The following is a 55,847-nucleotide window of genomic DNA, read 5'->3' on the forward strand; positions in this document are numbered from 1 at the left end:
CCGCATGAGGCGGCGTCGTCCTCCGCGTCGTCGCTGGCGCGGGCCTACGAGGTGCTGGCGGAGGGCTGGGACGTCCCCAACGTGCGCGCGGTGCCGGCCTTCTGGGACGACGCGGGCTTCCTGGACGCGTTCGCGGCGGTGGCGCGGCCGGTGATTGCCGACACGCGCGCGGACCACGTGCTGTTCAGCTTCCACGGGCTGCCGGAGCGGCACATGCGCAAGAGCGACCCGACGGGCAGTCACTGCCTGGCGTCCGCGGGCTGCTGTGACGCCATCACGGCGCAGAACCGGCACTGCTACCGCGCGCAGTGCTTCGCGACGGCGCGGATGCTGGCCCAGCGGCTGGGGCTGCCGGAGGGCGGCTACACGGTGTCCTTCCAGTCGCGGCTGGGGCGCACGCCGTGGGTGAAGCCGTACACGGACCTGGTGCTGCCGGAGCTGGCGGCGAAGGGCGTGAAGCGGCTGGCGGTGATGTGCCCGGCCTTCGTGGCGGACTGCCTGGAGACGCTGGAGGAGATTGGCCTGCGCGCGAAGGAGCAGTTCGTGGAGGCGGGCGGCGAGTCGCTGACGCTGGTGCCGTCCCTCAACGCCCACCCGGAGTGGGTGGACGCCGTGGTGCGGCTGGTGCGCGCTTCGGACGGCCCGGCCCCTGCTACGGCGCGGGCGGAGTCGCGGTAGTCGCGGGCGGGGCCTGGGGCGCGCTGACGGGCGTGATGCGGGCCTGGTAGGTGCCCGCGGGCAGGTTCACGGCGGGCTGCGCGGGGCCGTTGAGGGAGGTGGACAGGGTGCCCTCCCAGGAGCGCCACTGGCCGGCCTTCACCAGGAACTCGCCCTTGCCGGTGACCTTCACGGTGGCGCCCAGCTCGGTGCCCGGCGGCGGGGCTGCGGGGGCGGGGGGCGCGTCGTCCAGCTCGTTGGGGACCTCGATGGCGGCGTTCTCGGGGTCGGCTTGGGGCGCGCCCTTGTCCTTCTTGGGGAGGGAGGGGCGCGGGGCGCTGAGGGTGCCGCCGAACTGCTCCACGAGGTCGTACTCGAGCGTGGCCACCTGCTCGCCGTTGTCGCCCGGGGTGACGGAGACGAGCTTCACGCGGTTGTGGCGCTCGCCGCCGGGGGCGCGGCGGAAGAGGGTGCCCAGGGCGTCCGGCGTGGTGAGCTCGGTGCCCAGGGACCACGTCTCGCCGGGGCGCACGGGGTCGCGCGGCAGCTCCAGCACCAGCGTGGCCAGGTTGCGCGCGGGGCCCTGGAGCCCGTCGATGATGAAGCCGCGGTCGCTGAAGGTGGCGTCCTCGGGCGCGCCGGAGTTGGGCGTCACGCGCAGTTGGCGCTCCCCGTTCTTGTCCAGTTGGAGCACGTACGTGTACTCGGTGGGGACGGAGGCCCTGGCGGCGGCGGGGGCCTGGGCCTCGGCGGGGGCGGCCTTGGCGCCCTTCTTCTTGTCGGCCTTGGCGGGCTTCTCCGCGGGGGCGGACTCCAGGGCGGGCGCGTTGCGGTCCAGGGCGAGGTTGACGCGGAAGGAGATGGGCGCGTCCTGGACGAGCTTCCAGCGCAGCACGACGGCGTCCTTGGGGATGGCGGGCGCCTTGGGAGTGGGAGCGGCCTCCTCGGGCTCGGGCGCGGTGGCTCCCGGCGGGCGCGGGATGGGCTCCAGCTTGCCCGGCGCCTCCTGCTTGCAGGCGGTGAACGCGAGGGCGACGAGCAGACCGGACAGACTTCGCTTCACGGGGACACTCCTGGGTGACGGTCGCGGGATAGCGGAGCGGACGGCGGTTGTAAAAGGGAGAACGGGCCTTGACGCGCCCCGCCGGAGTCAGCGCTTCCAGTCTGGCGGACGTCCACTCCCCCTCCGAGAGGAGCAAGCCTGGGCGAGCAGGCCCCCTGGCCGCAAGTCCCCTGGGGCGTTGGAGGACCCAGCTTCCGGCCCCCCACCGTATTCCTCTATGTCCGCACCTCGCGAAGCGCGGGGGGATGCCTGCGATTGGGGGCCTCCATGGGGCGAGGCCCGTGGCTTGGAATGGAGCGGTGCGATGAAGTTCAAGGCATTGGGGCTGTGGGTGGTGCTGGGGGTGTCGGCGGGGTGTGCGTCGGGGAAGCCCACCGCGCTGGAGCGGCGGCAGGCGGTGCGGGACTCGCTGGACAAGACCTACCGGAGCACGGAGGGCTTCCAGGCGGCCCGTTGGGGGATGACGCTGGAGGAGGTGCGCGCGGCGCTGCCCGAGGCGAGCGTGGGGCCGGATGGAACGCTGCGGATGCAGACGACCATCGCGGAGGTGCCGGCGGAGGTGGCGCTCGGATTCCTGGACAACCGGCTGGCGGCGGTGGACGTGTTCTTCGCGGACGTGGCGGATCCGCGCACGTTCCACTCGCTGATGCAGGACCTGCTCACGCGCAAGTATGGCGAGCCGAAGAAGCGCATCGACGTGGCGCGAGAGCTTCAGTGGAAGAAGCTGCCCATCCGCTTCGCCGCGGACCTGATGCCCGTGCAGGAGGTGGAGGCCGCCGCGACCGTCCAGACGACGGAGAGCGCGTTGGCCCAGGGGCGGCCCAAGCTGATCAACCGGTGGACCACGCTGGAGAGCCACGTGAACCTGACGCAGTGGTCCCTGCCGTCCCGGAGCGTCGTGGCCATCCAGTACGAGTCCGCGAAGTACGCGCCCAAGCGCGCGGACCTCATCGGGCGCTACAGCACGAAGGCACGGCAGGACCTGGTGAAGGAGCTCTGATCAGTGAGCGCGGGGCGCCGCCGCGCGGGACAGCCGGTCTCGCACGGCGATGCCCAGGCCGCTCGCGGCGGGCAGACAGGCCACGAGCACGTCGTGGCCCTGTTCGTCGGCTTCACGTAGTCGCGCGTAGAGGACTCGCGCGGCCTGCGCGGGTTCTCCCGGCACGTCGAAGCGCTGCACATCTTCAGGCAATGACAGTGACGCGGGGCCCAGCACTCCGACTCGCAATCCCTGTGCTCGCAGGGCTTCCACCCGCTGCACTGCTTCACCCGGCTCCGCGAGCACCACGCCCGCCCTGGGCGCGTAGTGTGACTCCAGCGAACCGGAGACTCGCACCGTGGTCGATTTGCGCACCGGCACCGTGCGCCCCAGCACCCGCTCGATGTCCTCTGTCGCCAGGCCTCCGGGCCTGAGGATCGCGGGGGCTCCGGAGGACAGGTCCACGATGGTCGACTCCACGCCCACCGTGGACGGGCCTCCGTCCAGCACCAGGTCCACGTCGTCGCCCAGGTCGCGCCGCACGTGCTCCGCGGTCGTCGGGCTCACCCGGCCGAAGCGGTTGGCGCTGGGTGCCGCCACGCCGCCTCCCAGCCGCTGGAGCACCTCCATGGCCACGGAGTGTCCCGGCACTCTCAGGGCCACCGTGTCCTGGCCTCCCGTCACCGCGTCCGTGGCCTTCGACGTGCGCTTCAGCACCAGGGTCAGCGGCCCCGGCCAGAAGGCCTTCGCCAGCGCCTTCGCTTCGTCCGGTACCTCACGGGCCCACTCGGACAGGTGCTCCGCTCCGGGGATGTGGACGATGAGCGGGTGGTTCGCTGGCCGACCCTTGATGGCGAAGACGCGGCGCACCGCCAGTTCGTCCTCGGCGTTGGCCGCGAGGCCGTAGACCGTCTCTGTTGGCAGGGCGATGACACCGCCGCGTCGCAGCAATTCGACTGCACGGTCGAGGAGGTCGGGAGTAAGCATGCTCGGTTCGCACTGTCTCCCCTGGAGAAACCATGGGCAAGCCACACGTTTTCGAAGCGCACAGCCAGATGCCGGTTCCCGCCGCCGACCTCTTCTCCTGGCACACCCGCGAGGGGGCCTTCGAACGCCTGTCACCTCCCTGGGAGACCGCGGAGGTCATCGACCGCTCCGGCGACGGCATCCGTCCCGGCGCCCGCGTCGTCGTGAAGCTCCACCTGGGCCCCATCCCCCAGCGCATGGTCGCCGAGCACACCGCCTACGTGGAGGGCTCCTCCTTCCAGGACACCCAGCGTGAAGGCCCGTTCGCGAAGTGGATCCATGACCACCGCATGAACCCCTCGGGCCCCCAGGCCTCCATCCTGGATGACCACATCCAGTACGAGCTGCCCGTGGGCACGCTCGGGGACACCTTCGGCGGTGGCTATGCGCGCAAGCGTCTGGAGCACATGTTCGCGTACCGCCACACGCTCACCCGCGCGGACCTGCGCCGCCATGCGCGGTTCGCATCCCAGGGCCCGCTCACCGTGGCCATCGGCGGGGCGTCCGGCATGCTGGGCTCCGCGCTGTCGTCGTTCCTCACCACCGGCGGCCACCGCGTGAAGCGGCTGGTGCGCGGCCGCGCGAACCCGGCGCGCGGGGACATCTCCTGGGCTCCCGACAAGGGCACCATCGACGCCGCGGGCCTGGAGGGCGTGGACGCCGTGGTGCACCTCTCCGGCGCCAACGTGGGCGAAGGTCGTTGGACCGACGAGCGCAAGCAGGAGATCCTCAAGAGCCGCACCGAGAGCACCCGCCTGCTCTGCGAGACGCTGGCCCGCGCCACCCGCAAGCCGCGCGTGCTCATCTGCGCCTCCGCCGTGGGCTACTACGGCAGCCGGGGCGAGGAGGAGGTCACCGAGACGTCCTCCTCCGGTGACGGCTTCCTCGCGGACGTCACGCGCCAGTGGGAGGCTTCCACCAAGGCCGCCCAGGACGCGGGCATCCGCGTGGTGCACCTGCGCATCGGCGTGGTGCTGGACGCGCGCGGCGGGGCGCTCGCGAAGCTGGCGCTCGCGACCCAGGCGGGCGGCGGCGGGCCCGTGGGCTCCGGACGCCAGTGGCTGAGCTGGGTGTCCCTGGAGGACGTGCTGGGGCTCATCCAGTTCGCCCTCTTCACCCCGTCCATCCAGGGCGCCCTCAACGCCGTGTCCCCGAACGCGGTGCGACAGGGTGAGCTGGCGAAGGTGCTGGGCAAGGTGCTGCACCGTCCCGCCGTCTTCCCGCTGCCCGCCGCCGTGGTGAAGACCGTCTTCGGGCAGATGGGCGAGGAGACCCTCCTGTCCAGCACCCACGCCCTGCCCACGGTCGCGCAGGCGAAGGGCTTCTCCTTCCTCCTGCCCGGCCTGGAGGAGGCGCTGCGCTTCACCCTGGGGCGGACCACGGACGGCGCGGAATACCGCCACGGATAGGCCCCGTGCTTGACACTCCTCGGGAGGGGCGACAGAAGTGCGCCGCTTCCCCCCTCGCTTCGAGGAGTCCTGATGATCCAGGTCGAAGGGCTGACGAAGTTCTACGGCGAGCACGCGGCCATCCGGGACCTGGCCTTCACCATCGGCCAGGGCGAGGTCATCGGCTTCCTGGGCCTCAATGGCGCCGGCAAGTCGACGACGCTCAAGATTCTGGGGTGCGTGCTGCTGCCCACCTCGGGCCGCGTCGTCATCGACGGGCACGACGTGGTGAGCCAGTCCCACGAGGTGCGCCAGCGCATCGGCTACCTGCCGGACGTGCCCCCCGTCTACGAGGAGATGACGGTGGGCGAATACCTCGCCTACGTCGCCCGGCTGCGCGACGTGCCCGCGAAGGCCACCGCGTCCCACGTCGGTGAAGCCGAGGAGAAGACCGGCCTGCGCGACGTGCACGGCGAGGTCATCTCCACGCTCAGCCACGGCTACCGCCAGCGCGTGGGGCTGGCGCAGGCGCTGGTGCACAAGCCCGCGCTGCTCATCCTGGACGAGCCGACCAGCGGCCTGGATCCGCTCCAAATCGTGGAGATGCGCGACGTCATCCGCGGCCTCAAGGGCGCGCACACGGTGCTGGTGTCCAGCCACATCCTCCCGGAGATTTCCCAGACGTGCGACCGGCTGCTCATCATCCACAAGGGCACGCTGCTGGCGCAGGGCAGTGAGGAGGAGCTGTCTCGAAGCCTGGGCGGCCCGTCCATCGTGCTGGAGGTGCGGGGCGACCGGGCCCGGGCGCTCGAAGCGCTCCAGGGGTTCGGCGCGGTGGAGGTGCGGGAAGGGGCGGGCGGCGTGCTGGCCCTGAAGGTCGCGGCGGCGCCGGATCTGCGGCCCCAGGTGGCGCGGGCGGTGGTGGGCGCGGGCCTGGAGTTGTTGCGATTGGACGCGAACGAGGGGCAACTGGAGGCGCTGTTCCTGCGCCTGACGCACGGGCAGGAGGTGAAGGCGTGAAGGCGCTCCTGATTGCGCGCCGCGAGCTGGCCGGCTACCTGCGCACGCTCAGCGGCTACGTCATCCTGGCCATCATCCTCGCGGTGAACGGGCTGTTCTTCAACGCGTACGCCCTGGGCGGCGCGAGCAAGCGCTCCGCGGAGGTGCTGTCCGGCTTCTTCTACTACTCCAGCGGCTTCACCATCGTGGCGGCCATCCTGGTGTCCATGCGGCTGCTCGCGGAGGAGCGTCAGACGGGCACGCTGCCGCTCTTGTACGCGTCGCCGGTGCGGGACCGGGACATCGTGCTGGGCAAGTTCCTGGCGGGGCTCGCGTTCCTGGCGCTGTACCTGCTGCTCACGCTCTACATGCCGCTGCTGGTGCTGGTGAACGGCAAGGTGTCCTTCGGGCACGTGGCGGCGGGCTACCTGGGGTTGCTGCTCCTGGGCAGCGCGTCGCTGGCGGTGGGGACGTTCGGGTCGTCGCTGGCGAAGAACCAACTGCTCGCGGCCATCTTCTCCGCGGTGATGCTGGTGGCGCTCATCCTCTGCTGGCTGCTGGCGCGCATCACCGAGCAGCCGCTGTCCGACGTCTTCAGCGCGATGTCGCTGTGGAACCAGCACTTCCCTCCGTTCCAGGCCGGGCTCATCCACGTGCGGGACGTCGTCTACTACCTGGTGGTCACCTATGTGGCGCTGTTCGCGGCCACGCGGGTGCTGGAAGCGCGGAGGTGGCGATGAGCACGCCGGTTGCTTTCGGGACGGGGCTCGCCGCGACGGGGGCGTTCGTCGCGGGGCTCGTGGCGGTGTTCCTCGCGGAGCGCGTGCTGGGCGTGGGCTCCGGCCGCGTGGCGCTGGCGGCGCTGGGCACCGCCGGGGTCGTGGCCGCGACGGCGTGGCGCGCGGTGCGGATGATCTCCGCGCCCTCGGACCGGCGCGCGCTGGAGCGGTGGGTGCTCACGCTGTACGTGGTGGGGCTGGCCGCGCTGGTGCTCTACTTCGTGAAGGGGGACGTGGGGACGGCGCTGCTCGGTGAGCCGCTGTCGCGTGCGTCGCCCCGGCTGTCGGTGGTGCTGGCGGTGCTGTTCCCGGCGCTGATGCTGTGCGCGCTCGTGCCGCTGGTGATGGTGGAGGCCGCGCTCGTGGCCATGGCCCGGGCGCCCGTGCCGGAGACGGGTCGGGTGAAGAGCGCGCTGTTCTCCGGTCTGGGCATGGCGTTCGTCATCGTGTTCGCGTTCGCGGCGACGTACGTGGCCACGCAGGCGGACGCGACCTGGGACCTGTCGTACTTCCGGACCGCGAAGCCGGGCGATGCGACGCGCAAGCTGGTGCGCGGTCTCAACGAGCCCTTGCAGGTGACGCTCTTCTTCCCGCCCGCCAACGAGGTGGGCGAGGCGGTGCGGCAGTACTTCCGCGACCTGGAGCCGGAGAGCCCGCAGTTGGGCGTGGAGGCGTTGGACCAGGCGGTGGAGCCCGCGCGCGGCAAGGCCCTGGGTGTCAGCAACAACGGCTCGGTGGTGCTGGCGCGGGGGGACCGCAAGGAGATCCTGACGCTGGGATTGGATCCCGAGCGTGCGCGCGGGCAGCTCCAGCGGTTGGACGCGGAGGTGCAGCGGCGGTTGTTGGCGGTGGCGAAGCCCCGGCGCATCGTCTACCTCACGGGAGGCCATGGAGAGCGCGCCGACACGCGGCCCGTTCCGGGGGAGGCAGCCCGGCCGTCGGTGGCGCAGTTCAAGGAGCTATTGCGCGCGCAGAACGTGGACGTGCGCACGCTCACGGTGGCGGAGGGGTTGGGGTCGGCGGTGCCGGCCGACGCGGCGATGGTGGCGGTGTTGGGACCCACGCGGGAGCTGCTTCCGGAGGAGGCCGCCGCGCTGCGCGAGTACTGGGAGCGGGGAGGGCGGTTGTGGATCGCGCTGGAGCCGGATGGCGCGGCGCTGGAGCCGCTGCTCCAGCCGATGGGGCTCAAGTCGCTGCGTGTGCCGCTGGCGAATGATCGGGTGTACTTCCGCACCACGCGTCAGCAGAGCGACCGGGGCAACCTGGGCACGGCGAGCTTCTCCTCGCACCCGTCGGTGACGTCGCTGTCCGCGCTGGGGTCGCAGGGCGCGGTGGCGTTCATGGGGGCGACGGCGCTGGAGACGCTGACCCCGCCCGTGCCCGGCGTGCTGCTGGACACGAGCGTGCGCGCGCACGCGGAGACGTTCGCGGACCGCAACGGAGACTTCGAGCCGGAGCCGGGCGAGGTCACCAAGGCGTGGCCGCTGGTGGTGGCGGTGGAGCGGCCGGCGGGGGAGGGGAAGCCCGCTTCGCGCGCGGTGGTGATGGCGGACGCGGACGCGCTGGGGGACGGCATCCTGGGCAACGTGGGCAATGCGTATCTCGCGGTGGACACGCTGCGCTGGCTCTCCGGCGAGGAGGCGCTCTCCGGCGTGACGACGAGCGAGGAGGACGTGCCGTTGCAGCACACGCGCTCGCAGGACGTCATGTGGTTCTACGCGACGGTCTTCGGGGTGCCGGTGGCGGTGCTGGCGGTGGGCTTCTTCGTGACGCGGCGGCGCGGACGGCGTGCGCCCCGGAGCACCGCGGTGGCGGGAGGTGCGCGATGAAGGCACGCGACGTGGCGGTGCAGGGCGTGCTGGCGGGCGTGGCGCTCGTGGCCGCGTTCTTCGTGTGGCAGCGTGAGCCTTCTCGCGCACCGGGTGAGGTGACGGTGGAGGACGCGCAGGCGAGCGCGCTCGACCGCATCCGGTACGACGAGGAGACGCGCTTCGTGGAGCTGTTCCGCGACCCGCAGGACCGCGACACCATCTGGGTCCGCCTTGGCAACAAGCCCGCGAAGCCTGGGGCAGAAGCTGGAACGACGGATGGCGGTGTGGCGCAGCCCGGCCTGACAGACGCTGGGACGGATGCGGGTTCCATCGCCGCGGCGAGCCCTACCCCCGTGCCTCCTCCTCGCGAGCTGCGCGGCAACGATGTGGCGCTGAAGCTGTTCTCCCGCTTCGCTCCGCTGCGCGCGCAGCGGGACCTGGGCGTCCTGGACGACAAGAAGCTGGACGAAATCGGCCTCGCGAAGACGGAGCGCGGTCTGACGCTCGTGCTGGACGGGACGCCGAAGACGTTCCGGATCGCCACGCCCGCCTCGGGCTGGGGCGCCCCCTACCTCCAGCGCGCTTCCGACGGGCACGTCTTCCTCCTCGGCCCCGGACTGCTGCCGGACCTGGAGGCCGCGTCCAGCCGGCTCGTGGACCGGCGCCTTCACGCCTTCGACGTGGACGGCTTCGACCGCGTCGTCATCTCCACCGGCACCACGTCCCGCGCCTTCGTCGCCAGCGGCAGACCGCCAGGCGCCATGCAACTGTCGCCCGTGGACGCCCCCGGCACTCCGGATGACTTCGCCCGCAACTGGCATGACCGCTTGTGGCGCCTCACCCCCGTGGAGCTGCTGGGCCGGGGCGAAGCTCCTCCGGGCCCGGCCCCCACCCCCGCCTTCCACGTGGAGTACCAGCGCGGCGGCAAGGCCGTGGGCGACCTCTCCATGGCGAAGACGCCCGACGGCTCGTGGTACGCGCGCACGGAGTTCACCCCCGGCTGGGCCCGCATGGGCGGCGGCCTGGAGCTCCTGGCCGAGGACGCCGCGAAGCTCACCGCGCCGCGCTAGGGGCTCACGGCGCGGTGGACGCCGGCTCCAGGTCCAGCCGTACGTCCACGAAGCTGTAGGCCGGCCACGGCCCCGTGAACCGGAACGTGTACGCGTCCAGCCGCGCCACCAGCGACTGCACCCGCGCCTCGAACGCGGCCACCCGCGTGCGGTCCACCAGCCAGGCCGCGTTGAGCATCATCCGCTCACCCAGCGGCGGCGCTTCGTGCGTCGCCTCCGCCAGCGGACGCAGGCCCGCCCTCAGCCCGTCCAGGTCCTTCCGGATGCGGTCGTGCAGCGCCGCCTCCAGCCGCGCCTCGTGGTCCTCCTCGAGCTCCGCGGGGCCGCGCGCCAGCTCCGGCCGCGCCTCCTGCAACCCTCGCGTCAGCGCGTCGCCGTGGCAGTACACCTTCAGCCCCAGCTCCACCCGGCCCTCCAGCTCCGACAGCGCCCGGCTCAGCGGCGCGCGCGCCACGCGCAACAGCTCCCGCACGCGCTCCTCCGACGGCAGCACCGTCCCGAAGGCCACCGGCACCAGCGTGTGCTCGCGCACCACGGCCTCCGTGACGCGCTGATGCATCAGCAGGTTCGCCCGCGTGGGCACCACCCGCGGGCCCGTGACGTCGGACACCAGCGCCGCGAGCCCTCCCTCTCGCACCCGCCGCACCGGCGCCTCCCCCAGCCCCGCGAGGTCCTGCTCCCCTCCGCCGTCCTCGCGCACGATGCCGTAGAGATAGTGCGCCCGTGCCTCGCGCGAGGACTCCGCCTGGGTCTTCGTCGTCATGACGTGCCCCCTGCCTCCGTGCAGCCGCCCGCTTCAGCGCGTGGATGCCGCGTCACGCCGCGCAATCATCTTCTTCACCTGGTCCACCAGCGCGTCCGGCAGACACGGCTTGGTGACGTACGCATCACACCCGGCCTCGTTCGCGTCCTCCGAGTGGCCCTTCAGCGCATGCCCCGTGAGCGCCACCACAGGGATGCCCTTCGTGCGCGCGTCGCCCTTCAGCCGGCGCGTCGCCTCCCAGCCGTCCATCACCGGCAGCGACAGGTCCATCAGGATGACGTCCGGCACCAGCTCGAAGGCCTTGTCCAACGCCTCCTGGCCGTTCTTCGCCTCCGCCACGCGGAAGCCCGAGAACTCCAGGTACTCCGCGTACATCTCCCGGGCATCCTGGTAGTCGTCCACCACCAGCACGAGCGGCTTTGTCTTTTCCGGGGTGTTCGTCATGTCCGTCTCGCACGTCTTGGAAAGTGCAGGGTGAAGGTCGAACCCTGGCCCGGAGCGCTCTGGAGGGAGACGCGTCCCCCCAGCATCTCGGCCAGGCGGCGGCAGATGGACAGGCCCAGGCCCGTTCCCCCATAGGCACGCGTGGGAGAGCTGTCCACCTGCTGGAAGTCCTCGAAGATCTTCTCCTGGTTCGACACGTCGATTCCGATGCCTGTGTCCTTCACCGAGATGGCCACGGTGCCGGTGGCGTTCTGATACTCCGCCGCGATGTGCACGCCGCCCTCGTGCGTGAACTTCAGCGCGTTGGACAACAGGTTGAGGACGATCTGCTTCACCTTCTGTCGGTCGCTCCACACCCCCGGCAGCCCCTCATCCAGGCGCGTCTCCACCGTCAGCTTGCTGCGCGCGATGATGGGGTCCATCTCCGCCATCACCTCCTGGATGAGCTCCGGGATGCCGAAGTCCGACAGGTGCAGCGGCATCCGCCCCGCCTCGATGCGGGTGATGTCCAATATCTCGTTGATGACCTCCAGCAGGTGCCGCCCGTTGGAGTCGATGCGCGTGAGGTTCCTGCGCTGCGGCGGCGTCATCTCCCCGGACACGCCCTGCAGGAGCATGTTCGTGTAGCCGAGGATGGCGTTGAGCGGCGTGCGGAACTCATGCGACATGTTGGCCAGGAACTGCGACTTGGCCGCGCTCGCCTGCTCCAACTGGATGGCCTGCCGGCGCAGCAGCTCGTTCTGCTCCGCCAGCTCCGCGGTGGCGGACTGCACGCGCGCCTCCAGCTCGCTGGAGACCTCCTTCACGCGCTCCAACAGCCGCGCCCGCTCCAGCACCTCCGTGCGGTCGTGGAACACGGTGACGATGCCCGTCAGCTCGCCCCCGTCGCCCAGCACCTTGTTGGCCATGGCCTCCATGGGCACGGGCGCGCCGGTGGCCGGGTCGTCCAGCGTCAACTGGCTCTTCCAGCGGGACACGCCCGCGTTCACCGGCCCCAGCAGGTTCGCCAGGAAGGACGCGAAGAGCGCGTCGTTGGCGCGCACCCGGCGCAGCGTGGCCTCGCCGCCGGCGCCCTCTTCGTGAGGCCAGGCGAAGAGGCGCTCGGCCGGGTCGTTCATCATCACCATGCCGCCCGCGGGGTCGGTCAGGATGATGGGGTCCGCCACCGAGTCCAGCACCCGGTCCAGGCGGTGGCGCTCGCTGCGGGCCTCGCGCTCCGTGGCGCGCAGTTGCCGGTAGCTCTCCCCCAGCGCCTGCGTGGCGCGGCCCAGGTCCGTCAGGTTGCGCAGCACGCTCACCACCACGGACGGACCGTCCGGGGCCAGCACCGGGGTGGTGGCCAGCTCGAAGAGCAGGTCCATGCCCTCCAGCGGATCCACCAGCGACACCTCGCGCCGGTGCACGGACGTGCCGCCCTGCGCGAGCGTCTCCCGGAACAGGCGCTGGTTGAGCTCCACGGCGCGCGTGCGGCCGGGGCTCGCGTCCGGGCCCGCCACCAGCAGCGCCTCCGCGCGGGCGTTGGCGAAGAGCAGCGTGCCGTCCGTGTCCGTGAGCAGCACCGGATCCGACACCGCGTTGATGACCCGGCGAAGCAGCCGGTCCGGCTCCGGGCGGCGCGGCGCGCGCGCATCCGAGGCCAGTTGCCGGGCCAGGAGCGGCCCCGCGCACGACGCCACCCACGCCACGTCCTCCGGCACCGCCGGTCCAGGCAGCCCCACCACCAGCAGCGCGGCCGCGGGCGCTCCGGCGCGGCCCAGCGGCACCGCGAAGAACCCGCCCGGCATCACCGCGCCCTCCACCGCGTCCGCCGCCAGCCCCCGCGCCCCGGGCCGGTTGCGGAAGCCCGCGAGCGGTGAGCCCTGCGCGTCCCACGCCCGGGCCAGCGCGGCCTGCTGCGCCCCGGTCAGCCCTTCGCTGGCCAGGCACGCGGACGCCCCCGCGCCATCCCCCGGCCCGACACAGGCGGCGGGCACGCCATGTCTGCGCGCGAGCCACTCCACGACCGCGCGCGCACAGGCGACGGCGGACTCGCAGGCGAGCAGGTGCTCGGCGAGCACGAGGCGCGCCCCGGGATCGGCTTCGGCGGGGGGCAGCGGGGCTGGGGACGCCACGACCTTACGCTCCGGGTGAAGGGGGACGCGGGGGACGGCCGCGTTCCGGCGAGTCTGCGGTGCGGACCTCCGAAAATGCCACCACGATGCGCGCCTCCCCGTCCAAGGAAGAGGGGCGCCCCAGGACCTCCTGGGCCGGCGTGTCGAAGCGCAATCCCCTGTCCAGCAGGCGGTCCAGCACGTCCACCAGACTGGCCCCACCAGCCACGCGTTCCACGGGCATTCGGCGCATGCTCCTTCAAGTCCGCCCGGCGCGGACCTTCGGGTCCAAGGGCTGTTTTAACGCGCGGGCGACACCGCACCCCAGCCCCGTCCACGCCCGCCCCCTGTCTGACCAACACCCGGGGCCTGGCTCTGTTGGGTCGCATACACCCCACGCTGGGCAGCCGGCCGGGCGGGGCTCGGCAGGCGTGGCTTATGCCCTGGGAAGCGGATTCCTAGCCTTCCGTCATGAACGACGAGCGCCAGCACAAATCCCTGTGGACGGTGACGACGCCTCCCCGGGACTTCCCCTCCCTGAGGGGCGACCTGGACGTGGACGTGGCCATCATCGGAGGGGGCATCGCGGGCCTGACGACCGCCTGGTTGCTCAAGCGTGCCGGCAAGAAGGTGGCGGTGCTGGAGATGCACCGCGTCCTCTCCGGGCAGACGGGGCAGACGACCGCGCACCTCACGGAGCTGCTGGACACGCCGTACACCACGCTGCTGAAGGACTTCGGGGAGAAGGGGGCGCACCTGGCCGCGTCCTCCAGCCGGGCCGCCATCGAACAGATCGCGTCCCTGGTGGAGACGCTCGGCATCGACTGCGGCTTCACCCGGGCGCCGGGCTACCGCTACGCGGAGACGGACGCCGAGCTGCGCGAGCTGCTGCAGGAGGTGTCCGCCGCCCGGCAGGCGGGGCTGCTCGCGACCTTCACCAAGGAGGTGCCGCTGCCCTTCCCGGTGAAGGGCGCGCTGCGCGTGGAGGATCAGGCGCTGTTCCACCCGCGGGAGTACCTGCTCGCGCTCGCGGACCGCATCCCGGGGGACGGCTGCCACCTCTTCGAGAACACCAAGGTCGTGGACATCCATGACGGCGCGCCCTGCCGCGTCGTCACGGAGGGCGGCACCGTGACGGCGCGGGCCGTGGTGGAGGCCACCACCACGCCGCTCAACCGCGTGGCCATGCACACCAAGCTCTACCCGTACCGCACCTACGCGGTGGCGGCCCCGCTGGACGCGCCGCTGGAGCCGGGCCAGTACTACGACAGCCGCGACCCGTATCACTACATCCGCACGCAGCGGGTGGACGGCGTGTCCTACGTCATCGTGGGCGGCGAGGACCACAAGGTCGGAAGCGAGGAGGACACCGCGTCCTGCTTCGCCGCGCTGGAGGCGTACACGCGCGACCGCTTCCCCGTGAAGCGCATCACCCACCGCTGGTCCGGCCAGGTCATCGAGCCCGCGGACGGCCTGCCCTATATCGGACGCAACGTGGGCAGCCGCCACGTGTACGTGGCCACGGGCTTCTCCGGCACGGGCATGACGTTCGGCACGCTCGCGGGCATGGTGCTGTCGGACCTCATCCTCGGCAACGAGAACCCCTACGCCGCGCTGTACGACGCGGGCCGCGTGAAGCCCAAGGCCGGCGCCAAGGACTTCATCCAGGAGAACGCGGAGGTGGCCTTCCGCTTCGTCGCGGACCGGCTCTCCAAGCCGGACGGACGCCACCTGTCGGACGTGGCCCCGGGCGAGGGGAAGATCCTGGAGGTGGATGGCCGCAAGGTGGCCGTGTACCGCGAGGAGGACGGCACCCCGCACGCCGTGTCCCCGGTGTGCACGCACCTGGGCTGCCACGTGCACTGGAACAACGCGGAGCGCTCCTGGGACTGCCCCTGCCACGGCGGCCGCTTCAGCCCCACCGGGCGCGTGCTCAACGGCCCCGCCGTGAAGGACCTGCCTTCGCGCAAGCTGCCGGTGAAGTGAGAAGTGCGTGCGGGTGGGCTTCCATTCGGGCGGGCCCACCCCCATCTATCTGCACATCCACTTCATCAGGGGGCAGGGGAATGAACGCGTTGGACCTGATCAAGCAGCAGCACGAAGAGGTGTCCAAGCTCTTCAAGAAGTACGAGAAGCTGTCGGACGAGGACGACGACCAGCGCCAGGAGCTGTTCGAGCAGATCGCCGACCGGCTGGGGGCGCACGCGAAGATTGAAGAGCTGTACCTGTACCCGGTGCTCAAGCAGGACGACACGGAGGACGACCTGCGCGAGGCCGTGGAGGAGCACCTCGCCGTCAAGCGCCTCATCGCGGACCTGCTGGACATGGAGCCCTCCGACGAGGAGTTCGACGCGAAGATGAAGGTCCTCCAGGAGCAGGTGGAGCACCACGTGGAGGAGGAGGAGAAGGACCTCTTCAAGGCGGCGCGCAAGCTCCTGAGCAAGGACCAGTTGGAGGACCTGGGCATCCAGTTGGAGGAGGAGTACGACTCCTTGATGGAGGGCGAGCCCCGCAACGAGGTGCCCGAGGAGACGGAGCACGCCGCGCCCATCTAGCGCGGCGCATCCGGGGCAAGACGGGGGTTGCGCGTGGCGTGGGGCCGGGCAGCATGCGGCCCATGCCGCGCGCTCCTGTCTCCGCCCCCGTGTTGCTGCCGGATGCCTTCACGCCCGCCGCGCGCCGCGCCCTGGTGCGCGCGGACCCCACGCTGGGAAAGCTCTTCAAGAAGATAGGCCCGTTCCGCTTCGAGCGGTCCCCGCTGCACAGCCCCTTCGAGGCGCTGGCGCACTCCATCGTCTACCAGCAGCTCCACGGCCGCGCGGCGGCGACCATCTTCGGCCGCGTCTGCGAGCGGGTGGGGCAGGGCAGGGGCTTCACCCCGGAGAAGCTGCTCGCGCTGCCGGACGCCACGCTGCGCGAGGCCGGGCTGTCCGCGAACAAGCTGCTGGCCATCCAGGACCTGGCGCGCAAGACGGTGGACGGCACGGTGCCGCCGCTCGCGCGCGTGCGCCGCATGTCCGACGCGGACTTGATTGAGCACCTCACGCAGGTGCGCGGCATTGGCCAGTGGACCGTGGAGATGCTGCTCATCTTCCGCCTGGGCCGGCCGGACATCCTCCCCGTGGATGACTACGGCGTGCGCAAGGGCTTCATGGTGCTGCACAACCTGAAGGAACAGCCCAAGCCCAAGGCGCTGCTGGCGTACGGCGAGCGCTGGCGCCCCTACCGCAGCGTGGTGAGCTGGTACCTGTGGCGCGCGGCGGAGGCGCCCGTGGGCACCTTCGCACCGCCGGAGGACAGCTAACCGAGCGAGGGCCGGGAGCGCACCGTCCCTTGTCTTGGCGCGCGGGCGTCCTCACCCGTAAGGGAACGGAGGAATCACCCCGCATGCGCGCACTCACGTACCAGGGCCCCTACCGCGTCCAGGTGGAAGAGAAGCCCGACCCCCGCATCGAGCACCCGCAGGACGTCGTCCTCAAGGTCACCCGCGCCGCCATCTGCGGGTCGGACCTGCACCTCCTGCACGGCCTGGTGCCGGACACGCGCGTGGGCTGCACCTTCGGCCACGAGTTCACCGGCGTGGTGGAGGAGGTGGGCAGGGAGGTGTCGCAGTTAAAGAAGGGCGACCGCGTGGTGGTGCCCTTCAACATCTCCTGCGGCACCTGCTTCTACTGCCAGCGCGGCCTCACCGGGAACTGCGAGAACAGCAACCCCGGCAGCGACGTGGCCTCCGGCGTCTACGGCTACTCGCACACCACGGGCGGCTTCGACGGCGGCCAGGCCGAGTACGTGCGCGTGCCCTTCGCGGACGTGGGGCCCATGAAGATTCCGGACGACATGGACGACGAGTCCGTCCTCTTCCTCTCCGACATCCTGCCCACCGGCTACCAGGCCGCGGAGATGGGGGAAATCAAGGGCGGCGAGACGGTCGTGGTGTTCGGCGCGGGCCCGGTGGGCCTCTTCGCCATGAAGTCCGCGTGGCTGATGGGCGCGGGCCGCGTGGTGGCGGTGGACCACGTGCCGTACCGCCTGGAGTTCGCGCGCAGGTTCGCGAACGTGGAGACGGTGAACTTCAAGGAGGTGGGCGACATCGTCCTGCACCTGAAGGAGCTGTTCGAGGGCCGCGGCCCGGACGTCTGCATCGACGCGGTGGGCATGGAGGCGGAGGGCTCGCGCGCGCACCGCGTGCTGGGCCTGGGGCTGAAGCTGGAGGCCGGCGCGCCCACCGTCATCGAGTGGTGCATCAACACCGTGCGCAAGGGCGGCAACGTCTCCATCATCGGCGTGTACGGGCCGCCGTGGAACTTCGTGCCCATTGGCACGGCGATGAACAAGGGGCTCACCCTGCGCATGAACCAGGCGAACACGCGCCGGTACATGCCGCACCTGCTGGAGCACATCCAGAAGGGCCGCATCGACGCGAAGGGCGTCATCACCCACCGCTTCCCGCTGGAGCAGGCGCCGGACGCCTACCACCTGTTCGCGCAGAAGCGGGACGGGTGCGTGAAGTGCGTGCTCATGCCGCACGGCCACGCGTGAACCACTGACTTCATCCGCTCGCAGGCAGGAGGCACGTCATGCCCCAGAAGACGATGCAGAGATCGAGCCGCGCGAAGAACGGCCGCGCGAAGGCGAACCCCACCCTGGCCGTGGACCTGGACCCCGCCAACCGCCCGGGCGTCCCCATGGAGACGGCGCCGAAGCCGCTGGCGGGCGCGCGCGTGCCCATCGCGCACCAGCACGCGGAGGTGCCGGTGTTCAAGCACGCCGGCCGCAAGGAGATGCCGCCGGTGTTCGGCACCGCCCAGCCTCCGAAGGGGCTGAGCGGCCTCTTGCGCAAGGCGGCCTACGCGAAGCCGGACCACAAGCCCGGCCACTGGATGCTGCTGCTGCTGGCGGACCGGGTGGACGTCTGGGAGCACCGGCTCAGGAGGTCCCTTCCGTGGGCCGCTCCTTCCGCGGCGGCCTTCCTCGCAGGGGGCCTGATGTGGCGCGCCCGCCGCGCGTGAGCAGGGCGCGCTACGCGTCCCGGCCGTTGTAGGGGAACGGGTTGAGCGTGGACAGGTCCACGCCATCCACGCAGCGCAGGTTGACGGCGTACATCGCCTTGCCGTCCGGGCCCTTGCCGGTGGCGTAGGACTCCACGCCGCAGGTGGGGCAGTGCAGGTGGTTGATGACCTTCTTGTTGAACTGGTAGGTCTTCACCACGTCCGCGCCGGAGAGGGACTTGAAGTGCTCCGGCGGGACGAACGTCAGCACCGCGCCAGTCTTGTGGCAGAAGGAGCAGTTGCAGCTCACCACCTGCGCCAGGTCCGTGGTGGCCTCGTAGCGGACCTGTCCACAGTGGCAGCCACCCGTATACGTCTTCATCTCCGTCATGGTGCTTCCTTCCGGTTGCTGCGTGAGGCCCGGGCAGGAAGCGTGCGCTTCCCCCACCCGGTGCGTGTGACGCGCATCAATGAACGGAGGCGGCGGAGACCGCAAGCGCGCAGGTGGCGTCCCCGCGCGCTTGCGGCGGTGCGTCACGTCAGTCCGCGTACGTCGTCACGGACATCATCCGCACGAAGCGGCGGTCGGTGCTCACCGCGGCGATGGCGAAGCCCTGCGTGTAGCCCGGCGCGCCGCAGCCGCGGCAGCTCCAGCCCGTCCGGTAGAGCCGGTTGCTGTTGCGCGAGATCTGCGTGATGTAGGCCACCGCGCCCTCCACCTCGTCCACGTTGTAGCTGTACGCGCTGAGCTGCGCGATGAGCTCCCGCACGGTGATGGGCTCGAAGATGCTGGCCTGCGGACCGAAGGCGTTGCTGAACGCCTCGCCCAGCGTCTGCTGGTTGGCGATGCCCTGGCCGTTGGGGATGTAGCCCTCGGCGATGCGCGCGGAGGAGAACGAGCCGGTGGCGCCGAACAGCACCGCGGGCGTCTGGGCGACGGGGTACAGGTTCAGCGGGTAGCCCGTGAAGAGGGCGTCGTTCACCTCATAAAAGTCCGCGAAGTACTTCGCCGCGGTGCCCGTCATGGACTGCTGGAACGGCGTGTCGTTGACGCGGGTGGTGAGATAGGCGCGCTCGGCGCTGTCCACGCCGGGGCCAACGTCGTTGAGGAACGCGTCCAGCGCGGTGCGGATCTCCGAGCGCAGGATGGTCGCGCCGCCGGGGCTGGTGGCGCTCTTGGCGGCGGTGATGCTCGCCTCGAAGGCGGGGATGCTGGTGGTGGAGTCCGCGAACGCCGGAGCGGAGAACAGCATCAGCGCGCCCACCAGCGACTTCATCGACAGGGTCTTCATGGGGAACCTCTTCATTCAAGGGGGAGAACCGCGAACGGCGCGCTGGCGAGTACCACGCCCCCCTGACACCGCTCGCGTGAGGTTCCCGTGACACGCGCGGCCCGTGACACGCTCGTGATGGAGCGTGGCGCGAGCCTGGAATTTTTCAGGATGCGGGCTGCGGGGCCGCGGGCGTGGGCGCGTGTCTGCGCAGGGGCGCGAGCAGCGCGAGGAACGCGGCGGACAGCGCGACGCCCAGGAGGAACATGTTCCCGTAGCCCAGGTCGCCGAACCTCGGATCCGCGAGCAGGCCCGCCAGCGGCCCGGCGGGGGCCTTGCCCGCGACCTCCACGCTGGCCAGCAGCGTGAAGTGCGTGGCGCCGATTCTCCGGTCCGTGCGCGACATCATGAACGCGAACATCACGGTGGTGAGCGCGCCGCCGAAGAACTCCTCGGTGAGCGTGACGCCCAGCACGCCCGCGTCGCTGACGCCCGCCCGCGTGAGCAGCCACCGCCCCGCGAGCGGCAACAAACGCAGCATTCCGGTGAGGGCCACCGCGCGCAAAAGCGGCAGGCGCGCGGCGAGGATGCCCCCGCACGTGGACCCCAGCAGCGACGCGGCCGTGCCCCACGTGCCCACCCACAGGCCGATGCGCGCGGGCGTGTAGCCCGCGTCCACGAGGAAGGGCTTGTAGAGGACGTCGGACATCGTCTCGCCCAGCTTGTACGTGCCGATGAAGAGCAGCAGCCACCCGGTGCCCGGCACGGTGAGCGCGGCCCGGATGCGGGCCCAGAGCGCGGGCCAGTCCAGCCTCGGGGACTCGTGGCCCTCGGGCTCGCGCGGGGGCGGCTCGCGCACGAAGAGGACGACGGTGAAGACCGCCAGGCACAGCGCCGCCATGGCGAGGAACAGCCCGGACCAGCCGATGCGGGAGCTGGCCCACACCAGGAGCCCGCCGCCGGTGAGCATGCCCAGCTTGTAGCCCACCACCTGCGCGGTGTTGCCCAGGCCCAGCTCCTCCGGACGCAGGAGGTCCACCGCGAAGCCGTCCACCGCGATGTCCTGCGTCGCGGCGAAGAGGTTCATCACGAAGATGAGGCCCAACAGCAGCGGCAGCGAGTCCCGCCCCGCCGCGAAGGCCGCCCCCGCGCACGCGAGCGCCAGGCCCGCCTGCATGGGCAATATCCACGAGCGCCTGCGCCCCACGCGCGCGGAGCCGTAGCGGTCCACCAGCGGGGCCCACAGCGCCTTGAGCATCCACGGCAGGGACAGCGCGCCCGCGAACCCCAGCGCGGCCAGCGACACGCCGCGCGTGCGCAGATAGACGGGCAGCGCCGTCACCTGGAAGCCGAAGGGCAGCCCCTGCACGAAGTACAGCGCGCACAACAGCCACAGCCGGGACGGGATGCGTCGCATGGTCGTGGCGCGAGCATAGGCACGCCCCCCGGCCCGAGTCGTGGGCCTATACTCGCCGCGCCAGCCACCCCCAGGGAGCCGCATGCCGGAGCGCGCCGCAGCCGAGTCGGGACTCATCGTCGTGGAGCTGTCCGCCGAGCACGAGCTGGAGGCGGACCACGTGGACGCGGTGGTGGAGGTGAAGGCGTCCTCGTTCTTCACCGGCAACGCGGCCTTCGCCAACGCGCGGGAGGTGGCCTCCCTGGTGCGCGCCATGGAGGACCTGGGCGTGCCGGCCACGGCCTTCACCCTCCAGTCGGTGCAGGCGGAGACCCAGGAGGGGCTGCTCTCGCGCTCCTCGTCCGCCGTGTACTCGGTGCGCATCCGCCTGGTGGACATGGCCCGGGTGGGGGACGTGCTCGCCGCGCTGTCCGGCCTGAAGCAGGCGACGCTGCGCGAGCTGCGCTGGGGCTACACGCACGAGCCGGAGGCGCGGCAGGACTGGCTGGAGGCGCTGGCCCGCGAGTCGGTGAAGAAGGCGCGCCGCGTGGCGGGCGGGCTGGGCGTGACGCTGGCCGGGCTGCACCGCTTCTGCGAGCGCACCTGGGAGTCGCAGGCCTTCGGCGCGAGGGGCGGAGGCTACGGCGGCGGGAGCGAGGACGTGATGCCCATGGCCCCGGCCGGCGGCTACAGCGTGAAGCGGACGGCCGCGCCGGGCTTCCCCGTGTCCCACCGCAAGAAGGTGCACGTGATGGCCACCGCAGAGTTCCAGACGCACCCGGCCCCCGCGGCCTGAGCCCTCCGCTTCGTCAGGGCGTGTGCTTCATCACCAGCGCCTCCAGCCGCTGGAGCGCCTTGTCCAGCGTCTCCCACGACGGGCCGAAGGACAGGCGCACGTAGCTGCGGAAGCGCGAGGCCCGCGCGCGGCGCTTGCCGGGGTTCACGTCGAAGAACTCACCGGGCACGGTGATGACCTGGTGCTCCAGCGCGGCGCGGAAGAAGGCCATGCCGTCGTTGAGCGGCGCGGGCAGCCCGGACAGGTTGCCCCAGACGTAGAACGTCCCGTCCGGCGCGCGGTCCGTGCGGATGCCCAGCCGCTCCAGCCGGGAGTGGAACCTGTCCCGCTTCTCCCGGAACGAGTGGTGGATGGCGCGCGTCTCCGCCACCACCGTGTCCTCCTGGAGCAGGGGGATGGCCGCGCGCTGCAGCGGCCGGCTGCCGCCGCCGTCCAGGAAGCTGCCCGCGCTGGAGACCGTGTCGATGACCTGCCTGGGCCCCACCGTCCACGTCATGCGCCAGCCCGGGTAGCGCCAGTTCTTGGTGAGCCCGTCGAAGAGGATGACCGGGTCGCGGTTCACGTCCTCCACGTACCGGGCGGCGCTCTCCACCGGCAGCACCCCGGGGCGGCCCGTCCAGACGTAGTGCGAATAGAACTCGTCGATGAGCAGCGAGCACTCCAGCTCGCGCGCCACGCCCACCCACCGCGCCAGCTCGTCCCCCTGCACCAGCTTGCCGGTGGGGTTGCACGGGTTGGAGAAGAGCAGCGCGGACAGCCCGCGCCCCTGGATTTCGCGGCGCAGGTCTTCGTGCGTGAAGGCGTAGCCGCGCTCGCCCTCCAGCAGGATGGGGATGGCGGTGAACGCCTTGAAGACGTCCAGCAGCTCCTCGTACGCGGTGTAGTCCGGCAGGAAGTGGCCCAGGTTCACCTGGCCCAGGCTGGCCGCGGCGCGGGTGAGGGCCGCGCGGCCACCGCCGGACAGGCACACGTTCTCCGCGCTGTACTGGGAGGGCATCCCCTTGCGGTAGAGCCGGTTGTAGAGCGCCGCGATGGCCTCGCGCACCTCCCAGAGGCCCGCGACGGGCGCGTACTCCTGGTCCGCCATGTCCACCGTCACCGAGTGCACGCGCGGCGGGGCGCCGGGCAGGTCCCCCGTCTCCGGCTGGCCCTGGCCCAGGTTGCACCAGTCCGGGTCGCCGGGACGGTAGCCGCGGCGCGTGGCCTCGGCGGTGACGAAGATGACGCCCGTGCGGGGCACGGTGCGAAACGCATGCAGGGGGACGCTGTCGCTCACGCTTCCTACGCTAGCGCGCCCCCTGCCGCGGTGCAGCCCCTAGCCTTCGAGCGAGGCCCGGAGGAACCAGGCGTGCTTCTCGAACTCGGTGATGATGCCCGTGAAGAGGTCCACCGTGTCCGTGTCCTTCAGGCCCTCCACCGCCGTGCGGCTCTCCCGCAGGCCGTTGAGGTACACCTCGATGCGCTCGGCCAGGAGCTTCACGTGCTCCAGGTCGCGCGAGGTCTCCTGCGGGTAGTCCGGCAGGCGGCTGTGCTTGCCCACGTGGCGGCTGGTGCCGTACGCGCGCCCGCCCAGCGTCACCGCGCGCTCCGCGATGGAGTCGTTGTGGTTGGCCAGGCTCACCGCGAACGTCTCGAACAGCGGGTGCAGCGCGGCGAACTGCGGGCCCTTGATGTTCCAGTGGGCGACCTTGATCTGCGAGTGCAGGTCCAGCCCGTCCGCGAGCCGCTCGTTGAGGGTGGCGGCGATGGCGGTGCGGGCCTGCTCGGAGAGGGGACTCGGGCTCTTGTAGAGGGCCATGACGGACACGTTCCTTTCGGGTGAGGGGTGGGACACCGGAAGCGAAAAGACAGCGCCCCCCGGTGTCTTCCACCGGAGGGCGCCAGTCACAGCGCGGGGATAACCACGGAGGGACTAGGACTCCAGTCCCACCGCCGCCGCGTGGATGACGCTCGCGATGCGGACCGCGTCGTTCACGTGGTCCTCGGAGAGGCCGCCTTCCAGCACGACCTTCTCATGCGACTGGATGCACATCTCGCAGCCGTTGATGGCGCTGACCGCGAGGCAGACCAGCTCGAAGTCCACCTTGTTGGTCAGCACCTGGGCCAGCCGGTTCATCCGCAGCCCGGCCCGCTTGGTCGCGTACGACTCCTTCCCGACCATGTGACGGAATCGGTAGAAGACGTTGTTCATCGCCATCAACGAGGCCGCCGCGCGGGCGTCCTCGATGACGGGCGTGGCCTTGTCGCCCAGTGCCTGCTTCGCCTCGTCGAGCATGGCCTCCTTCAGCCGCTCGTTCCGGGCGGCGAAGGCGCATGCCACGGCCACACCCCACGTCTGCTCGTGGGTGAGGTTCGTGCTCTCCAGGACCGTGGAGAGGTTGAGGCGGGTGTCCTTGTGGGCGTCCGCGAGCTCGCTGCGGACGACTTCGAGCGAAGCCATGAGCGCCTACCCCGCCTTCTGCATCTTCTGGGTGAGCGTCTCCTCACCCTTCTGCCAGTTGCAGGGGCACAGCTCGTCCGTCTGGAACGCGTCCAGCGTGCGGACGATCTCCTTGACGTTGCGGCCCACGGACAGGTCGTTCACGGACACGTGGCGGATGATGCCCTCCGGGTCCGCGATGAACGTGGCGCGCAGGGCCACGCCCTCCTCCTTGTGCAGGATGCCCAGCGCGCTGGACAGCTCGCGCTTGATGTCCGCCAGCATGGGGAAGGGCAGGTTCTTCAGGTCCGGGTGGTGCGTGCGCCACGCGTGGTGCACGAACTCGTTGTCCGTGGACAGGCCCAGCACCTGCGCGTTGCGGTCGCTGAACTCCTTGTTCAGCTTGCCGAACTCCGCGATCTCCGTCGGGCAGATGAAGGTGAAGTCCTTCGGCCACGCGAACAGGACCGTCCACTTGCCCTTCTGGTCCTCGTTGGTGATGTCCTTGAACTCCTTGCCCTTCTCCAGGCTCACGGCGGCCTTCAGTTTGAACTGCGGAAGCTTGTCGCCAACGGTCAGCATGGGATTCGACTCCTTGGGGATGGGGGGCGGGCCACCGTGGTCCACCCCAGAGGTTGTGGGTTGCTACGGGTATTTGCAGCCACCGTGCCAGCACTTCAACTGCCCTGATTCCAGGAGGTTACGGCTCCTCCCGAGAATCGCACCGGCGGGGCGGTGACGCCGGGCCGGTGCATAACGAAATCCCGGTGCTTTTAGCCACTGCAATTTCGGTGAACCCTCTCACCGGGGCGCGTGGAGACTGTTCGACGTCTCGGGCACGAGCGCCACGGAAAATACCCGAAGCCACGAAGGGTTGCCTCAAGGGCAAGCCGCTGGCCGGGCGAATGGTTGTCCGCCAACGCCTGGGGGCCCGCGCGACCTGGCGCGAGGAATTGACAGGGGGCGTCCGGGCGGGCTACTTCCCGCCTCGCCGGTAATTTTGAAACTGAGTGTCAATTTCAGGAGTCGACGAACCCCGTTCGTTCGAGGAGCACGTGATGCGTGGAGCGCCGAGGGCTGGCATGGGCAGTGTTGGGTGGGGGCTCCTGGCGTGCGCCGCCCTGGTGCTGGGCGCGTGTGGTGGGGACGGCGTGAAGCCCGAGGAGGAGAACCCCGTCCCCCAGGAGGGGGAGCTGTACCTGGTCCACTCCGCGGTGGAGACGAACGGCAGCCGGACGAACTACTTCACCCTGGTGGACTCCCTGGAGGGCACCCGGACGCTGGACTACGCGAAGTCGCTGGAGCTGCCGGGGCGCCCCCGGCTCTACGCGGCGAAGGGCGTGGGCTTCTTCGCCATTGGCGCGGGAGAGGCGCCCACCATCACCCGCTATGAGGTGCGTGACGGCACGCTGGTGGCGGGGCAGAGCCTCTCCTTCCAGAACCTGGGCGTGAAGCGGATGGGCGCGCAGGCGGTGCACTTCGTCAGCGAGACGAAGGCCTATTACAAGGATGACGCGCAGGGCCTGGTCATCGTCTGGAACCCGGCGGAGATGGCCATCGAGAAGACGCTGCGGCTGCCGGCGGAGTTCATCCGGCAGGGGTACGTCACGGCGCTGAGCCAGTGGATGGGCCGCGACGGCGAGGCGTTCTTCGCGCTGGGCTGGTCCACGTCCACCTATGACGGTTCGCTGCCGGGCTCGGTGCTGGTGCGCGTGGACACGGCGACGGACGAGCTGACCTGGACGCGCGACGAGCGCTGCCGCGACCTGCAGAAGGTGGGGCGCCAGGGGGACTCGCTCTACTTCTTCAGCGGCGTGGTGAACGGCCTGGGCTACGCGGTGAAGGGCGCTGGCGAGTTCGGCCAGCAGGACTGCTTCCTGCGCATCTCGCCGGGGCAGAAGACGTTCGACGCGGACTTCGTGGGCAGCGTGGCCCCCGCGCTGGGCGCGGGCAAGGTGGGCGTCGTCATCGCGCTGTCCGAGGACGGCACCGCGTGGATGCAGGTGGCGGACACGAGCGTCACACCGACGGCGCCGGGCACCACCTACGCGGAGTGGTACAGCAAGGGGTGGGGCTGGTACCGGATGCCGCTCGCCACGCTGAAGGAGCCGGTGCGGGCCCCGGGCGAGCTGGGCGCGTACAGCGGCTTCACCTTCGTGGCGGGGTCGCAGTTGCTCATCACCCAGAGCGCGGCGGACTACTCCACGTCCTCGCTGGTGGACCTGTCGGGCGGCACGGCGCAGCCCCGGTTGACCTTTCCGGGCTTCGCGCTGGACATCGCCCGCATCCGTTAGTTCGAGCCTTTCCGCCGGGCGCCGCGCGGTGCCCGGGCCCCTGAGGTGCGCTGCATGGAAATCCTGGCTCCCTCGCTGCTGTGGCTCGGCGTGGTGTGTCTCTATGGTGCGTGGTGGTGCCGGCACGCCGGACGGTGGCCGGACTTCCCGCGCGCGCCCGGTGTGCTGAAGGGGGCGGGGCTGGCGCTGCTGCTGGGCGGGCTGGCCGCGTCGCTCCGGGGGAGCGTCACCGCGGGCGCGGCGGTGGGGGCGGCCATGGCGTACGTCATGGCCGCGGGCACGCTGCTGGCCATCCTGACGCCGCTGGCGCGCAAGCCGGTGTGGGTGATGGGGTTGCTGCTCCCGGTGGGGCTGGTGCTGGGGATGCTGGAGCGCGTGTCGTGAGCGCGGCGGGGACGCGGGCCCGCCCGGGGTGGCGCTGGGTGCTGGCGGCGGCGGTGGGTGCGCCCTTGGCGGCGCTGCTGGCCTCGCTCGCCCTGTCGGCCGTGGTGCCCGTGTCCCCGGACCTGCGTTACCTGGTGGCGTGCGTCGCGGTCGCGCCGCTGATGGCCGCGGCCCCGTGCGCGGCGCTGCTGGCGCGCTCGGAGGCGCGCGCGTGGGCGGGGGTCGCGCTGACGAGCTGCGTGTCCCTGCTGCTGCTGTGGAGGGCGCTGCCGTGAGGCTGCGCGCCCACACGTATCGCCTGTTGTGGGAGGCGCATGCGTGGGCGGGCGCGGTGGCGTCGGTCCTGCTGGTGGGCATGTTCCTGCTGGGGGTCGCGTCGTTGTTCCGCCATGAGCTGGTGCCCTGGCAGGAGCCGCGCCTGCGCGCGCCCGTCGCCGCCGACGAGCCGCGAGCGTTGGCCACGCTCCAGGCGTGGCTGGACGCGCGCGTGGGCCGGGACGGGCCCTCCACGCTGGACGTGGACCTGCCCGCGCCGTACGCGCCGTGGATGCGGCTGGAGTGGCGGGCCGCGGGCGGCCTGAAGCAGGCCGTCTGGGTGCAGCCCGCGACCGGCGAGGAGGTGCCGGAGCGCAGCGACCTGGGCTACTTCCTGTTCCTCGCGCACTTCCTCTACCCGCTGCCCGGCGGCATGGCGGTGGCGGGCCTGGTGGCGGTGGTGCTGCTGCTGGTGGTGGGCACGGGGCTGATCATCCAACTGGGGCGGCTGCGCCGGGAGCTGGTCCGCTTCCGTCCGCGCGAGGCGCTGCGCACGGTGTGGGGCGACCTGCACAAGGTGCTCGGGGGGCTCGGGACGCCCTTCCAGGCGGTGATGGCCTGGACGGCGGCCATCATCTGCTTGAACGCCGCGGTGCTTCAGCCGGTGGTGGTGCGCACGGCGTTCCAGGGCGACGTGGACGCGGGGCTCCAGACGCTGGGGTATCCGCGCGGCGCGAAGCCGTCCGGACAGGCCGCGCCCGCGCCCCGGGTGGCCGCCATCCTGGACCGGGCCCGCGAGGCGCTGCCCGACGCGCGCCACTACCGCTTCAGCCTGCGCAACCTGGGGGACGCGTCCTCCTACGCGGACGTCCGGGGCCTCGCGCGTGACGGGCTCGCCGAGTTCACCACCGTGCGGGTGGCGGGCGACGGGCGGTTGCTGCACGTGCGGCGGGCCGGCGGGCCGAGCGCGTCCGCGAAGCTGCTGGAGGGGGCCTACGTGCTCCACTCCGGCCTCTATTCGGGCATGGGGCTGCGGCTCGCGTACGCGCTCCTGGGGCTCTTCAGCGCGCTGTGCGTCGTGACGGGCAACCTGGTGTGGCTGGAGCGGCGGGCGCGCTCCATGCGCCGGGTGGACGTGGCCCTCGCGCGGCTGACGGCGGGCGGCTGCGGGGGCGCGGCGTTCGCGATCGCGGCGGTCTTCCTGGCGAACCAGTTGCTGCCGGACGCGCTGCCCCTGCGGGTGGAGTGGGAGCACCGCGTCTTCTTCGGGGCCTGGTGCGCCAGCGTGCTCGGCGGGCTCGTGTATCCCCGTGCCCGGGGCTGGGCGCGGTGGCTGCTGGGCCTGTCCGGCGCGGTCCTGGTGGCGCTGCCCTGGCTGGACGCGTGGCGCAACGCGCGGCGCGTCTTCGACCTGGCGGGTTCGCCCTTCGTGTTCTTCGTGGACCTGGGGCTCGCGGCCCTGGGCGCCGCGTTCCTCCTCTCCGCCTGGGCCATCGGGCGCATCGCCCCGCACGACCCTGATGGGGCCCGGGTGGCTCCGCTGGGTGTGCCGGCGCACGAAGGGCGCTGAATGTCCTCCCGGCCCCGCTCCCCGCGCGTCCCGCGGCTCACGGCTCGCACCATGTCCATCCTCTCCGGCCGCCCTGCCTCTCCCGTGTGTCTCCCCCGCTCGCGCTCGCGCTTGGGCTGGAAGCGGACCCTGGGGGCGCTGGCCCTGTGCCTGTCGGCGCCCGCGCTGGCGCAGGACGCGGGCGAGCTTTCGGGCCAGTTGACCGCGTGCGCGGACGGGGACGTGGGGCACGCGGAGCTGCTCCTGCTGGAGCCGGATGGGAACACCCGGGCGCCGAGGATGGACGCGCGCCGCCGCTTCCAGGTGAAGGGGCTGAGCCCCGGCGACTACGAGTTGCACGTCTACGTCCCCGGCTGCGAGCCGCGCGCCTGGCGCGTCCAGGTGGCGGCGGGGCAGCGGACGGAGGTGGAGGCCCGGCTGGAGGTGGCGCTCGACCTGGGGACCACCATCGGCGTGACGGGCCGCGAGCTGAGCAAGTCGGAGGAGCGCGCCCTGTCCGCGGAGTCGGTCCGCGTGGTGGAGCTGGAGGCCGCGAAGGGGCAGACGGCGGACCTGGGCGAGGTGCTCAGCCGCAACAGCGGCGTCAGCGTGCAGCGCACCGGCGGCCTGGGGTCCAACGCCCGCTTCTCGCTCAACGGCTTCTCCGGGGAGCAGGTCCGCTTCTTCCTGGACGGCGTCCCGCTGGAGCTCGCGGGCTTCGGGCTGGGCATCGCCAACGTGCCGGTCAACCTGCTCAAGCGCGTGGAGGTGTACCGGGGCGTGGTGCCCGTGCGCTTCGGCGCGGACGCGCTGGGCGGCGCGGTGAACCTCGTCTCGTCGGACGGCAACGAGCAGGACGGGCTGTCCGTGTCGCTGCAGGCGGGCTCGTTCGACACGTACCGGGGCGCTGTCTCCGGCCAGTACAAGCTGGGCCCGAGCGGCGTGTTCCTGCGCGGCCATGCCTTCGGGGACTTCGCGCGCAACGACTACGCGGTGGACGTGGAGGTGCCGGACGACCGGGGGCGGCTCCAGCCGGCCCGCGTGCCGCGCTTCCACGACGGCTTCGCCGCGGGAGGCGCCGGGCTGGAGCTGGGCGTCGCCGACAAGCCCTACGCGGAGCGCCTGTCGCTGCGCGTGTTCGGCTCGCGCTCCCGCAAGGAGCTCCAGCACAACGTGGTGATGACCGTGCCCTACGGCGAGGCGCTCTCCGCCGAGTCGAGCTGGGGCGCGCTGGCCACCTGGGCCCGGGGCGGGCTGTGGGACGGGAGGCTGCGGCTGGAGGCGGTGGGCGGCTACAGCCGCCGGGACACCGACTTCCGCGACACGTCGATGTTCGTCTACGACTGGTACGGCAACCCGGTCACCGAGCGCCGCCAGCCGGGAGAGCTGGGCGCCACGCCCACGGACCAGACGCTCTGGCAGCACAGCGCCCTGGCGCGGCTCCACGCGGGCTACGAGCTGTCCGAGTCCCAGCGCCTGCGCCTCACGCTGGCGCCCACCTTCGTGAGCCGCCAGGGGCAGGACCGGCTCAAGCAGGACACCGGGCAGCGGGACCCGCTCGACGCGCGCAGGAACCTGCTCACGCTGGTGGGCGGCCTGGAGCACGAGGCGATGCTGGCGGACGGGCGGCTCAAGAACGTGGCCTTCGTGAAGGGCTACGTGATGCGCTCCGCGTCGCAGGAGGTGCTCTCCGCGGGCGACGTCGTGCGCCGCGACCAGGCCAGCGAGCGGTTGGGCGTGGGCGACGGCCTGCGGCTGTTCCTGCCGCACGGGCTGCTGGCCAAGGCGTCCTACGAATACACCACGCGCCTGCCCGGCCCGGACGAGCTGTTCGGCGACGGCGTCCTGGTGGCCGCGAACCTGGCGCTGCGGCCCGAGGCCAGCCACAACGCGAACCTGGAGCTGGCGCTGGAGGACCTGGGCACCGGGTTGGGCCGCTTCCGCGGCAGCGTGGGCGGCTTCGCCCGCTTCGCGGATCAGCTCATCGTGCTGCTGGGCAACGACACCACCCTCAGCTACGAGAACGTCTACGCGGCGCGCTCGCTGGGCGTGGAGGCCTCCGCGGGGTGGACGGTGCCGGGGGACTGGCTGGCGCTGGACGCCAACGCGACCTGGCAGGACTTCCGCAACGCGGGCGGCGCGGGCGCCTTCGCGGCCTTCGACGGCGACCGCATCCCCAACCGCCCGTGGCTCTTCGCCAACGCGTCGGCGCGGCTCCAGCGGCGCGCGCTGTTCAAGCCCACGGACGTCGCGTCCCTGGGCTTCACCTCGCGCTACGTGCACGGGTTCTTCCGGGGCTGGGAGAGCCAGGGCCTGCGCCAGTACAAGCAGGAGGTGGACGCGCAGCTCGTCCACTCCCTGGCGCTCTCCTACGTGCGCGAGGGCTCCCCCCGCCTGGGGGGCACCCTGGAGGTGCTCAACCTCACGAACGCGAAGGCCTACGACTTCTTCGGCGTGCAGAGGCCGGGCCGCTTCCTGTCCGTCAAGCTGACGGCGGACTTCTGAAGGAGCGGCCCGCTCTCCCGCGCCGCGTCAGTCCCGCGCGAGCGGGTTGGGCAGCGTCCCGTTCGGGTACAGCGCGTGGCGCAGGGCCCGGTCGGTGTAGCGGGTGACGACGATGCGGTCCCGGTTGAGCGCGTAGCGCGGGATGCGCGGCACCAGCAGGTCGTACTCGGCGAAGCGCTCGCGCAGCTCCGGGTTCTTCTGGTGGAAGGCCAGGATGGTCGCGCGCACCTGACGCCAGAAGGCCTGCTCCGGCACGCCCAGTTGCTCCTCGCACAGCGGCGCCAGGTAGCGGAAGTGGCCCACGAAGATCTGGTCCACCACGTGCTGGCGGATGACCGACGGGTGCTTGCGCGGCAGCACGTGGTCATGGCCGTCCGGCTCCGGGCCGCGCTCCGGCACGTCCGTGAAGGACACGCACACGTCGTCCACGAAGTCCTTGAGGTACAGGCGGCGGGGCACGTCGTCCCCGTCGAAGCCCAGCAGCGTGTTCTGCCCGTGCGGGTTGAAGGTGATGCCGTAGCGATACAGCACGTGCATGATGGGGATGAGCAGCGTGTCGAACAACCGCTGCAGCCAGGCCTCCGCGCCCAGGCCCGACGCGCGCACCAGCTCCGCGACGAACGCCGTGCCCCGGGTGTCCACGTGCAGCAGCGACGCGAAGGTGCGCACGCGCTCGGCGGGGTCCTGCCGCGCGGCGACGGGCTCGCGCCAGATGCAGCCCAGCGTCTCCAGGTGCTGGTAGGGCACCTCCGCCACCTTGGAGAGGTACGGGTGGCGCACCGTCACGGAGGCCACCTCGCCCAGGAACACCGTGCGGCAGGTGTCCGTGAGGAAGGGGTCGCTGTCCAGCAGGCACTTGAGCCACTGCGTGACGACGGGCGCGCCCAGCGTGCAGTGCGGGGGGATGCCGCGCCACACCAGCGTGTTGAGGATGCGCAGGGGCAGCTTCACGTCATAACGGCCCGGCGTGGTGATGTTGGCCAGGGTGCGGATGGACTGGCCGGGCAGGTACTCGTCCGGGCTCTCGCCCAGGGGCACGATGCGCCGCTGCGCCACGTCCGCCGCGTGCAGCACCTGCACCGCGTGCTCCCACTGCCACGGGTGCACGGGCATCCACACGAAGGCGTCCGGCTTCAGGCCCAGCGAGGTGAGGACGCGCGTGAAGCGGGCGCGCGTCGCCGCGTCCAGCTCGCGCTCCAGGATGGCCTGCTCGGACAGCTCCGACGTGCCCCGGAACTCCGCCAGCCCCCGGTGCACCGCCACCCACCGCAGCCGCACCGGCTGGCGCGCCTCCGGGGCGTAGCGGCGCACGTCGGACGCGGAGAAGCCCACGCGGCCCTTGTTCGCCACCAGCCAGTTGTGGCCGGTCATGTGGCACTCCAGCTCGGTGTGGCCCAGCTCGCGCATCTGGGCGGCGGTGTGGCCGCCGTGCGCGATGCGGGCCGCGTCCACCGCCAGCGTGGAGGACAGCTCGTTGAAGTAGGTGGCCAGCGTGGACGCGTCCGTGTTCAGCGTGGACGCGGCGTCCGCGAGGAACTGGAGCGCGTCCCAGGCCGGCTCCGCGATGCTGTTGCCCAGCATGCCGGTGGCGCTGCGGGTGATGGACGCGGGGTCCACCTTCATCCAGCCGAAGGCGCCCGGCCGTGCGCGGAACAGGTACGACGTGCCGCTGCCCAGGTCCACGCGGTAGCGGCCCTCGCCGCCGTCCTCCACGGGCTTGAGCATCTCCTCGAAGGACCACTCGCCCAGGGCCTTGGCCAGCAGCCGCCGGCTGGCCTCGCGCCAGTCCGCGGGGCTCACGTCGGACAGGGCGGGCACCGGGTGCTCGCCGGCGCCGGTGGAGGTGTTGGGGGCCGCGGTGGGCAGGCGGGTGACGGGGGACTCGAGGTTCATGGCTTCGTTGCGGGGATTCACGGGGACTCCTTCAAGGAAAGGGACGGGGCTCCCACGGCCGGGCGCGAGGCCCGGGGCGCGGAGCGGGAGAGGACGCGAAGCGCGAGGACGGCGCCGCCCACGCACACCGCCGCGGCGGACAGGCACACGGCCAGGTAGGCGTCGCCGAAGGCGGAGGTGGCCAGCGGAAGCAAGGTCGGCTCCACGGCGCCGAACTGCCCGGTCTCCACCGCCATGCGCGTGTGCCGGGCCACGTCGGCCGGCAGCGACGCCTGGGACAGCGCCGCGCCGAGCCGCGACGAGAACACGGCGCCGAAGACGGCCACCCCCGTGGCGGTGCCCAGGGGGTAGCAGGCGTTGGTCAGTCCGGAGGCCATGCCCGCGCGCTCCGGGGGCACCACGCTCACCGCCACGCCCATCAGCGGCGGGAAGAGGACGGCGCCACCGGTGCCCATCAGGAGGAGCCCCAGGACGTTCACCCACGGCGAGGCCAGGGCGGCCCCCAGCGCCAGGAAGCCCAGCCCCGCGCCCTGGAAGGCGAAGCCGCTGGCCACCAGCGTGGACGCCTGGAAGCGCGCCTGGATGCGCGCCATGAACATGCCCACGACGAGCAGGCTGCCCGTCAGCGGCAGCAGGCGCAGGCCCACCACCAGGGGCGAACCGCCCGCCGCGCGCTGCAACCACAGCGTGGTGAAGACGAGCACGCCCAGGCTGGCCATGCGCGCCAGGAACCCGAGCACCGCCGCGCCCGACAGCTCCGGGATGCGCAGCAGCTCCAGGTCCAGCATGGCGCCGGGGCGGCGCTGGCTGGCGACGAGCGCCACCAGGAACACCCCGCCCGCGCACGCCGGCACCCACACGTGCGCGGAGCCCCAGCCGGCGTCGGGCCCCCTCATCAGGGGGTAGTGCAGGGACAGCAGCACGCCGATGGCGAGCAGCGCCCCCAGCAGGTCCAGGCCGCGGTGGGTGTCCTTCGGCGTGAGCGAGGGCATCCGGGTCAGCGCGCCCACCACCACCCAGAGGCCGATGGGGACGTTGACCAGGAAGATCCACCGCCAGCCCACCAGCTCCACCAGCACGCCGCCCACCACGGGCCCGAGCGCGCCCGCGGCGGAGGCGATGGCCGCGTACGTGGCGATGGCGCGCTGACGCTCCGCGCCCTCGTACACGGCGGCGAGCAGCGCCAGCGCGGGCGCGAACATCATGGAGCCGCCCAGGCCCTGGGCGACGCGGGCGGCCACCAGCGTGCCCGCGTCGGGGGCCAGTCCGCACAGCACGGAGGCGACGGTGAACAGGGCGGTGCCGGCGACGAAGACGCTGCGCCGGCCCACGCGGTCGGACAGCGCGCCCGCGGTGAGCAGCAGCGCGCCGAACGCGAGCGAATACGCGGACACCGTCCACTGCACCTGGCTCAGCCCGGCCTTGAGGTCCGCGGCGATGGCCGCCAGCGCGACGTTGACCACCGTCACGTCCAGCGTCATCACCACGCCCCCCGCGCTCACCAGAGCGAACGTCCACCGCGCGGCGCGGCGGGCCTCCACGCTGGCGTGCTCGACGGACCCTGTCTCCGGGGCCGGGGCTTGCCCTGACCGCGTGCTCATGACGCCTCCGACAGGCGCGGGCCGACCGGCCGGGGCGGCTCGCCTGGCATCGCCGGGTACGCGTGCGGCACCGGGGCCCTGTCCGCGGGGCGGGCCGCGTCTCCGGAGTGCTCCGGGACGCCGAAGCTGGAGAAGGCCGTGCGCCGGGGCAGCCGGAACACTTCGCGCCCCATCAGGGTGTTGAGGATGGTGGCGTTGCGGAACGCGGAGATGCCCAGGTCCGGCGCGGCCACGCCGTGGCTGTGCAGGTCGGCGTGGGTGACGAAGACGCGGCCCTGCACCTCGGGCGCGAGCTCCACGGAGTAGTCCAGGCGGACGCGGTAGCGGCCCTGGTCGTCCCAGCGCAACCGCCGCTCCATGGGCTTGAGGAACCCGGGCGAGCGCTGCTTGTAGCCGGTGGCAGCGACGACGAGCGCCGTCGTGTGCTCGAACGTCTCGCCGGTGTCCAGGTGCCGGCACTGGAGCACCACGTCCCCGGCGGGGCTCACGGACGCGTCCTCCACCGCCACGCTGGAGCGCAACTCCACCGGGGACAGGCCCTGCTCCAGCTCCCGCCGGTACAGCACGTCGTGCAACTGCTCCAGCGTCTCCGTGGAGATGCCCTTGTAGTGCCGCCACTGCTCGGCGACGAGCCGGTCCTTGGTGGGCTGGGGCAGCGCGTGGAAGTACCGGACGTAGGCCGGCGTGGTCATCTCCAGCGTCAGTTTGGTGTAGTCCAGCGGCGCGAAGGACACCGTGCGCGTGAGCCAGCTCACCGCGGCGCCGCCCGCCAGGTTGCGCTGGAGCAGGTCCAGCGCCACCTCCGCGCCGGACTGCCCGGAGCCCACCACCGTCACCCGGCGCGCGGCCTCCACGTCCCGCTGACGGTGCAGGTAGTGGCCGGTGTGCACCACGCGGCCCTCCGGCAGCGACGCCAGCGCGCGCGGCAGCGACGGCTCCGTGCCGATGCCGATGACGACGTCGCGCGCCAGCATCGTCACGCGCTCGCCCTCCGCGCGCCGCACCTGCAGCACGAAGCGCTGGCGCCCGGCGTCCCAGTCCATGGACTCCACGCGGTGCGAGAAGCGCACGGACGGCAGCTTCGTCACGGCCCAGCGCAGGTAGTCCTCGTACTCGCGCCGCGTCGGGTGGAAGCGCTCGCGGATGTAGAACGGGTAGAGCCGGTCCTTCTCACCCAGGTACGCGAGGAACGACAGCGGGTGCGTGGGGTCGATGAGGCTGACCAGGTCCGCCAGGAAGCTGAGCTGGAGCAGGGCCTCGTCGAACATCAGGCCCGGGTGCCAGCTCAGCCCCGGCTGGGCCTCCAGCACCACCAGGTCCAGGCCCTCCACGCGCGACGCGAGCGCCGCCAGGCCCAGGTTGAAGGGGCCACAGCCGATGGCCACCACGTCGTGTTCGGAAACGGTCTCAACGGTCACGGGGTTCATGGAAGGTCTTTCTCGGAGCGGGGGTAGACGAACAGCGTCGCCGCCTTGTCCGGCAGGTTGATGGCGCCGACGGCCCGGAAGCCGGCGGCGGAGAAGGCGCGCAGCGAGGGCGCGTTGCGTGAGTCCGGTTCGGCCACCACCCGGGTGCAGTCGGGGTCCGCGGCGAGCAGCCCCTCCGCCACCGCGCGCAGCAGCGAGCGGCCCAGGCCGCGCCCGGTGCCGCCCAATTCGCCAATGGCCACGTGGACGCCCAGGTCGTGGGGCCGCTGCGCGTAGTGCCCGGCCAGCCGGTCGCGCGCCACGCGGTAGAGCTCCAGGTACGCGAGCGGAACGCCGTCCCGCTCCAACATGCACGGCAGCGAGTGCGTCCCCGCCAACTGCCGCTCCAGCTCCGCGCGCCAGCGGTCCTCCGGCCAGGCCTGCTTCCAGAACTCGGCCACGTGCGGCGCGCGCATCCACCGCACCAGGCGCTCCAGGTCCTCGGAGACGCTCGCGGGCCTGAGCCGCCACGGCGCGGGGAGGTGGGGCAGCGGGGGGCCAGCAACGTCCGCGCTCATCGCCGGGCCTCGCGCAGGGGGTTGGGCGCGTCGAGGTAGACGGACTGCGCGTCCAGCGGCGCGAGCACCTCGTCGATGCCGTGCAGCCGGGTGAGCAGGTTGCTCTTGGTGGGGAGGATGTCCGCCTCCAGCCACCGGCGCGCCAGCCGGTCCCCCGAGGGGCCCGCGGCGGCCAGCGACGGCAGCGCGTCGCGGAGCCGGCCCGCCATCACCCCGAGCAGCCGGCGCTCGTCGCCCAGCCCTTCGGAGCCCAGGCAGCCCACGACCGCGAGGGCCTGGTTTCGCAGCAGGTAGTAGGAGAGCCGCTCGTCGACGAGGGCGTCGTCCACCACGGCCAGCGTGGAGGCGTCCACGCCCAGCAGCCGCAGCAGCCGGGGCAGGTGCGACGAGGCCAGGTAGTAGCCCTGGTTGTCACGGAACGCGGAGCCCACGACGCGGCCCCGGTCATCCAACTGCACCAGCGTGTTCTGCTGGTGCGCCTCCAGGCCGATGCCGGTGGACGCGTACAGGTGCAGCATGGGGACCAGCACGCGGTCCGTGTAGTCGGCCACCCACGCCTCCGCGGCGCCCGGGCCCAGCGCGGCCACGCTCGTGCCCAGCATGCTGCGCCCCAGCCCCGGGCGCGGCGCCACCAGGCCCACGAGGCAGCGCAGGGTCGCGACGCGCGCCGGCACCTCGCGCACCGCCACGTCCAGGCCCGTCACCTCCGGCCCTCCGGGCCGCGACGGCTCGTCCACCGCCAGCCAGGACGGGTCCTTCACGATGGAGAAGGACGGGTGCGCGGCGGTGGTGGCGCTCGCGTAGCCCGCGTCCAGCAGCCGGTGGATCTCCAGGCCGCGGCGCAGCTCCGTGCGGGTGGACTCCCGGCGGGAGTTGGTCAGCCGCAGGCCCAGCGACAGCTTCAGCATCACCGGCATGTCCGGGCGGTAGACGGTGCGCACGCTCGACGTGGCCCACCAGCGCGGCCCCCGCTCGCCCAGCGGCGTCAGCAGGCCCGCTTCAATGAGCGCCGCGACGCGCGGCCGGCGGAGCACGTCCCGGGCCTGCCACGGGTGGGCGGGCACCAGCACCCGGCCGTCGTCCCGGGGGCACTCCGCCAGGTCCGCCATCAGCGCCACCATGTCCCGCCCCGCCAGCGACGGCGCGCCCGCCACCGCGTCGTGGGACACCACGGAGGGATGCGCGGCGAACCAGTGCAGCCGGAACGAGCCCCGGAGCTCCGGGGAGAAGTCCGCGCTGTCCGTGGAGGACAGCCCGTCCCGGCTCTTGGGGGCCGGGTGGTGCAGGTGGCCCAGCAGCAGCGCCTGCTCCGCGTCCAGGAAGCCGTCCACCCCGGCCGGCGGCTGGGGCCGGGCGCGGCGGTGGCCCACGAAGTCCGTCACCCGGCGCACGGACTCGGCCGTGCGCTCCACCAGGTCCGCGACCTGCCCCGCGGGGATGCCACCCCGGCGGGCGGCGCCACCGCGCAGCGCGGCCTCATGCGCCACCAGCGCCACGGCGAGCACGGGGTCCGCCCGCGTCGCGCCGCCCGGTCCCTCCAGGGACACCGGCCCGAAGCGGTGCCAGCCGCTCGGGGAGCAGTGGGTCACCTCGGTGGTGAGCGCGAGCCCCGACCCGGGCAGGGACACGCGCAGCGGCCCCGGGCGCACGGGGGTATGGGTCTCCATGAGCCAGCAGCGCAGCAGCGCCTCCAGGTGGGCGTGCTCCGCGGACAGGCGCGCGTCCGCGTGCTCCAGCGGATCCACGGCGGGGGAGGGCGTCAGGGCAAGGGCGGTGTTCACGCGGCCCCCTTCTGGAAGCGCGGCGACAGGGCGCGGCCGGCTTCGAGGACGGTGTGCACGAGGGCGTCGATGTCCTCGGGCGTGGTGGTGGGGTTGAGGAGGGTGAACTTCAGGCAGACGCGCTCCGGTGAGCCCGGCCCGTCCAGGCGCACGGCGGTGCGGCCGATGAGCGCGGTCCCGGTCTCCAGGAGGCGGCGGCGCAGGGCGCCGTTGATCTCATCCTCGCGGGACGGGGCCTCCGGGACGCGGTAGCGGAAGACGACGGTGGTGAGCTCCGCGGGGGCCACCAGCTCCAGCTCCGGCTCCGCCAGGATGCGCGCCTCGGCGTGGCGGGCCAGGTCGTGGCAGGTGTCCACCATGTCGCCCAGGCCCCGGCGCCCGTGCGCCAGCAGCGTGGCGGCGACCTTCACCGCGTCCGGCCGGCGCGTCGTCTGGAGGCTGCGGCCCAGCAGGCCGTCATAGCCCGCCTCCGAGTCGTCCTCCGGGTTGAGGTAGGCGACCTGCCGGTCCAGCGCGGCGAAGGCTTTGGCGTCGGAGACCAGCAGCACGCTGGTGGCGGCGGGCTGCCAGCCCAGCTTGTGCAGGTCCAGGGTGAGGGAGTCCGCCCGCGAGACGCCGTCCAGCCGGCCCTTGAGCCGCTCGGAGAACAGCGCGCCGAAGCCGTAGGCCGCGTCCACGTGCAGCCAGACGCCGTGCTCGGCGGCGATGTCCGCGATGGCGTGCAGCGGATCCACGCTGCCGAAGTCCGTGGTGCCCGCCGTGGCCACGATGGCCAGCGGGGTGTGCTCCGGCGGCAGCTCCCGCAGGAGGGCCGCCAGCGCGTCCGGGCGGATGCACCGGCGCGAGTCCGTGGGCACCGGCCGCACGGCGTTCTCGCCCAGCCCCAGGGCCGCGCAGGCCCGGTGCACGGAGAAGTGCGCCAGCTCCGAGCACAGCACCACCGGGCCCGGCAGCGCGGCCACGCCCTGCCGGCGCGTGTCGATGCCCCGGCGCAGCGCCGCCGCGTCCCGGGCCAGCATCAGGCCCATCAGGTTGGACATGGAGCCGCCCGGGGTGAGCACCCCGTCCGCCCGGGCGGAGAGCCCGGCCAGCCCCAGGAGTCCCTGGATCAGCCAGCGCTCGATGGCGATGGCGGAGGGCCCGGAGTCATACGTGTCCAGCGACGCGTTGCTCGCGCTGGCCAGCGCGTCCGCGGCCACCGCGACCGCCAGGGGAGGCGGTTGCAGGTGCGCGACCGCGTGCGCGTGTGACAGGTGCAGCCCGTACTCCACGAGCACCCGCCCCAGCCGGGCCAGCGCCGCCTCCGCGCCCATGCCCTCCTCGGGGATGCCGTCCCCGCCCAGCGCCGCCCGGGCGGCGGCGAGCACGTCCTCCGGAGCCCCGGCGCGCAGCGGGCCCGAGGGCCACCGCGCGACGGCCAGCGCGCTGCCCACCGCCCCCGTCAGGGCCGCCGTCACCGCGGCCAGGCCCTCTCGGGACCCCGCCAGCACCGACGACGGGCGCCGCGGCCAGCGAGGAGGCATGTCCGCCCCTCGCGTTCCCTGCTCAGTCTCTGTCTGCATGGTTCTGCTGTCTCCAGTCTTGGATTGGATGCGGTGTATTGCCGCCAGCGCATGGACATGCGCCGGGCGGCGGAGGGGCTGGACTCACGTCTTGGATAGGCCGCGGACACACCTCGGCCGTGGCCGCACAGGCATGGCCAGACATGGATGTCTGGGTACACCCCGGCCCTCCGGGGCGGACGGTGCCGTCACGGCGGGGATGAATCAGCGGAGCAGTGTGGCTGTATGGGGTTGGGGCCCTGGCGCGCGCAAAGCCGCGTCAGCCCACCCGTTCTGGGAGGAGAAGGAGGGTCCTTGAGATGTCACCTGGAGCAGCGTCGGGGTTGAGACAGACATGCAACGGCATCCGCCCGCCGCCTGGAGCCACGGCTCCCGGACCCGACGTGCACGGATGTGTTACAAATTTATTTACTCATGAAATTGATGATGATTCTCAAAATCATGTACTGATGGGGCTGGAGTATCCGGATGATCCAATGCTTGTCAACAAGATGTTTTCCGGGGTTTGTCTTCTTATGCCGATACCTGGATGTAGCGGACGGGCTGGACCGCGTGTCTGTATCGGCCGGGCTGGGCAGGTGAGGGGGCACGCGGTCCCCGCCCTGGCCGCTGGTCCGGGCGTGGGGCTCCGGTGGTGGGCAACGAAATCCCGGTGCCGGGCGCACTGCAATTTCGGTGGTCCGCTATTATCGCTGGTCCATGGCGGATGAACTGATGGGGCGTCAGCCGGAGGTCTCGCAGGACGCCCGGGAGCTGGTCGAGCTGGCCACCACCGAGGAGGGGGTGGGCGAGCTGCTGCGCCGTGGGCTGGACTGGGTGTCGCGCGTGGTGCCCTTCGACCTGGCCACGCTGTTCCTCCTCAAGGAGGGGCGGCTGGAGGCGGTGGCGGCGCGGGGCCCGCTCGCCAACCAGGCGGTGCGCAAGCACTCGCTGCGGCTGGCGGACTTCCCGTCCCTGAAGCAGGCGCTGGAGACGCGGCGGGCGCGGGCCTTCACGGAGGAGGACCACTCGCACGGGGACGGCGACCCGTTCGACGGCGTGCTGGACCTGCCCTCGGGGCACTCGTGCATGGTGGTGCCGCTGTGCGCGGGGGAGCGCTGCTACGGCGTGCTGACGTTGGACCGCGTGCAGTGTGAGACGTACGCGCAGCCGGTGGTGGACCTGGTGGAGGTCTACGGCCAGATGCTGGCCACGGCGCTCCAGGGCGCGGAGCAGCGCGCCACGGCGGAGCGGCTGCACCGCCAGGACCATGAGCACGCGAAGCTGCTGGAGTCGCAGTTGGGCGGGGACTCGGAAGGCATCCTGGAGACGTCCTTGAGTCCGGTGATGCGCGACCTGTCCCGCCGCGCGCGGCAGGTGGCGGAGACGGACACGCCGGTGTTGATCACGGGCGAGACGGGCACGGGCAAGGAGCGGCTGGCGCGGGCCATCCACCGCTGGAGCGCGCGGGCGGATCAGCCCTTCGTGTCGCTCAACTGCGCGGCCATCCCGGCGGGCCTGCTGGAGAGCGAGCTGTTCGGCCACGTGAAGGGGGCCTTCACCGGCGCGAACCGCGACCGGGCGGGCCGCTTCCAGATGGCGCACGGAGGCACGCTGCTCCTGGACGAGATTGGCGAGCTGCCGGTGGAGCTGCAGGCGAAGCTGTTGCGCGCGCTCCAGGAGAAGACGTTCGAGCCGGTGGGCAGCGACAAGACGGTGCGGGCGGACGTGCGCATCCTCGCGGCGACGCACGTGGACCTGCACCAGGCCATCGCGCAGAAGCGCTTCCGCGAGGACCTCTTCTACCGGCTGAGCGTCTTCCCCTTGAGGCTGCCGCCCCTGCGCGAGCGGCGCGAGGACCTGCCGCAGCTCACCGTGTTCCTCCTGGAGGAGCAGGCGAAGCGCACGGGCCGGAGGGGCATGCGGGTGACGGCGTCAGGGCTGGCGCGGCTGGCGGCGTACGACTGGCCGGGCAACCTGCGCGAGCTGGCGAACGCGCTGGAGCGCGCCACCATCCTCACGCGCGGCCAGGAGCTGACGGCGCAGTCCTTCGACCTGCCGACCGGCGAGCGCGCGCGGGAGGCGCCGGCGGAGGAGACCCCGGCGCCGCTGCCCGCGGGGGCGAAGGTGCCCACGCTGGCGGCGGTGCAGCGCGAGCACATCCTGCGGGTGCTCGCGCTCACCCGGGGCCGCGTCTACGGTGAAGGCGGCGCGGCGGCGCTGCTGGGGCTCAAGCCGTCCACGCTGCAGAGCCGGATGAAGAAGCTGGGCATCGAGCGGCTGGAGGGCTTCACCGCCGTCGAGGACGCGTGACGCGGGCTCAGTGCCAGCGGCTGTCCTCGCGGGCCTCGCGGCGGTCCTCGCGCGTCTCCTGGCGGTTCTGCGCCGTCTCCGTGCGGGCCAACTGGACCAGGTCGGCCAGGAGCATGCGCTTGCGGGAGAGGCTGCCGCTGTCCAGCCGGCCGTAGAGGGCGTTGAGCTCCTGGGCGATGGAGCGCGTCTGGCGCAGGGCGCGGGACTCCTGGCGGGCGTCGCGCACGTCGTCGCGGTGGTCCTTGCGGTCGTCGTAGCGGTAGCCGTCGTGGCGGACCTCGCGGGCGCTGGCGCGCGCCTCCTGCTTGTCCTGGGCCAGCTCGCGGCGGGTCTCGTTCAGCTCGGACGCCACGTAGCGGCGCACGTCCTCTTCCACCTGGAGCAGGTCGCGGCGCGCCGCGCGGCCCCGGGCGGAGTCGTAGCGGGAGAGCAGCGACTCCACGTGGCGCAGGTCGTAGCGGTCATCCCGGGTCTCGCGCGCGTCCTGGCGCAGCTCCTGGCGGTCACGGACCTGCTCGCCGTGGTTGTTGCCGCGCGGGCCGTCCGCGTGGGCCAGGGCCGGGAGGGACAGCGCCATCGTTGCCAGCAGCCACTTCGACATGGGGGGCTCCTTCAAGTGCGTCGGATGCCCTGATGGACGTGGCTCGCCGCCGCGAATTCACGGCGGCGGAAGAGTCCCCGGTGGGAGCGCGGCCTACGACACCGCGGGTGCGGCCGGGCGCGGCGTGGAGGGCGCCACGGGGTAGTGGGCCTCCTTGCCGAAGGGCTGGTCGAACAGGTGCGGATCCGCCTGGCGCGAGCGGAACAGGTCCACGATGTAGTTCATCCGTTGGTCCAGCTTGCTCCAGTCCCTCGCGGCGGTGCCGGTGAGGCTGTCGGGCGTCTTGTCCAGCCGGCCCAGGAGCGCCTTCAGCTTCGGGTCCTCGAGGGTGCGCAGGTGCGGCGGGAAGAGCGTGGACTCCATGCCGGCGGGGGGCGGCAGGTCGTTGCCCAGCTTCAGCGCGCCGCCGGGCACCGCGAGCTTCATCATGTGCTCGGTGGCGATGCCCCGGAACACGCCGGCCAGCTTGTCCACCAGCGGGTTGACGACCAGGTCCACCGCGCCCGACTTGATGGCGGCCCTGGCGGCGAGGTTGGCGGGGAAGGGCAGCGCGTTGGCGCCCGCCTTGATGCTCTGCTTGAGGATGTTGGCGAAGACCTCCTTCACCGGGGCGTTGAGCGCCTTCTCCACGAAGCCCTGGAGCTGGGTCTGCTCGTGCAGGCCCACGGTGTCGTTGGCCCGGAGCATCAGCTCGGCCTTCGTGTTCGGGTCCTTCTCGAACATGGCCTGCGCGTAGGTGCCGAAGGCCTCCTTGAGCAGCGGCTTGTCCGCGGGGAAGCCGTCCAGGTACTGCTGGAGCTTCGCGGGGTCCAACTGCGTGTCGCCCTGGAAGGTCTCCACGAAGCGGGCGAACTCGTGGCCCACCTCGCGGAAGACGAACTGGTTGCCGTCGCCAATGGCCTTGCTGACGGTGTCGAGCGCGTCCGCGCCGGCCTTGGCGATGTCGCCGGTGGGCATGGCGGGCAGGCCCAGCTTGCGCAGGAGGTCGTCCACCCTGGACATGGCCTCGCCCACGACGCCGCCGCCCTTGAGGACGTCCACGAAGGCCTTGGGCATGTCCTCCTGGCGGATGCTCACGCCGGCCTGCTTCGAGGCCCAGGTGGCGAAGGTGGACCAGTTGGCGTTCTCCTTGCCCAGCAGGGTGCCCATGGCGTCGGACAGGTCGTGGTAGCCCTGGGTGATGGCCAGGTTGCGCGCGACGGGGTCCTGCATCGCGGCGATGTTCGCCACGTCCGCGGCGGTGGGGTAGCTGCCCGGAGTGGGGCGCGGGCCTCCCTGCTGGGGGGCGGCGGCGGGGGTGGACAGGGCCACCGGGGCCTTCCGGGCCTTGGATGACTCGAAGAGGGAGGTCCCCTGGCTGGCGCCGGGCTTCACCTCGTTGCGGGGGCGCGGCGGGAGGGCCGGCTCCGGCGTGCGGGGCGTGGCGGTGGGGCGCGGGCCGATCTTCGGAGGAGTCATGCCTCCAGTATCGGCCGGGACGGGGCCGAAGTTGCCCTGTCCGGCCGGGCAGGGTGGTTCCTCCAGGCGTCGCGAGCGACCTCCAGGGTCACGGCCTGGAAGCGCACCGGGGCGCCCGGACGGCGGGCTCCCAGGCGGCCCCAGTCCGCGCGGATGACGGCGGCGATGAGGGGGTAGCCCCCGGTGGTGGGGTGGTCCGGGCCCATCACGATGGGCGTGCCGGAGAGGGTGACCTGGATGGCGCCGCGCACCATGGGACGGCAGGTGCCCCCGCCCTCGTCGCCGTGGGGCACGGGAGGTCCGTCCAGCCGCTGGCCCACGCGGTCGCTGGAGGGCGACACGGTGAAGGTGCTGCCCAGGAGGAGCGCCACGGCCGCGTCGCTGAAGGAGGACGCATCCGGGCCCAGGAGCACGCGCAGCGGGGCCGCCGGGTCCAGGGCCTCCGTGAGACGTGACAGGTCGGCTGGGGAGGGGGCGGTGCCGGGAGGTCCCAGCGGGAGCCGGTCTCCGGTGCGCAGGGGGCGGCCTTCCCAGCCGCCCAGGCGGGCCACCCACAGCGTGCCCTGGCCACCGAGGACTTCAGGCACGGCGAGCGCGCCATCCACGGCCACGTAGCGCACGGCATGTCCGGTGGGCGCGGGCACGGTGAGCGTGGCGCCGTCCGCGAGGAGGCTGGGGGCTTCGCCATCCACGGACACGCGCACGTCGCGGCCCCGGGCGCGCAGCTCCAGCCGGCCGAAGGCCTCCAGCGCCGCGGCGCCAGGTGCGTTGCCCACCGCGCGGTTCGCCGCGATGAGCAGCTCCGGCACCCACGCGCCGCCGGGCGGCACGCCGTGATGCATGACGCCGGGCCGTCCACCGTCCTGCACGGTGGCGGGGGCACCCAGGCCGACGATCTCGATACAGGCGCTCATGGCTCTTCACCTCGCGCGGTCATCCCCAGGCCCTCGGGCAAGGCGGCAAACCGCACGAACCTGTCCGACAGTCGGACACGTTTCGAAGCCCGCGCCCCGGCCGGACAGCGGAAAGCTGTCCGACAGTCGGACAGGTTTCGAAGCCCGCGCCCCCGCCCCGGCCCGACAGAGGAAAGCTGTCCGACAGTCGGACAGGTTTCGAAGCCCGCGCCCCCGCCCGCGGACCCGCCTTGGATGAGGGAACTCCCTGCTGCCGTGCCATGGAAATCGGTCCGACAGTCGGACAGGTTTGGCGGCGCGTCGGGCGGAACGCCTTCATTCCTCCACCCGCTCGAAGCGCACGCGGGCTCCCAGTTGGAGCTGCGTGCCGCGCTGGGGGTCGAACGCGGTGAAGTCCAGCGCGGTGCCCACGAGGTTCCAGCCTCCCGGCGACGCGAACGGGTACACGCCCGTGCGCTGCCCGGCGATGCCCACCGCGAGCGCGGGCACCCGCGTGCGCGGCACCGGCAGGCGGGGACACGCGATGCTCGGATCCACGTCCCCCAGGTACGCGAAGCCCGGCAGGAAGCCCACGCAGCGCACCCGGTACTCGCGCGCCGTGTGACGCCGCACCACTTCGTCCACGGACAGGCCCGCGTGCTCCGCCACCTTCGCCAGGTCCTCGCCGTCGTAGCGCACGCGGATGCGGATGAGCGGGTGCTCCACGGGCGTGACCGGTGCCACGCGCAGCCGCGCCAGCACGAGCGCCGGGGACTCGGGCGGTGTCTCCGGGTCGAAGTACACGCAGGCGTGGGCCTCGGTGATGACCGCGTCCCGCACGCCCGGCAGCGCGGCCAGGGCTTCGCGTGCCAGACCCCGGTCCACCGTCTCCGGCAGCACCAGCCGCAGCGCGCTGTCCCCCAGCGGCTCCGGCGGCTGCTCCAGCGCGTCCAGCATCGCGCGCACCTCGCGGGCCAGCACCACCGCGCCCGGCGTGTCGCCGTGCACGCACAGCGTGTCCACCGCGCCGCCCGTGGCCAGCCGCACCGTGTTCTCGCGCGCCTGCCCCACGTCCGTCAGCACCGCGCCGGGCTGACCGCGCGGAATCAATGAACCGTCCGGCAACGTGCCCCGGTCCGCGAAGCCCTCGCGCGCATACCCGAGCCCCGCCGCCCGCGCCGCGTCCCTCAACGCGCCGGTGCCGGGCCCCACGAGCGTGACGTCCGTGCCCAGCGCCTCCACCACGCCGTCCACCACCGCGCGCGCGAGCGCCGGGGACTTGTTGGCCGCGTGGTACAGCGCCCCATGGGGCTTCGCATGCCGCACCGGCACGCCGCGCTCGCGGGCCAGCGCGGCAAGCTGTCCGCACTGCTGGGCCACCTGCGCGCGCAGCGCCTCCGGCGCCACGTCCAGCGCCTTGCGCCCGAAGTCCTCCCGGTCCGCGTAGGACGGGTGCGCGCCCGCCAGCGTGCCGTGGCGCTCGCACAGCTCCAGCGCCCGCCGCATGGACGCCGCATCCCCCGCGTGGCCTCCGCAGGCGATGTTCGCCAGGTGCGCGAGCGCGTAGAGCTGTTCGTCCTCCCCGGGCAGCTCCCCCAGGTCGATGTTGAGCAGGCACCGCGTCATGGGCTCACGCTACGCGAGCCCCCCACCTCAGCGGTAGGTGATGAGCGCGCGGTGTTCGCCTTCGAAGTGTCCGTGCTCGTTGAGCGTGGACAGATACCGGCCCCGCTCGCTGTAGATGACCTTCGTGACTCCACAGTTCGCCAGCGTCCAGTTCGTCCGGAACGCGTGCGCGTCCGGGATGCCCAGCAGGTCCTGGCTGATGGCCGTGATGGGGCCGCCGGAAGTGAACACCAGCGCCGTCCTGGAGGGTCCCAGCGAAGCGATGAGCGCCGCGAGCGCCTCCAGGCAGCGCGCCTTGAACGCGCTCCAGGGCTCCCGGTACTCGCTGTCATGCCCGCCCGCGACCCAGCGCCCCACGGCCTGGGTGAACAGGTCCTGGTACGCGCGGCGCGGGTCCTTCATCGCGGCCAGCTCCTCGCGCAGCACGGCGAAGTCCGCGTAGCGCGGCGTGTGCCGGTGCACGACCTCCTCGTGGTCGAACTCGTTGAAGCCCGGCGTGCGCACGGGCTCCACCTCCAGGCCCAGCGCCTGGAGGCACGCGTCCGCTGTCTCGCGGTGGCGCAGCATCGTGCCCGTCACCACGGCGTCCACCTTCGGCAGCCGCGCGCGCAGCGCTTCGCCCAGGACGCGCGCCTGCTGCACGCCCACGTCCGACAGCTTGTCGTAGTCCCGCGCGCCGAAGGACGCCTGGCCGTGGCGGATGAAGTAGAGCGCGCCCACCTCAGCCCCCCGCCTTCTTGATGAGCTGCCGGCAGCGGTAGGCCAGATAGTTGACGATGAGCCAGTAGTTCTTGAACGCCGGGTTGCGCGTCTGCTTGTGGTGGTAGCGGTAATAGATCTGCTGCGCGATGACCGCGAGCCGGAACACGCCGTAGACCTCGTAGAAGGTCCAGTTGTCGGGCTTCAGGCCGGTGCGCTCCAGGTAGTATGCGACCACCTCCTCGCGCGTGAGCATGCCGGGCAGGTCCGTGGGCTGCCGGCGCGTCATGCGCAGGAAGGCGTCGTCATCCGCCTGGACCCAGTAGGCCAGCGTGTTGCCCAGGTCCATCAGCGGGTCGCCCAGCGTGGCCATCTCCCAGTCCAGCACCCCGATGACCTGCGTGGGGTCCTCCGGCTTGAGCACCACGTTGTCGAAGCGCCAGTCGTTGTGGATGACGCACGTCTTGATGTCCGGCGGCACGTGCGCGGCCAGCCACTCGCGCGTGCGCTTCATGCGGGGCACGTTCCAGGTGCGCGCCTTCTCGTAGCGGTCGGACCAGCCGGAGATCTGCCGCTGTGGATAGCCCGGCCCCTTGCCCAGCGACTGGAGCCCCACCGCCTGCGCGTCCACGCCGTGCAGCGCGATGAGCTGATCCACCACGTTGAGGCACAGTTGGCGCGTGCGGGCCTTGTCCAGCTCCAACCCCTTGGGCAGGTGCTTGCGCGGGATGAGGCCGGGGATGCGCTCCATCACGTAGAACTCCGCGCCCAGCACGGCCGGGTCCTGGCACAGCCCCACCATGGTGGGCACCACCGGGTACACGGGCTTGAGCGCCTGCTGCACCGTGTACTCGCGCGCCATGTCGTGCGCGGACTTCGCCTTGGTGCCCGAGGGCGGCCTGCGCAGGATGAGGTCGCGGTTCTCGTACTTGAGCCGGTAGGTCCAGTTGGAGGCGCCGCCCGTGTACTGCGTCACCTCCGGCGTGCCCTGGAGCGAGGGCACCTGGGCCTTCAGCCACGCGTCCACCGCGGGCACGTCCAGCGCCTCGCCGGAGCGCACGGCCTTGCCCTCGTCCAGGGGGATGGAGACCGGAGCCGTCATGTTCAACCTCCCTTGCTGAAGCCGCGCTTCGCGAGCTCGATGCGGGTGATGACGCCCTTGTGCACCTCGTCCGGGCCGTCCGCGATGCGCAGGCTGCGCGCCTGGGCGAAGAAGCCCGCCAGCGGCGTGTCGCGCGACACGCCCGCGCCGCCGTGCAACTGGATGGCGTCGTCCACCACCTTCTGGAGCACGTTGGGCGCCACGACCTTGATGGCGGAAATCTCCGTCATCGCGCCCAGCGCGCCCACGTCATCCAGCTTCCACGCCGCGTACAGCGTGAGCAGGCGCGCCTGGTCGATGGCGATGCGCGCCTCCGCCACGCGCTCGCGGTTGCCGCCCAGGTTGAGCAGCGGCTTGCCGAACGCGGTGCGGTCCATGCCCCGGTCGATCATCAGCTCCAGCGCCCGCTCCGCCGCGCCAATACAGCGCATGCAGTGGTGGATGCGGCCCGGCCCCAGGCGGCCCTGCGCGATTTCAAAGCCCATGCCCGGCCCGGAGATGAGCGCGGACACCGGCAGCCGCACATTGTGGAAGTGCACCTCGCCGTGGCCGTGCGGGGCGTCATGGTCGCCGTACACGGGCAGCATGCGGATGATTTCGACGCCCGACGCGTCCATGGGCACCAGGACCATGGAGTGCTGGTGGTGGCGGTCCGCGCCCGCCTGCGCCGTGCGGCCCATGAAGATGGCCACCTTCGCGTTGGGGTGCCCCAGCCCACTGGACCACCACTTCCTGCCGTTGAGCACCACGTGGTCGCCGTCCACCTCGGCGGTGGCCTGCATGTTGGTGGCGTCCGACGACGCGGCGTCCGGCTCCGTCATGCAGAACACGGAGCGGATGTCGCCCGCGAGCAGCGGCTTCAGCCACTGCTCCTGCTGCTCCGGGGAGCCGTAGCGCCAGAGCACCTCCATGTTGCCGGTGTCCGGGGCGCTGCAGTTGAAGACCTCCGGCGCCATGAAGCTGCGGCCCATGGCTTCCGCGAGCGGCGCGTACTCCAGCGTGCTCAGCCCCGCGCCCAGCTTCGCGTCCGGGAGGAAGAGGTTCCACAGCCCTGCCGCCTTCGCGCGGGCCTTGAGCTCCGCCATCACCGGCGGCACCTTCCACTGGCGCCAATCCCCACCGGCCTCCATCGCGTGCAGTGCCCGGAGGTACTCGCCCTCCACCGGCTCGATGTGGTCAGCCATGAAGCGCTTCACGCGCTCCAGGTATTCGGTCGTCCTGGCGGAAGGCTGGAAGTCCATGCGGGGCATCCTGCGCCCCGCCGGGTTGGTGAAGCCACTGAATGTTGAACGTCTGTTCTGGGGCTGGCGCTGGCCGCTGCCTTCAGCGGCGGCGCGGGCCCGGGGCCTTGCGCGGCGTGCGCGGCGCGCGCGCCCCACGCCGGCCCTGGGCCTTCGGCTTGCGCGCGGGCGGGCGGGGCGAGGGGGACTGCTCGATGCTCGCGAGGATGATCCGCCGCAGGAGCGCGTACACGGGCAGCGGGTCGAAGCTCTTGTCCAACTGGTGGTGCAGCGCGAGCCCGTCCACGCACGCCTTGATGATGACCGCGTAGTGCCCGTCCTCCGCGGAGGGGGCCGTGGCGTGGCCCGCGCGGAACTGCGCCACGGTGCGGGCGATCTCCCCGTCGCCCTGGCTCAGCAACTGCGCGACGGCGGGCGTCAGGTCGCGGTTGCGCAGGCCCAGCGCGAAGAGCTCGTAACGCAGCCGGCACGTGCCCGGCGCGTCCGTGGCCAGCTTCTCGCCCCAGGCGAAGGCCGTCTCCGCCAGCTCCTCCGCGGGCGTCTGCGCGCGCAGCCGCTCCAGCTCCGACATGTACTGGCGGCTCGCCTCCTGCGTGACGGCCAGCAGCAGCGCGTCCTTGCTGCCGAAGTAGTAGTGCACCAGGCCCTGGTTCACCCCCGCCTCGCGCGCCACCTCCTTCACCGTCGCGGCGTCGTAGCCCCTTTCGCCCAGCACGCGCTGGCCGGCGGCGATGAGGCGCGCCCGGGCGTCAGGCTCCGGAGCGCTGGGGGGAGGCGGCGTCTTGCCACGGCGGGGGGATGGCATCCCAGACCCATAGGGCACCGCCTCCCACCCCCGCAAGGCCGGCGACCGCTCGTCGCCTTGACATCCCGCGTCGTCAGTCTTAGTTAGTTGTGTGACTAAATTAGTCGTCCGGCTAAACCGAAGGAGACGGGCCATGCGAGTCGAGTCCAAGCGGTCGATGCAGTGGGTGAAGGCGGTGGCGGTGGGTGCGGCGTTGGTGGCGGTGCCGGCGATGGCCCAGGACATGGCGTCCTCGTCCACGGGGCAGGAGCAGCAGCGGCGCGGGGCGTTCCTGCTGGAGCTGCAGCCGCCCGCGCTGGACGGCTCGCTGTACGGCCTCCGGGCGGAGGTCGCGCCGTCGCGGGACTCGCGGCTGGCGTTCGGCATCCTGGGGCGCGCGGGCGGGTGGAACCGGTCGCTGGGCGCGAAGGCGCGCTTCACCAACGTGGGCGGCAGCGACGTGAAGCTCAACTTCGGCGTGGGCGTGGACAGCCGCTACACGCTGGCCTTCCTGGCGGACGGCACGGTGCGCCCGTTCGTCGGGATGACGCTGGGCCTGGAGGAGTTCGTCGCGCGCCCGGGCGGCGCGGCGATGCCGGACCGCAAGGACTACACGACGACGGCCTTCCTGGAGCCCACGCTGGGCGTGATGTGGCGGCCGGGCTCCGGGCGCGTGGGCCTGTCGGCGCGGGCCGGCCCGGGCTTCACCTTCACGGACGTGCGCGAGCTCCAGGTGGGCAACAGCAACCTGGGCCTGCGCACGGTGTACCCCACGGCGTCGCTGGGCCTGCTGGTCGTCCTGTAGTCGACGGGGCTCGCGGAGCGTGCCGTGCGCGGTGGAGAGGTGGCTACACTCGCCCCCCATGAGCTCCCCGTTCGAGTCCTACCGCGCCGAGTTCCCCGTCCTGAAGGAGCAGCTCTACCTCAACCACGCCGGGGTCGCGCCCACCAGCACGCGCGCCGCCGCCGCGGTGAAGGCCTGGATGGACGACGTGGTGAACCACGGCGTCCTCCATGAGCGCGGCTGGGAGGCGCAGAGCGAGAAGGTGCGCGGGCTCGCCGCGCGCATCATCGGCGCGTCCCCGGAGGAGATCGCCTTCGTGCGCAACACCAGCCACGGCCTGGGGCTGGTGGCGGAGGGGCTGGACTGGCAACCCGGGGACGAGGTCGCCGTCGCCACGGGCTTGGAGTACCCCTCCAACGTCTACCCGTGGCTGCACTTGAAGCACCGGGGCGTGGAGGTCCGTGAGATTCCCACGCCGAACGGAGGCGTGACGCCGGAGGCCGTGGCGTCCGTGCTCACCTCGCGCACGCGGCTGGTGGCGGTGTCGTCCGTGCAGTTCGCCACCGGCCACCGCACGGACCTGGATGCGCTGGGCGAGCTGTGTGAGCGCTCGGGCGTGCTCCTGTGCGTGGACGGCATCCAGAGCGTGGGCTGCATCCCGGTGGACGTGAAGAGGAGCCGCGCGCACTTCCTCAGCGCGGACAGCCACAAGTGGATGCTGGGCATCTCCGGCATCGGCTTCCTGTACGTGGCGAAGGACGTGCTGCCGCGCGTGCGGCCCGCGCTGGTGGGCTGGCGCAGCACCACCGACGCGTGGAACTTCAACCGCTCGCACTTCGAGCTGCGCGCGGACGCGGCGAAGTTCGAGGAGGGCAGCGCCGCGTACCCCGGCATCTACGCGATGGGCGCCGCGCTGGAGCTGCTCCTGGAGGTGGGGACGGACGCCATCGGCGCGCGCATTGGCGAGCTGCTGGCCCGGCTGGACCTGGGCCTGCGCGGCCTGGGCTGCGACGTGGGCCCCGAGCCGAGGGACCGCGCGGGCATCCTCACCTTCCTGCCGCCGGGCGCGAACGTCCGGGCGCTCAGCGCGTACCTGGCGGAGCAGAAGGTGTCCCACTCCGTCCGGCGCGGGCGCATCCGCCTGTCGCCGCACTTCTACAACACGCACGAGGAGATGGACCGGCTGGTGGAGCTGGTGCGCGCGTACCGGCCCGGGTGAACTCCTCCCGGACCGGGATGCGCGAAGAGGGCTACTGCGCCGGGAAGAGGTTCTCCACGGAGAGGTAGCGCTCGCCGGTGTCGTAGCAGAAGGCGAGCACGCGGCTGCCGTCCGGCATCTCCGCCAGCTTCTGGTTCACCGCGGACAGCGAGGCGCCGGAGGACACGCCCACGAAGATGCCCTCCTCGCGCGCGGCGCGGCGGGCGAACTCGAAGGCGTCCTTCTCATCCACCTGGATGGCGCCGTCGATGCTCTGCACGTGCAGGTTCTTCGGGATGAAGCCCGCGCCGATGCCCTGGATGGGGTGCGGGCCCGGCTGGCCGCCGCTGATGACGGGGGACTTCACCGGCTCCACCGCGAACACCTTCAGCTTGGGCCACTTCGCCTTGAGGACCTCGGCGCACGCGGTGATGTGGCCGCCGGTGCCCACGCCCGTGATGAGGTAGTCCAGCCCGTCCGGGAAGTCGTTGAGGATCTCCTGCGCGGTGGTGCGCTTGTGGATCTCGATGTTGGACTCGTTCTCGAACTGCTGGGGCATCCACGCGTTGGGCGTCTGCGCGACCAGCTCCTGGGCGCGGGCGATGGCGCCCTTCATGCCCTTGGCGCGCTCCGTCAGGTCGAACTGGGCGCCGTAGGCGGCGAGCACGCGGCGGCGCTCGATGCTCATGGACTCCGGCATCACCAGGATGAGCTTGTAGCCCTTCACCGCGGCCACCATGGCCAGGCCGATGCCGGTGTTGCCGCTCGTCGGCTCGATGATGACGCTGCCTTCCTTGAGCAGGCCCTTCTTCTCCGCGTCTTCAATCATCGCCAGGCCGATGCGGTCCTTGATGCTGCCGCCCGGGTTGGCGCGCTCCAGCTTCAGGTGCACCGTCACGCGCGACGGGTACAGCCGGTTGATGCGCACGTGCGGCGTGTTGCCAATGGTCTGCAGGATGTTGTCGACCTTCATGGCGTCTCCTGTGAATGGGAACGGGCACTGCGTGGGGAAAGACTCAGATGTGGTAGTCGAGGACGTCCAGGCCCTCTTCGCCGTGGCGCGCGCGCACCTCGCTGCGGCGGGTGACGACGGACTGGGCGGGCACGCTCTGCGTGAGCCACGCGTTGCCGGCGATGATGCTGCCCTTGCCCACCACGGTGCCGCCTCCGAGGATGGTGGCGTTCGCGTACACCACGACGTCGTCCTCGATGGTGGGGTGGCGCTTCCGGTCCGCCAGGGCCTTCTCCACCATCAGCGCGCCCAGCGTGACGCCCTGGTAGAGCTTCACGTTGTCGCCAATCACCGTCGTCTCGCCGATGACCAGGCCCGTGCCGTGGTCGATGACGAACCTGCGGCCGATGGTGGCGCCCGGGTGGATGTCCACGCCGGTGCGCTGGTGGGCGTACTCGGTGAGCAGGCGCGGCAGCAGGGGGAAGTTCAGCCGGTGCAGCGCGTTCGCCACGCGGTAGATGGCGATGGCGTAGAAGCCCGGGTAGGTGAGGACGACCTCGTCCACGCTGCGCGCGGCGGGGTCCGCCTCGAAGATGGCGCGCGCGTCCTGCTGGAGCCACTCATAGAGGTCCGGCAGCTTCGCCATGAAGCGCGAGGACATGCCCGCGTCCGTGACGGGGTAGTGCGGCGCGAGCAGGGACTGGATGCGCTGGAGGCTCGCCTCCACCGCGGTGACGTCCCGGCGCACGGCGGCGGCGTTGCACTCCAGCCGCTCCGCGAAGTGCGGGAAGAGCAGCCCCAGCACCTGTGAGACGAACTCCGGCGCGGCCTTGCGCACGTCCGGGGGGAAGCAGTGGCGCTGACGCGCCTCCAGCAGGGTGGCAACCAGTCGGGCGTTCGGATCGTCCATGGGGCGTTGCGTCAGGATAGCGTGCCGTGCCGGCGTTTTCCTTGTTTCCGGCGTTCGAGCGGCAGATGGCGGAGGGGATGGTCTTTTTCCGGCGTCCCGGGGCGTAGCGACCGGGTTCTGGACGTGGATGCCGCCGGAGGGAAAACGTCGCGGCCGTCTGGACGTCCAGGGGGCAGGGCGCTGTGCGGCTCGGCGGCGAGGGGCGGCGGGGATTACCCAGGGGGATGCCTGAAGGTCACAGCATCCACCGGGTCGCCCGGGTCCACCGCCGCTGGCTGGTGGGGCGGCGTTTCACGGCCGACTCGCCGCAGGGCCGGGGCGAGGTGGCGCGGGGGCTGTCCGGGCGGACGTTGCTGAACGTGGACGCGCACGGCAAGCACCTGTTCCACACGTTCGATGGGGACGTGCGGCTGCACATCCACCTGGGGCTCTTCGGGCGCATCCGCCACTTCCGGCGGGACGCGCCGGAGCCGTCCACGGCGTGCCGGCTGCGGCTGGCTTCGGAAGGGGCGACGCTGCACCTGTCCGGCCCGTCCGCGTGCGAGCTGCTGTCGCTGGAGGAGGAGGCCGCGCTGCGCGCCAGGCTGGGGGAGGATCCGCTGCACATGGATGCGTCACCGGACCGGGCGTATGCGCGGCTGACGCGGGGGCGCATGCCGCTGGCGCAGGCGCTCCTGGACCAGGGGCGCATCGCGGGCGTGGGGAACATCGTCCGGGCGGAGGCGCTGTTCGTCGCGGGCCTGCCGCCGCTGTTGCCCGCGTGCGAGCTGGAGCGCGATGCGTTCGACCAGTTGTGGGCCGTGATGCGGGCGCTGCTCCAGGATGGCGTGCGGGACGGGCTCATCGTCACGCCGGGAGCGCCGCCGCTGCCGTCACCCGGCCGCAAGCGGGCGGAGCGCTTCTGCGTGTACAGCCGCGCGGGCCTGCCGTGTCCTCGCTGCGGTGGGAAGGTGACGGGGCAGGTGCTGGCGGCACGCACGCTCTACTTCTGCGCTGCGTGCCAGGGCGTGGACCGCGTGCGGCGGTCGCGCCGTGGAGACGAGCGGACAGCCAGAGGCCCTGCTCCACGCTGACGCTTGCCGACCCGGGGCCCCCTGGGGACGATGGGGGAATGACGACCGCCCTGTCCTATGCCCATGGCACCAGCACCACCCCGCTGCTGGGGGAGACCATCGGTCAGAACCTGCGCCGCACCGTCGAACGTTACGGCGACCGCGAGGCGCTGGTGGTGGCCTCGCAGAACTACCGCGTCACCTGGCGGCAGTTCTGGGACGCGACCACGGCGGTGGCCAAGGGGCTCTTGGCGCTGGGCATCCAGAAGGGGGACCGGGTGGGGCTCTGGTCGCCCAACCGCTTCGAGTGGACCGTGTCGCAGTACGCGCTCGCGCGCACGGGCGCCATCCTGGTCAACCTGAACCCCGCCTACCGCACGTCGGAGCTGGAGTACGCGCTCAACCAGGCGGGCGTGAGCGTGCTGCTCCTGGCGAAGGGCTTCCGGCAGACGGACTACACGCGGATGCTGGCGGAGGTGCGGCCCCGGTGCCCGGGCCTGCGCGAGGC

The 55,847-nt window shown here is 72.1% G+C and carries 51 protein-coding genes (2 of these 51 cut by a window edge); 23 read left to right on the plus strand and 28 right to left on the minus strand.

Features of this window, described 5'->3' with window-relative positions:
- Positions 1-678, plus strand: the 3' portion of a protein-coding gene (gene hemH, locus K8556_RS31065) for a ferrochelatase (protein WP_223743729.1). It extends 393 nt beyond the left edge of the window; the window shows 678 of its 1,071 coding nt (coding positions 394-1,071); its start codon lies beyond the left edge, outside the window; the stop codon is at positions 676-678.
- Here the strand turns inward: hemH and K8556_RS31070 are convergent.
- Entirely contained in the window at positions 653-1,720 is a 1,068-nt protein-coding gene (locus K8556_RS31070) for a hypothetical protein (RefSeq protein WP_223743730.1), read from the minus strand. The two genes, hemH and K8556_RS31070, sit on opposite strands and share 26 nt — an antisense overlap.
- A 304-nt stretch (positions 1,721-2,024) precedes the next feature.
- On the opposite strand from K8556_RS31070, the gene K8556_RS31075 reads away from it, so the two are divergent.
- A complete protein-coding gene (locus K8556_RS31075; RefSeq protein WP_223743731.1) occupies positions 2,025-2,720 on the plus strand; it encodes a hypothetical protein in 696 nt (231 codons plus the stop codon).
- Here K8556_RS31075 and K8556_RS31080 read toward each other — a convergent pair whose 3' ends face one another.
- Positions 2,721-3,686, minus strand: a complete 966-nt coding sequence (locus tag K8556_RS31080) for an L-threonylcarbamoyladenylate synthase (protein ID WP_223743732.1) — start codon at positions 3,684-3,686, stop codon at positions 2,721-2,723.
- Positions 3,687-3,718: 32 nt separating this feature from the next.
- Between K8556_RS31080 and K8556_RS31085 the strand changes: the two genes are divergently transcribed.
- The 5 genes from K8556_RS31085 to K8556_RS31105 all read left to right on the plus strand — a co-directional run bounded on the left by K8556_RS31085 (position 3,719) and on the right by K8556_RS31105 (position 9,772).
- A complete protein-coding gene (locus K8556_RS31085) occupies positions 3,719-5,134 on the plus strand; it encodes a TIGR01777 family oxidoreductase (protein ID WP_223743733.1) in 1,416 nt (471 codons plus the stop codon).
- A 72-nt stretch (positions 5,135-5,206) separates the two neighbouring features.
- On the plus strand, positions 5,207-6,133 hold the full coding sequence (locus K8556_RS31090) for an ABC transporter ATP-binding protein (RefSeq protein WP_120589646.1): 927 nt from the start codon (positions 5,207-5,209) through the stop codon (positions 6,131-6,133).
- Positions 6,130-6,852 carry an ABC transporter permease gene (locus K8556_RS31095; protein ID WP_171414595.1) on the plus strand — a complete coding sequence of 241 codons (723 nt, stop codon included), beginning with the start codon at positions 6,130-6,132 and terminating at the stop codon, positions 6,850-6,852. Before K8556_RS31090 ends, K8556_RS31095 begins: the two co-directional genes overlap by 4 nt.
- Positions 6,849-8,720 carry a Gldg family protein gene (locus K8556_RS31100; protein ID WP_223743734.1) on the plus strand — a complete coding sequence of 624 codons (1,872 nt, stop codon included), beginning with the start codon at positions 6,849-6,851 and terminating at the stop codon, positions 8,718-8,720. The genes K8556_RS31095 and K8556_RS31100 overlap by 4 nt, the downstream gene beginning before the upstream one ends.
- The gene (locus tag K8556_RS31105) at positions 8,717-9,772 is read left to right on the plus strand and encodes a hypothetical protein (protein ID WP_223743735.1); all 1,056 of its coding nucleotides are present in this window, start codon (positions 8,717-8,719) and stop codon (positions 9,770-9,772) included. The genes K8556_RS31100 and K8556_RS31105 overlap by 4 nt, the downstream gene beginning before the upstream one ends.
- 4 nt (positions 9,773-9,776) lie before the next feature.
- Here the strand turns inward: K8556_RS31105 and K8556_RS31110 are convergent, their stop codons facing one another.
- Genes K8556_RS31110 through K8556_RS31120 form a run of 3 tightly spaced genes read right to left on the minus strand, consistent with a single transcriptional unit; the run spans position 9,777 to position 13,090 of the window.
- Positions 9,777-10,535, minus strand: coding sequence for a GvpL/GvpF family gas vesicle protein (locus K8556_RS31110; RefSeq protein WP_223743736.1), 759 nt, complete (start codon positions 10,533-10,535; stop codon positions 9,777-9,779).
- Positions 10,536-10,568: 33 nt separating this feature from the next.
- On the minus strand, positions 10,569-10,979 hold the full coding sequence (locus K8556_RS31115; RefSeq protein WP_223743737.1) for a response regulator: 411 nt from the start codon (positions 10,977-10,979) through the stop codon (positions 10,569-10,571).
- Positions 10,976-13,090, minus strand: coding sequence for a PAS domain-containing sensor histidine kinase (locus K8556_RS31120; protein ID WP_223743738.1), 2,115 nt, complete (start codon positions 13,088-13,090; stop codon positions 10,976-10,978). Before K8556_RS31120 ends, K8556_RS31115 begins: the two co-directional genes overlap by 4 nt.
- Positions 13,091-13,540: 450 nt before the next feature.
- Here K8556_RS31120 and K8556_RS31125 point away from each other — a divergent pair, with 450 nt between their 5' ends.
- The 5 genes from K8556_RS31125 to K8556_RS31145 all read left to right on the plus strand — a co-directional run bounded on the left by K8556_RS31125 (position 13,541) and on the right by K8556_RS31145 (position 18,078).
- Positions 13,541-15,055 (plus strand): FAD-dependent oxidoreductase, encoded by a 1,515-nt coding sequence (locus K8556_RS31125; RefSeq protein ID WP_223743739.1) that lies wholly within the window; start codon positions 13,541-13,543, stop codon positions 15,053-15,055.
- Between the two features lie 80 nt (positions 15,056-15,135).
- Positions 15,136-15,624, plus strand: a complete 489-nt coding sequence (locus K8556_RS31130) for a hemerythrin domain-containing protein (protein WP_223743740.1) — start codon at positions 15,136-15,138, stop codon at positions 15,622-15,624.
- Between the two features lie 62 nt (positions 15,625-15,686).
- Entirely contained in the window at positions 15,687-16,373 is a 687-nt protein-coding gene (locus tag K8556_RS31135) for a DNA-3-methyladenine glycosylase (protein WP_370639990.1), read from the plus strand.
- An 83-nt stretch (positions 16,374-16,456) separates the two neighbouring features.
- A complete protein-coding gene (locus K8556_RS31140) occupies positions 16,457-17,608 on the plus strand; it encodes a zinc-dependent alcohol dehydrogenase (protein ID WP_223743742.1) in 1,152 nt (383 codons plus the stop codon).
- A 38-nt stretch (positions 17,609-17,646) separates the two neighbouring features.
- Complete coding sequence (locus tag K8556_RS31145; RefSeq protein ID WP_223743743.1) at positions 17,647-18,078, plus strand: hypothetical protein; 432 nt, start codon at positions 17,647-17,649, stop codon at positions 18,076-18,078.
- Between the two features lie 10 nt (positions 18,079-18,088).
- On the opposite strand, the gene K8556_RS31150 is transcribed toward K8556_RS31145, so the two are convergent.
- The 3 genes from K8556_RS31150 to K8556_RS31160 all read right to left on the minus strand — a co-directional run bounded on the left by K8556_RS31150 (position 18,089) and on the right by K8556_RS31160 (position 20,745).
- Positions 18,089-18,448: a GFA family protein gene (locus K8556_RS31150; RefSeq protein ID WP_223743744.1), complete on the minus strand. Its 360-nt coding sequence runs from the start codon at positions 18,446-18,448 to the stop codon at positions 18,089-18,091.
- Positions 18,449-18,596: 148 nt separating this feature from the next.
- The gene (locus tag K8556_RS31155; protein WP_223743745.1) at positions 18,597-19,349 is read right to left on the minus strand and encodes a hypothetical protein; all 753 of its coding nucleotides are present in this window, start codon (positions 19,347-19,349) and stop codon (positions 18,597-18,599) included.
- A 145-nt stretch (positions 19,350-19,494) separates the two neighbouring features.
- The gene (locus K8556_RS31160; protein ID WP_223743746.1) at positions 19,495-20,745 is read right to left on the minus strand and encodes an MFS transporter; all 1,251 of its coding nucleotides are present in this window, start codon (positions 20,743-20,745) and stop codon (positions 19,495-19,497) included.
- An 82-nt stretch (positions 20,746-20,827) separates the two neighbouring features.
- On the opposite strand from K8556_RS31160, the gene K8556_RS31165 reads away from it, so the two are divergent.
- Positions 20,828-21,520 (plus strand): SIMPL domain-containing protein, encoded by a 693-nt coding sequence (locus K8556_RS31165; protein ID WP_223743747.1) that lies wholly within the window; start codon positions 20,828-20,830, stop codon positions 21,518-21,520.
- 13 nt (positions 21,521-21,533) lie between these two features.
- On the opposite strand, the gene K8556_RS31170 is transcribed toward K8556_RS31165, so the two are convergent.
- The 4 genes from K8556_RS31170 to K8556_RS31185 form a co-directional block, all read right to left on the minus strand.
- The gene (locus K8556_RS31170; RefSeq protein ID WP_223743748.1) at positions 21,534-22,796 is read right to left on the minus strand and encodes a pyridoxal phosphate-dependent aminotransferase; all 1,263 of its coding nucleotides are present in this window, start codon (positions 22,794-22,796) and stop codon (positions 21,534-21,536) included.
- A 39-nt stretch (positions 22,797-22,835) separates the two neighbouring features.
- The gene (dps, locus tag K8556_RS31175) at positions 22,836-23,318 is read right to left on the minus strand and encodes a DNA starvation/stationary phase protection protein Dps (protein WP_223743749.1); all 483 of its coding nucleotides are present in this window, start codon (positions 23,316-23,318) and stop codon (positions 22,836-22,838) included.
- Between the two features lie 114 nt (positions 23,319-23,432).
- Positions 23,433-23,960, minus strand: coding sequence for a carboxymuconolactone decarboxylase family protein (locus K8556_RS31180; RefSeq protein ID WP_223743750.1), 528 nt, complete (start codon positions 23,958-23,960; stop codon positions 23,433-23,435).
- Between the two features lie 6 nt (positions 23,961-23,966).
- Positions 23,967-24,521, minus strand: a complete 555-nt coding sequence (locus K8556_RS31185) for a peroxiredoxin (protein WP_223743751.1) — start codon at positions 24,519-24,521, stop codon at positions 23,967-23,969.
- Positions 24,522-25,021: 500 nt separating this feature from the next.
- Here K8556_RS31185 and K8556_RS31190 point away from each other — a divergent pair, with 500 nt between their 5' ends.
- Genes K8556_RS31190 through mxcH form a run of 5 tightly spaced genes read left to right on the plus strand, consistent with a single transcriptional unit; the run spans position 25,022 to position 30,926 of the window.
- The gene (locus K8556_RS31190) at positions 25,022-26,233 is read left to right on the plus strand and encodes an MxcI (protein ID WP_223743752.1); all 1,212 of its coding nucleotides are present in this window, start codon (positions 25,022-25,024) and stop codon (positions 26,231-26,233) included.
- A 54-nt stretch (positions 26,234-26,287) separates the two neighbouring features.
- Entirely contained in the window at positions 26,288-26,617 is a 330-nt protein-coding gene (locus K8556_RS31195) for a hypothetical protein (RefSeq protein WP_223743753.1), read from the plus strand.
- Positions 26,614-26,892: a hypothetical protein gene (locus K8556_RS31200; RefSeq protein WP_370639991.1), complete on the plus strand. Its 279-nt coding sequence runs from the start codon at positions 26,614-26,616 to the stop codon at positions 26,890-26,892. The genes K8556_RS31195 and K8556_RS31200 overlap by 4 nt, the downstream gene beginning before the upstream one ends.
- Entirely contained in the window at positions 26,889-28,442 is a 1,554-nt protein-coding gene (locus K8556_RS31205) for a PepSY-associated TM helix domain-containing protein (protein WP_223743785.1), read from the plus strand. The genes K8556_RS31200 and K8556_RS31205 overlap by 4 nt, the downstream gene beginning before the upstream one ends.
- Before the next feature lie 51 nt (positions 28,443-28,493).
- The gene (gene mxcH, locus K8556_RS31210) at positions 28,494-30,926 is read left to right on the plus strand and encodes a TonB-dependent siderophore myxochelin receptor MxcH (protein WP_223743754.1); all 2,433 of its coding nucleotides are present in this window, start codon (positions 28,494-28,496) and stop codon (positions 30,924-30,926) included.
- Positions 30,927-30,953: 27 nt separating this feature from the next.
- Here the strand turns inward: mxcH and K8556_RS31215 are convergent, their stop codons facing one another.
- The 6 genes from K8556_RS31215 to K8556_RS31240 are packed head-to-tail and all read right to left on the minus strand — an operon-like array spanning position 30,954 to position 39,708.
- Positions 30,954-32,840 carry an IucA/IucC family siderophore biosynthesis protein gene (locus tag K8556_RS31215; protein WP_223743755.1) on the minus strand — a complete coding sequence of 629 codons (1,887 nt, stop codon included), beginning with the start codon at positions 32,838-32,840 and terminating at the stop codon, positions 30,954-30,956.
- The gene (locus tag K8556_RS31220; protein ID WP_223743756.1) at positions 32,837-34,420 is read right to left on the minus strand and encodes an MFS transporter; all 1,584 of its coding nucleotides are present in this window, start codon (positions 34,418-34,420) and stop codon (positions 32,837-32,839) included. The genes K8556_RS31215 and K8556_RS31220 overlap by 4 nt, the downstream gene beginning before the upstream one ends.
- Positions 34,417-35,847 carry a lysine N(6)-hydroxylase/L-ornithine N(5)-oxygenase family protein gene (locus K8556_RS31225; RefSeq protein WP_223743757.1) on the minus strand — a complete coding sequence of 477 codons (1,431 nt, stop codon included), beginning with the start codon at positions 35,845-35,847 and terminating at the stop codon, positions 34,417-34,419. The genes K8556_RS31220 and K8556_RS31225 overlap by 4 nt, the downstream gene beginning before the upstream one ends.
- Positions 35,844-36,404 carry a GNAT family N-acetyltransferase gene (locus tag K8556_RS31230; RefSeq protein WP_223743758.1) on the minus strand — a complete coding sequence of 187 codons (561 nt, stop codon included), beginning with the start codon at positions 36,402-36,404 and terminating at the stop codon, positions 35,844-35,846. The genes K8556_RS31225 and K8556_RS31230 overlap by 4 nt, the downstream gene beginning before the upstream one ends.
- The gene (locus K8556_RS31235) at positions 36,401-38,185 is read right to left on the minus strand and encodes an IucA/IucC family protein (RefSeq protein WP_223743759.1); all 1,785 of its coding nucleotides are present in this window, start codon (positions 38,183-38,185) and stop codon (positions 36,401-36,403) included. The genes K8556_RS31230 and K8556_RS31235 overlap by 4 nt, the downstream gene beginning before the upstream one ends.
- Entirely contained in the window at positions 38,182-39,708 is a 1,527-nt protein-coding gene (locus K8556_RS31240) for a pyridoxal-dependent decarboxylase (RefSeq protein WP_223743760.1), read from the minus strand. Before K8556_RS31240 ends, K8556_RS31235 begins: the two co-directional genes overlap by 4 nt.
- Positions 39,709-40,446: 738 nt before the next feature.
- Between K8556_RS31240 and K8556_RS31245 the strand changes: the two genes are divergently transcribed.
- The gene (locus K8556_RS31245) at positions 40,447-42,039 is read left to right on the plus strand and encodes a sigma 54-interacting transcriptional regulator (RefSeq protein ID WP_223743761.1); all 1,593 of its coding nucleotides are present in this window, start codon (positions 40,447-40,449) and stop codon (positions 42,037-42,039) included.
- A gap of 7 nt (positions 42,040-42,046) precedes the next feature.
- Here K8556_RS31245 and K8556_RS31250 read toward each other — a convergent pair whose 3' ends face one another.
- The 8 genes from K8556_RS31250 to K8556_RS31285 form a co-directional block, all read right to left on the minus strand.
- Positions 42,047-42,640 carry a hypothetical protein gene (locus tag K8556_RS31250; protein ID WP_223743762.1) on the minus strand — a complete coding sequence of 198 codons (594 nt, stop codon included), beginning with the start codon at positions 42,638-42,640 and terminating at the stop codon, positions 42,047-42,049.
- A gap of 93 nt (positions 42,641-42,733) precedes the next feature.
- Entirely contained in the window at positions 42,734-44,098 is a 1,365-nt protein-coding gene (locus K8556_RS31255) for a hypothetical protein (RefSeq protein WP_223743763.1), read from the minus strand.
- A complete protein-coding gene (locus tag K8556_RS31260; protein WP_223743764.1) occupies positions 44,095-45,012 on the minus strand; it encodes a biotin-dependent carboxyltransferase family protein in 918 nt (305 codons plus the stop codon). Before K8556_RS31260 ends, K8556_RS31255 begins: the two co-directional genes overlap by 4 nt.
- Before the next feature lie 315 nt (positions 45,013-45,327).
- On the minus strand, positions 45,328-46,617 hold the full coding sequence (locus K8556_RS31265; protein WP_223743765.1) for a LamB/YcsF family protein: 1,290 nt from the start codon (positions 46,615-46,617) through the stop codon (positions 45,328-45,330).
- A gap of 27 nt (positions 46,618-46,644) precedes the next feature.
- Positions 46,645-47,337, minus strand: coding sequence for a histidine phosphatase family protein (locus K8556_RS31270; protein ID WP_223743766.1), 693 nt, complete (start codon positions 47,335-47,337; stop codon positions 46,645-46,647).
- A 1-nt stretch (position 47,338) separates the two neighbouring features.
- Positions 47,339-48,418 carry a phosphotransferase family protein gene (locus K8556_RS31275; protein WP_223743767.1) on the minus strand — a complete coding sequence of 360 codons (1,080 nt, stop codon included), beginning with the start codon at positions 48,416-48,418 and terminating at the stop codon, positions 47,339-47,341.
- A 2-nt stretch (positions 48,419-48,420) separates the two neighbouring features.
- Positions 48,421-49,659: an acyl-CoA dehydrogenase family protein gene (locus tag K8556_RS31280; protein ID WP_223743768.1), complete on the minus strand. Its 1,239-nt coding sequence runs from the start codon at positions 49,657-49,659 to the stop codon at positions 48,421-48,423.
- Between the two features lie 82 nt (positions 49,660-49,741).
- Complete coding sequence (locus tag K8556_RS31285; protein WP_223743769.1) at positions 49,742-50,464, minus strand: TetR/AcrR family transcriptional regulator; 723 nt, start codon at positions 50,462-50,464, stop codon at positions 49,742-49,744.
- Positions 50,465-50,597: 133 nt separating this feature from the next.
- Between K8556_RS31285 and K8556_RS31290 the strand changes: the two genes are divergently transcribed.
- Positions 50,598-51,248 (plus strand): hypothetical protein, encoded by a 651-nt coding sequence (locus tag K8556_RS31290; protein ID WP_223743770.1) that lies wholly within the window; start codon positions 50,598-50,600, stop codon positions 51,246-51,248.
- A gap of 58 nt (positions 51,249-51,306) precedes the next feature.
- Positions 51,307-52,446, plus strand: coding sequence for an aminotransferase class V-fold PLP-dependent enzyme (locus tag K8556_RS31295; RefSeq protein ID WP_223743771.1), 1,140 nt, complete (start codon positions 51,307-51,309; stop codon positions 52,444-52,446).
- A 31-nt stretch (positions 52,447-52,477) separates the two neighbouring features.
- Here the strand turns inward: K8556_RS31295 and cysK are convergent, their stop codons facing one another.
- Both cysK and epsC read right to left on the minus strand, forming a co-directional pair.
- Positions 52,478-53,398 (minus strand): cysteine synthase A, encoded by a 921-nt coding sequence (cysK, locus tag K8556_RS31300; protein WP_223743772.1) that lies wholly within the window; start codon positions 53,396-53,398, stop codon positions 52,478-52,480.
- 43 nt (positions 53,399-53,441) lie between these two features.
- Positions 53,442-54,287 carry a serine O-acetyltransferase EpsC gene (gene epsC / locus K8556_RS31305; RefSeq protein WP_223743773.1) on the minus strand — a complete coding sequence of 282 codons (846 nt, stop codon included), beginning with the start codon at positions 54,285-54,287 and terminating at the stop codon, positions 53,442-53,444.
- Between the two features lie 224 nt (positions 54,288-54,511).
- On the opposite strand from epsC, the gene K8556_RS31310 reads away from it, so the two are divergent.
- Both K8556_RS31310 and K8556_RS31315 read left to right on the plus strand, forming a co-directional pair.
- On the plus strand, positions 54,512-55,360 hold the full coding sequence (locus tag K8556_RS31310; RefSeq protein ID WP_223743774.1) for an Fpg/Nei family DNA glycosylase: 849 nt from the start codon (positions 54,512-54,514) through the stop codon (positions 55,358-55,360).
- A 38-nt stretch (positions 55,361-55,398) separates the two neighbouring features.
- On the plus strand, positions 55,399-55,847 hold the beginning of the coding sequence (locus K8556_RS31315; RefSeq protein ID WP_223743775.1) for an AMP-binding protein. It continues 1,195 nt past the right edge of the window; only the first 449 of its 1,644 coding nucleotides appear in the window; its start codon is at positions 55,399-55,401; its stop codon lies beyond the right edge, outside the window.

The sequence above is a fragment of the Corallococcus sp. AS-1-12 genome (assembly GCF_020036995.1).
Classification (GTDB): domain Bacteria; phylum Myxococcota; class Myxococcia; order Myxococcales; family Myxococcaceae; genus Corallococcus.

Bases quoted from the DNA above. Each gene is read 5' to 3' on its own strand.
- K8556_RS31075 (WP_223743731.1), top strand. From the start codon at position 2,025: ATGAAGTTCAAGGCATTGGGGCTGTGGGTGGTGCTGGGGGTGTCGGCG.
- K8556_RS31080 (WP_223743732.1), bottom strand. From the start codon at position 3,686: ATGCTTACTCCCGACCTCCTCGACCGTGCAGTCGAATTGCTGCGACGC.
- K8556_RS31085 (WP_223743733.1), top strand. From the start codon at position 3,719: ATGGGCAAGCCACACGTTTTCGAAGCGCACAGCCAGATGCCGGTTCCC.
- K8556_RS31090 (WP_120589646.1), top strand. From the start codon at position 5,207: ATGATCCAGGTCGAAGGGCTGACGAAGTTCTACGGCGAGCACGCGGCC.
- K8556_RS31100 (WP_223743734.1), top strand. From the start codon at position 6,849: ATGAGCACGCCGGTTGCTTTCGGGACGGGGCTCGCCGCGACGGGGGCG.
- K8556_RS31105 (WP_223743735.1), top strand. From the start codon at position 8,717: ATGAAGGCACGCGACGTGGCGGTGCAGGGCGTGCTGGCGGGCGTGGCG.
- K8556_RS31110 (WP_223743736.1), bottom strand. From the start codon at position 10,535: ATGACGACGAAGACCCAGGCGGAGTCCTCGCGCGAGGCACGGGCGCAC.
- K8556_RS31115 (WP_223743737.1), bottom strand. From the start codon at position 10,979: ATGACGAACACCCCGGAAAAGACAAAGCCGCTCGTGCTGGTGGTGGAC.
- K8556_RS31125 (WP_223743739.1), top strand. From the start codon at position 13,541: ATGAACGACGAGCGCCAGCACAAATCCCTGTGGACGGTGACGACGCCT.
- K8556_RS31130 (WP_223743740.1), top strand. From the start codon at position 15,136: ATGAACGCGTTGGACCTGATCAAGCAGCAGCACGAAGAGGTGTCCAAG.
- K8556_RS31135 (WP_370639990.1), top strand. From the start codon at position 15,687: ATGCCGCGCGCTCCTGTCTCCGCCCCCGTGTTGCTGCCGGATGCCTTC.
- K8556_RS31140 (WP_223743742.1), top strand. From the start codon at position 16,457: ATGCGCGCACTCACGTACCAGGGCCCCTACCGCGTCCAGGTGGAAGAG.
- K8556_RS31145 (WP_223743743.1), top strand. From the start codon at position 17,647: ATGCCCCAGAAGACGATGCAGAGATCGAGCCGCGCGAAGAACGGCCGC.
- K8556_RS31150 (WP_223743744.1), bottom strand. From the start codon at position 18,448: ATGACGGAGATGAAGACGTATACGGGTGGCTGCCACTGTGGACAGGTC.
- K8556_RS31155 (WP_223743745.1), bottom strand. From the start codon at position 19,349: ATGAAGACCCTGTCGATGAAGTCGCTGGTGGGCGCGCTGATGCTGTTC.
- K8556_RS31160 (WP_223743746.1), bottom strand. From the start codon at position 20,745: ATGCGACGCATCCCGTCCCGGCTGTGGCTGTTGTGCGCGCTGTACTTC.
- K8556_RS31165 (WP_223743747.1), top strand. From the start codon at position 20,828: ATGCCGGAGCGCGCCGCAGCCGAGTCGGGACTCATCGTCGTGGAGCTG.
- dps (WP_223743749.1), bottom strand. From the start codon at position 23,318: ATGGCCCTCTACAAGAGCCCGAGTCCCCTCTCCGAGCAGGCCCGCACC.
- K8556_RS31180 (WP_223743750.1), bottom strand. From the start codon at position 23,960: ATGGCTTCGCTCGAAGTCGTCCGCAGCGAGCTCGCGGACGCCCACAAG.
- K8556_RS31185 (WP_223743751.1), bottom strand. From the start codon at position 24,521: ATGCTGACCGTTGGCGACAAGCTTCCGCAGTTCAAACTGAAGGCCGCC.
- K8556_RS31190 (WP_223743752.1), top strand. From the start codon at position 25,022: ATGGGCAGTGTTGGGTGGGGGCTCCTGGCGTGCGCCGCCCTGGTGCTG.
- K8556_RS31195 (WP_223743753.1), top strand. From the start codon at position 26,288: ATGGAAATCCTGGCTCCCTCGCTGCTGTGGCTCGGCGTGGTGTGTCTC.
- mxcH (WP_223743754.1), top strand. From the start codon at position 28,494: ATGTCCATCCTCTCCGGCCGCCCTGCCTCTCCCGTGTGTCTCCCCCGC.
- K8556_RS31220 (WP_223743756.1), bottom strand. From the start codon at position 34,420: ATGAGCACGCGGTCAGGGCAAGCCCCGGCCCCGGAGACAGGGTCCGTC.
- K8556_RS31225 (WP_223743757.1), bottom strand. From the start codon at position 35,847: ATGAACCCCGTGACCGTTGAGACCGTTTCCGAACACGACGTGGTGGCC.
- K8556_RS31230 (WP_223743758.1), bottom strand. From the start codon at position 36,404: ATGAGCGCGGACGTTGCTGGCCCCCCGCTGCCCCACCTCCCCGCGCCG.
- K8556_RS31240 (WP_223743760.1), bottom strand. From the start codon at position 39,708: ATGCCTCCTCGCTGGCCGCGGCGCCCGTCGTCGGTGCTGGCGGGGTCC.
- K8556_RS31245 (WP_223743761.1), top strand. From the start codon at position 40,447: ATGGCGGATGAACTGATGGGGCGTCAGCCGGAGGTCTCGCAGGACGCC.
- K8556_RS31250 (WP_223743762.1), bottom strand. From the start codon at position 42,640: ATGTCGAAGTGGCTGCTGGCAACGATGGCGCTGTCCCTCCCGGCCCTG.
- K8556_RS31255 (WP_223743763.1), bottom strand. From the start codon at position 44,098: ATGACTCCTCCGAAGATCGGCCCGCGCCCCACCGCCACGCCCCGCACG.
- K8556_RS31260 (WP_223743764.1), bottom strand. From the start codon at position 45,012: ATGAGCGCCTGTATCGAGATCGTCGGCCTGGGTGCCCCCGCCACCGTG.
- K8556_RS31265 (WP_223743765.1), bottom strand. From the start codon at position 46,617: ATGACGCGGTGCCTGCTCAACATCGACCTGGGGGAGCTGCCCGGGGAG.
- K8556_RS31275 (WP_223743767.1), bottom strand. From the start codon at position 48,418: ATGACGGCTCCGGTCTCCATCCCCCTGGACGAGGGCAAGGCCGTGCGC.
- K8556_RS31280 (WP_223743768.1), bottom strand. From the start codon at position 49,659: ATGGACTTCCAGCCTTCCGCCAGGACGACCGAATACCTGGAGCGCGTG.
- K8556_RS31285 (WP_223743769.1), bottom strand. From the start codon at position 50,464: ATGCCATCCCCCCGCCGTGGCAAGACGCCGCCTCCCCCCAGCGCTCCG.
- K8556_RS31290 (WP_223743770.1), top strand. From the start codon at position 50,598: ATGCGAGTCGAGTCCAAGCGGTCGATGCAGTGGGTGAAGGCGGTGGCG.
- K8556_RS31295 (WP_223743771.1), top strand. From the start codon at position 51,307: ATGAGCTCCCCGTTCGAGTCCTACCGCGCCGAGTTCCCCGTCCTGAAG.
- cysK (WP_223743772.1), bottom strand. From the start codon at position 53,398: ATGAAGGTCGACAACATCCTGCAGACCATTGGCAACACGCCGCACGTG.
- epsC (WP_223743773.1), bottom strand. From the start codon at position 54,287: ATGGACGATCCGAACGCCCGACTGGTTGCCACCCTGCTGGAGGCGCGT.
- K8556_RS31310 (WP_223743774.1), top strand. From the start codon at position 54,512: ATGCCTGAAGGTCACAGCATCCACCGGGTCGCCCGGGTCCACCGCCGC.